The following is a 56,223-nucleotide window of genomic DNA, read 5'->3' as shown; positions in this document are numbered from 1 at the left end:
ACCTGTTCCTGCTGCGCATCCTGCTGTCCCTGGGGGTGGCCGTCACCCGGCCACGCCTGGTGATCAAGGAACTCTACTCGGTGGGCGTGCTGTCCCTGCTGATCATCGCCGTCTCCGGCCTGTTCGTGGGCATGGTACTGGGCTACCAGGGCTATATCACCCTGGTGAAGTTCGGCGCCGAGGAGGCGCTGGGCTCCGTGGTGGCCCTGTCCCTGGTGCGGGAACTGGGCCCGGTGGTCACGGCGCTGCTGTTCGCCGGCCGCGCCGGTTCGGCGCTCACCGCCGAGATCGGCCTGATGAAGACCACTGAGCAGCTCTCCGGCATGGAGATGATGGCGGTGGATCCGGTCAAGCGGGTCATCGTGCCGCGTTTCGTGGCGGCGTTCATCTCCCTGCCCCTGCTGGCGGCCATCTTCAGTGCCGTGGCGGTGATGGGCGGTTATTTCATCGGCGTGGGCCTGCTGGGGGTGGACGCCGGTTCCTACTGGTCCCAGATGCAGGCCAACGTGGATTTTTACAAGGACGTGATGAACGGCATCATCAAGAGTCTCGTGTTCGGCTTCGTGGTGGCCTGGATCGCCGTGTTCGAGGGCCACGACACCGTGCCCACCTCGGAAGGCATGAGTCGTTCCACCACGCGCACGGTGGTGCATTCCGCTCTGGCGGTGCTGGCACTGGATTTCATTCTCACCGGCCTGATGTTCGGTGACATCTGACATGCAAGAGGCGATTGCAGCATGACGACACGCACCATCGAGATCGCAGTGGGCATCTTCGTGGCCCTGGGCCTGGCAGGCCTGTTCATGCTGGCCATGCAGGTGAGCAACATCAGCGAATACCGCAACACCGACGGCTACACCGTGCACGCCTACTTCAACAATATCGGCGGCCTGAAGGTGCGTGCGCCGGTGACCGTCTCGGGGGTGCGTGTCGGCCGGGTGACCGCTATCCGCTACGACCCCGAGCGCTACCAGGCCCGGGTGGAGATGACCATCAGCGCCAACCATGACTACCTGCCGGCGGACACCCAGGCGAGCATCTATACCGCCGGTCTGCTGGGTGAGCAGTACATCGCCCTGGAACCCGGCGGCGAGGATGATGTCTTGGTACATGGCAGCGAGATCTACTACACCCAGTCCGCCTTCGTACTGGAAGAGATCATCGGCCGCATCATGGTCAACATGACCACCCATTGATCAAACCGCGAGCGTGATTCCCATGGGAAATGAAAAGTCGGTCGCAGCCTGGCCCCGGGTCATACTGCTGACGTTTGTCCTGATCTGGGCGCCCGCCGCCTTGGCGTCGCCCGGCGACCCGGTCAAGCAGATCAGCGAGTCCACTACCCGGGTGCTGGCGATGCTGCGCGAGAACAGTGAGCGGCTCAAGAGCGACGAGGCCCTGGTCTTCGAGCTGGTGGAGCAGGAGATCCTGCCCTACGTGGATTTCGAGGGCATGTCCCGGCTGATCCTGGCGCGCCACTGGCGCACCGCCACGCCCGAGCAGCGGGAGCGCTTCGTGGAGGCCTTCAAGGACACCCTGGTACGCGCCTATGCCGGCCAGCTGGCCGAGCATGCCGACAAGCGCATCATCGTCAACGAGCGCCGCAGCCGGGTGGACGGCAACCGCGCCACCGTGGCCACCGAGATCGTGGTGGGGCAGGGCCGGCCCAACGTGCCGGTGACCTTCAGTCTGCGCGTGGTGGACGAGCGCTGGAAGGCCTACGACCTGACGGTGGAGGGCCTGAGCCTGGTGACCAACTTCCGCACCAACTTCAACGCCGAGATCGAGCGCCAGGGCCTGGAGAACCTCATCCAGCGCCTGGAGCGGGGCGATCGGGACCTGGTCCAGCAGGCGGCGGAACAGTGAGGCCGGTGCGGTGAGCGAGTCGGCCAGCTTCTCCCTGGAAGGCGACCGGCTGCGGGTCAGCGGCGATCTGGGCCTGGCCAGCGTGGCCGATCTCTGGGCGCGCAGCCGTGCCCTGTTCGAGTCTGGCACACCGCCCCGGCTGGTGGATGTCTCCGCCGTGACCCGGGCGGACAGTGCCGGGGTTGCCCTGGTGGTGGAGTGGTTCGCCATGGCCCGCGCCCGGGGCACGGACCTGCGCATCGAGGGCGTGTCACCCGCCATGGGCGACATCATCCGCCTGGCGGACCTGCAGGAACTGCTGCCCGGCGTCCCGGATTCGTGACCGTCACCCCCTTGCTGCGGGCAACACAGCGGCCTGCGCAGTCCCGTCCGGGCACGAATTTCGCTATCATGGGATTCTTTTTTCACTGATTCCGGCCCCCGGGGCCCCTCGGACCCATGATGGACAAGCTGATCATTCGCGGCGGACAGCCCCTGTCCGGAGATGTACGCATCTCCGGCGCCAAGAACGCCGTGCTGCCCATCCTGGCCGCCACCCTGCTGGCCGACAGCCCCATGACCGTGGGCAACGTGCCGCACCTGCAGGATGTAACCACCACCATGGAGCTGATGGGGCGCATGGGCGCCTCGCTCACCGTGGACGAGCGCATGCGCATCGAGGTGGACCCCACCACCACCCATCACTTCGTCGCCCCCTACGAGCTGGTGAAGACCATGCGCGCCTCCATCCTGGTGCTGGGCCCGCTGCTGGCCCGCTTCGGCCAGGCGGAGGTGTCCATGCCCGGTGGCTGCGCCATCGGCTCCCGGCCGGTGAACCTGCACGTGGACGGGCTGGCCGCCATGGGCGCCGACATCTCCATCGACGCCGGCTATATCCGCGCCCGGGCCGAGCGGCTCAAGGGCGCGCGCATCGTCATGGACATCGTCTCGGTGACCGGCACCGAGAACCTGATGATGGCCGCTGCACTGGCCCGTGGCACCACGGTGATCGAGAACGCCGCGCGGGAGCCCGAGGTGGTGGATCTCGCCAACTGCATCAATGCCATGGGCGGGCAGATCTCAGGCGCCGGCACCGACACCATCGTCATCGACGGCGTGGACAGCCTGCGCGGCTGCCACTACGAGGTGCTGCCCGATCGCATCGAGACCGGCACCTTCCTGGTGGCCGGCGCCATCACCGGCGGCCGGGTGCGCCTGCGCAACACCGCGCCCGGCACCCTGGACGCGGTGCTGGCCAAGCTGGAAGAGGCGGGCGCGCAGCTCAACACCGGCGAGGACTGGATCGAGCTGGACATGGCCGGTCGGCGCCCTAAGGCCGTGAGCCTGCGCACCGCCCCCTATCCCGCCTTCCCCACCGACATGCAGGCCCAGTTCATGGCCCTGAACTGCATCGCCGAGGGCACGGCGGCGATCACCGAGACGGTGTTCGAGAACCGCTTCATGCATGCCCTGGAACTGCAGCGCATGGGCGCGGACATCCGTGTGGAGGGCCACACCGCCCTGGTGCGCGGCGTGCCGCGACTCACCGGCGCGCCGGTGATGGCCACGGACCTGCGTGCCTCGGCGAGCCTGATCCTGGCGGGCCTGGTGGCCGAGGGCGAGACCCTGGTGGACCGCATCTACCACATCGACCGGGGCTATGAATGCATCGAGGAGAAGCTGGCCCAGATCGGCGCCAGCATCCGCCGCGTACCCGGATGAGCGAAGCGACGACATGAGCAACGAGACCCTGACCATTGCCCTCTCCAAGGGGCGCATCTACAAGGACACCCTTCCGCTGCTGGCCGCCGCCAGCATCACCCCGGTGGACGACCCTGAGACCAGCCGCAAGCTGATCCTGGACACCAACCTGCCGGAGGTGAAGCTGGTGGTGATCCGCGCCGCCGACGTGCCCACCTACGTGCAGTACGGCGCCGCCGACCTGGGCGTGTCCGGCAAGGACGTGCTCATGGAGCACGGCGGCGAGGGCATCTACGAGCCCCTGGACCTCGGCATCGCCCGCTGCAAGCTGATGGTGGCCGGCCGGCCCGGCGCCACCGAGACCGAGGGGCGCCTGCGGGTGGCCACCAAGTTCGTCAACACCACCCGGCGTTATTACGCCGAGCAGGGCCGGCAGGTGGAGATCATCAAGCTCTACGGATCCATGGAACTGGCCCCCATCGTGGGGCTGGCCGACTGCATCGTGGACCTGGTGGATACCGGCAACACCCTGCGCGCCAACGGCTTGGTGCCCCTGGAGCACATCGCGGACATCAGCTCGCGGCTGGTGGTGAACAAGGCCTCCATGAAAATGAAATCGGCCCGCATGAAGGACCTGATCCAGCGTCTCGCCGAGGCGGTGGACCAGGCCGCGGCGGCCGCCTGAACCCTGTCTGGAATACCCGATCATGCGCTACCACACCGATGACCTGAGAATCCTGGAGATCCGCGAGGTGTCGCCCCCCGTGCTGGTGCACGAGGAGCTGCCCATCACCGACGAGGCCGCCGCCACGGTGTTCAATGCCCGCGAGGCCATTCACAACATCCTCGCCGGCAGCGACGACCGCCTGCTGGTGATCGCCGGCCCCTGCTCGATCCACGACGTGGACGCGGCCATGGAGTACGCCGGGCGCCTCAAGCGCATGCGCGACAAGCTGGCCGATGATCTGCACATCGTCATGCGCGTGTATTTCGAGAAGCCGCGCACCACCGTGGGCTGGAAGGGGCTGATCAACGACCCCAACCTGGACGGCAGCTTCCAGATCAACAAGGGCCTGCGCCTGGCCCGCGGCCTGCTGCTGGACCTGGCCAAGATGGGCATGCCGGCGGCCACCGAGTACCTGGACCTGATCAGCCCCCAGTACGTGGCCGACCTGGTGGCCTGGGGCGCCATCGGCGCGCGCACCACCGAGAGCCAGGTGCACCGGGAACTGGCCTCCGGCCTGTCTTGCCCCGTGGGTTTCAAGAACAGCACCGACGGCAGTCTGCAGGTGGCCATCGACGCCATCCGTTCCGCGTCGCGCCCGCATCACTTCCTGTCGGTGACCAAGGCGGGCCACTCGGCCATCTTCTCCACCGCCGGCAACAACGACTGCCACATCATCCTGCGCGGCGGGCGCGAGCCCAACTATGACGCGAAGAGCGTGAACCAGGCCGCCGAGCAGCTGAAGGCCGCCGGCCTGCCGCCCAAGCTGATGATCGACTGCAGCCACGCCAACAGCCGCAAGGATCCGAGTCGCCAGGTGGAAGTGGCCCGGGTGGTGGGCGAGCAGCTGGCCGCCGGAGACCGGCGTATCATGGGCGTGATGCTGGAAAGCCACCTGGTGGGTGGCCGCCAGGACGCCGAGGATGGCCGCGAACTGACCTACGGTCAGAGCATCACCGACGCCTGCATGGGCTGGGAAGACAGCGAGCAGGTGCTGGAAGGCCTGGCCGCCGCGGTGCGTGCGCGACGGGAAGCGTGAGGGGTGAGGGGTGAGGAGTGAGGGGCTTGCATCCGCAGCCGGAGGGGTTACGCTCCTCGCCTAACGCCTAACGCCTAACGCCTAACGCCTAACGCCTAACGCCTAACGCCTAACGCCTAACGCCTGACGAACAGAACCGCCATGCCCGCCATCAATCGCCTGAGCACCTCTGACGCAGATTTCCGCCAGCGCCTCGATGAGCTGCTGGCCTGGGAGAGTGTCTCCGACGACGCCGTGTTCACCACGGTGCGCGACATCCTGGCCGACGTGCGTCGCCGTGGCGATGCTGCCGTTCTCGAGTACACACGCCGCTTCGACCGCCGCGAGGTGGCCGAGGCCGCTGATCTCGAGATCCCGCTGTTTCGCCTTGAGCAGGCCTTGACCGCCATCCCGGCGGATCAGCGCAAGGCCCTGGAGACCGCTGCCGCGCGCATCCGCCGCTATGCGGAGCGCCAGAAGCTGGACTCCTGGCAGTACACCGAGGAAGACGGCACCATGCTGGGCCAGCAGGTGACCCCCCTGGATCGCGCCGGCCTGTACGTGCCGGGTGGCAAGGCCGCCTATCCCTCCTCGGTGCTCATGAACGCCATCCCGGCCAAGGTGGCCGGGGTTGAAGAACTCATCATGGTGGTGCCCACGCCCGGCGGCGAGGTGAACGAGCTGGTGCTTGCGGCCGCCGCGGTCGCCGGCGTGGACCGGGTGTTCGCCGTGGGCGGCGCCCAGGCGGTGGCGGCGCTGGCCTACGGCACCGAGACCATCCCCGCGGTGGACAAGATCGTCGGCCCGGGCAACATCTTTGTTGCCACCGCCAAGCGCATGGTCTACGGCACCGTGGGCATCGACATGATCGCCGGCCCGTCCGAGATCCTGGTGGTCTGTGACGGCAAGACCGATCCCGACTGGATCGCCGTGGACCTGTTCTCCCAGGCGGAACACGACGAGGATGCCCAGTCCATCCTGGTCTCGCCGGACGCGCAGTTCCTGGATCGGGTTGAGGAGAGCATGGAGCGCCTCATGGCCGAGATGCCCCGGGAACAGATCATCCGGACCTCGCTTGAGGGCCGCGGTGCCCTGATCCAGGTGAGGGACATGGACGAGGCGGTGGAGGTGGCCAACCACATTGCCCCCGAACATCTGGAACTGTCCGTGGAGGACCCCGAGGATCTGGCCGCGCGCATCCGCCACGCCGGCGCCATCTTCATGGGTCGTTACACCGCCGAGGCCCTGGGTGACTACTGCGCCGGGCCCAACCACGTGCTGCCCACCTCGCGCACGGCGCGTTTCTCCTCGCCGCTCGGCGTATACGACTTCCAGAAGCGCTCCAGCCTCATTCACTGCTCGGCTGAGGGCGCCTCCACCCTGGGACGCACCGCCTCGACGCTCGCCCGGGGCGAGGGTCTGGTGGCCCACGCCCGCTCGGCGGAATACCGCATCAAGTGAGCGCCACGCGATGAAAGACGCCGAGACCCTGGTCGTCCAGTGGGTCCGGCCCGGCATCCGGGCCCTGGCCGCCTATCACGTCCCCGACGCCACCGGCTTCGTTAAACTGGATGCCATGGAAAACCCCTACCACTGGCCGCCGGAACTGGTGGATGCATGGCTCGCGCAGCTGCGTGAGGTGGAACTGAACCGCTACCCGGATCCCCGCTCGCCGCAGCTGATCGAGACCCTGCGCCGGGTCGCCGGCATCCCCGCCGACCAGTCCGTGATCCTCGGCAACGGCTCAGACGAGTTGATCCAGGTGATCATCATGGCGCTCGCCGCCCCCGGCCGGGTGGTGATGTCCGTGGAGCCGAGCTTCGTCATGTACCGCATGATCGCCGGCTACGCGGACATGGCCTACGTGGGCGTGCCCCTGGGCGAGGACTTCAGTCTGGACGTGGATGGCTTCATCCGGGCCATGGAGGAACACCAGCCCGCCGTGGTGTTCCTGGCCTATCCCAACAACCCCACGGGCAACCGCTTTCCCCGCGAGGACGTGGAGGCCGTGATCGAGGCCGCTCCCGGCCTGGTGGTGGTGGACGAGGCCTACGCGCCATTTGCCGATGACAGCTTCCTCAAGGACCTGGGCCGCTATCCGAATCTCGTGGTCATGCGCACGGTCTCCAAGCAGGGACTGGCGGGCCTGCGCCTGGGTTACCTGAGCGGTCCGGCTGAATGGCTCTCGGAGTTCGACAAGCTGCGCCTGCCCTACAACATCAACGTGCTCACCCAGGCCAGCGCCACCTTCGCCCTGGAGCATCACCAGGTGCTCGAGGAGCAGGCCCGGGCCATCCGCCACGACCGGGGCGTGCTCCTGGATGCACTGGCCGCACTGCCGGGCGTGAAGGCCTATCCCAGCGAGGCCAATTTCATCCTGTTCCGCGTGCCGCAGGGGCAGGGCAACCGGGTGTTCCAGGGATTGAAGGACGCCGGCGTGCTCATCAAGAACCTCTCCCCCCAGGGCGGCGTGCTCGCCGACTGCCTGCGGGTAACCGTGGGCCGCCCGGAGGAGAACGCCCGCTTCATGGAGGCGTTGGCAGGGGTGCTGGGCGGTTGACTTTAGGGCAGAAAAGGCAAAGGCCGCCGCAGAGACGCGGGGGCGCAGAGGAACTTCTAAATCACTGGACAGGATCGACAGGATAAAAACGGATTAACAGGATTGAATCTTTATTCCTGTAAATCCTGAAAAATCCTGTTCATCCTGTCCATAAGTACTTTATCTCAGCGCCTCCGCGTCTCTGCGGCGGCCTTGCAAGAGATCAACGCCGCGCCGGACGCGTCCCCACCTGGCTGCGGATCTCCAGTGTCTTGCCGTCGCGGATGCCTTGCATCTCCAGGGTCTCCCCCGGGCGGGCGCGGGCGATGAAGTTCAGGGCGTCCTGGGCGTCGTTGACCCGGTCGCCGCCGATGTGGGTGATGATGTCGCCGGGGCGCAGGCCCGCCTGTCCGGCGGGGCTGTCGCGCAGCACGCCGGCGATGAGCACGCCGCGCCGGTCGCGCAGGCCGAAGGACTCCGCCAGCTGCGGGGTGATCTCCTGGACCTCGATGCCCAGCCAGCCGCGCACCACCTGGCCCTGCTCGATGATCTGGGTCATCACGTCCCGGGCCAGGTCCACCGGGATGGCGAAGCCGATGCCGTGGGAGCCGCCGGAGCGGGTGAAGATGGCGGTATTGATGCCCACCAGTTCACCGTAGGCGTTGATCAGCGCGCCGCCGCTGTTGCCCGGGTTGATGGCCGCGTCGGTCTGAATGAAATCCTCGTAGGTGTTGATCCCCAGGCGGCTGCGTCCGGTGGCGCTCACGATGCCCTGGGTGACCGTCTGGCCCACACCGAAGGGGTTGCCGATGGCCAGCACCACGTCGCCCACCCGCAGGCCTGCGGAGCCGCCGATGGTGATGCTGGGCAGGCCTTCGCTGCCCGGCTGGATGCGCAGCACCGCCAGGTCCGTGTCCGGGTCCGTGCCCACCACCTGGGCCTCCAGGCTGCGGCCATCGGCCAGCATGACCTCGATCTCATCGGCATCGCGGATCACGTGGTGATTGGTGAGCACGTAGCCCTGGGGGCTCAGGATCACGCCGGAGCCCAGGCTGGTCTGGGTGCGCTGGCCGGGGGGTGGCTCGAAACGGTCGCCGAAGAAACGCCGGAACAGGGGGTCTTCCAGGAACGGATGCGCCTGCTGGGTGACGGTCTTGCGGGTATGGATATTGACCACCGCCGGCGCCGCGTGGTCCACGGCATCCGCGTAGGACACGGGGCCTTCCGTGCGCGGTCCGAACGAGCTGCCGTTGCCCTGGCGCAGTTCCACCACCGGCCGGCCGTTGTCGCGCACCAGTTCCGGGAAAAAGGCGAGTACGAGTGCCGCGGCGGCGATGCCGGCGATCACCACCTGGAGCAGGAAGCGGGAGACTTTTGACATGGGGTTTACGATAGCATGAGTGGATGTAAAAAACGTGAGGGGTGAGGGGGGATGGGTTAGGCGTGAAACCACCCTGGCCCTCCCCCATGAAGGGGAGGGGATGGCCCGGATGGGCACTTGCGTCACTGGGGCAGACGTTACGCTCCTCGCCTAACGCCTAACGCCTAACGCCTAACGCCTAACGCCTAACGCCTAACGCCTAACGCCTAACGCCTAACGCCAGAGAGACCACCCATGACCCGCATCCACGAGATCGCCCGCCACGCCGATACCCTGCTCGAGTGCAGCCGTTTCAGCGATTACTGCCCCAACGGGCTGCAGGTGGAGGGCGGACGGCCGGTGCGCAAGCTGGCCAGCGGGGTGACGGCTAGCCGGGCCTTCATCGAGGCGGCCATCGACTGGGGCGCGGATGCCCTGCTGGTGCACCATGGCTACTTCTGGAAGGGCGAGGATGCCCGGGTCACGGGCATGAAGCGGGAGCGGTTGCGTCTGCTGCTGGCCCACGACGTGAGTCTGCTGGCCTACCATCTGCCCCTGGATGCCCATCCGGAGCTGGGCAACAACGCCCAGCTGGCGCGGCGCCTGGATTTCCAGGTGGAAGGCGTGCTGCGCGAGGACGGCATCGGCCTTACCGGCCGCCCGGCCGCGCCCATGGACGGTCAGACCCTGGCGGATGACCTGGCGCAGCGCCTGGGGCGGGCCCCCCTGTGGATTCCCGGCGGCTCCGATTCCATCGAACGCATCGGCTGGTGCACCGGGGCGGCCCAGGGCTTCATCGAGCAGGCGGTGGCCCTGGGGCTGGATGCCTACCTGAGCGGGGAGATCTCCGAACAGACGGTGCACGTGGCCCGGGAGGCGGGCATCCATTATTTCGCCGCCGGTCACCATGCCACCGAGCGTGATGGCGCCCGGGCCCTGGGGGAGCGGCTTGCCGGTGTATTCAAACTTCAGCATGTATTTATCGATATAGAAAACCCTGTGTGAATCAGTTGCTTGGAGAAGCGCCCTTCGCCCAAGCTTGACCTGAACCCCCAGTTCGGGAATCCTATCGCGTCTTATATTGACCCCCCCAAAGGACCGGGCGCGCGCGCAAGCCCCATGAGTGCGCCCCCGCGGATACAAGCCCGGCGCCAGATTCGGGTATCCATAAAGAATTTTGGTGTTTGACTCTCAGTGGGAGACTTGTGATGGCTAACGAAGGCGTTAACCAGGGCCGGCGCCGCTTCCTGGTGGCAGCGACCACCGTGGTGGGCGGTGCAGGTGTTGTCGCGGCGGTCGTGCCCTTTGTCGCGTCCTGGAAGCCGAGTGCCCGTGCCCAGGCGGCCGGCGCCCCGGTGGAAGTGGATGTGTCTCAGGTGGAACCGGGTCAGCTGATCCGCGTGGAATGGCGTGGCCGCCCGGTGTGGATCGTGCGTCGTACCGAGGAGATGCTCGAGGCGCTGCCCACCCTCAATCCGCGGCTTCGTGACCCCGAATCCGAGCTGGAAACCCAGCAGCCGTCCTACGCCCGCAACATCCACCGCTCCATCAAGCCCGAGATCCTGGTGTTGATCGGCGTGTGCACCCACCTGGGTTGCTCACCGGCCTACCGTCCCGAGGTGGCCCCCGATGACCTGGGTCCCGAGTGGCGCGGCGGCTTCTTCTGCGGTTGCCACGGTTCCCGCTTCGACCTGGCCGGTCGCGTATATCGCAACCTGCCCGCCCCCACCAACCTGGTCGTCCCGCCGCATATGTACCTGTCCGAAAACCTGCTGGTCGTGGGTGAGGACGAAGGAGCCGCATGATGAGCAAGCCACTCAACAACCTGGTGGGCTGGATCGACGATCGTTTCCCTCTGACCAAGATGTGGAACGAGCATCTGGCCGAATACTACGCGCCGAAGAACTTCAACTTCTGGTACTTCTTCGGTTCCCTGGCCCTGCTGGTGCTGGTGATCCAGTTCGTCACCGGCATCTTCCTGACCATGTTCTACAAGCCGGACGCGGCCTATGCCTTCGCCTCCGTCGAGTACATCATGCGCGACGTGGAATGGGGTTGGTTCATCCGCTACATGCATTCCACCGGTGCCTCCGCGTTCTTCATCGTGGTGTACCTGCACATGTTCCGCGCGCTGCTCTACGGGTCCTACAAGAAGCCCCGCGAGCTGCTGTGGATCTTCGGCTGGCTGATCTTCCTAGTACTGATGGCCGAGGCCTTCATGGGCTACCTGCTGCCCTGGGGCCAGATGTCCTACTGGGGCGCCCAGGTGATCGTGAACCTGTTCGCCACCATCCCGTTCATCGGGCCGGAGCTGGTAACCTGGATCCGCGGTGACTTCCTGATCTCCGACGCGACCCTGAACCGCTTCTTCGCCCTGCACGTGGTGGCCCTGCCGCTGGTGCTGGTGATGCTGGTGGCGGTGCACATCATCGCCCTGCACGAAGTGGGTTCCAACAACCCCGACGGCGTCGAGATCAAGAAGAACAAGGGCCCCGACGGCAAGCCCGTTGACGGCATCCCGTTCCACCCCTACTACACCGTGAAAGACATCGTGGGTGTGGGCGTGTTCCTGATCCTGTTCTTCGCGGTGGTGTTCTTCGCCCCCGAGGCGGGCGGCTACTTCCTCAAGGCCGCCAACTTCGTGAAGTCCGACCCGCTGGTGACCCCGGACTTCATCCCGCCGGTGTGGTACTACGGTGCCTTCTACACCACCCTGCGCGTGGTGCCTGACCCGTTCCTGGGCGTGCTCACCATGTTCGGCGCGGTGTTCGTGCTGCTGTTCCTGCCCTGGCTGGACCGCAACCCGGTCAAGTCCATCCGCTACCGCAGCCCGGTGCACAAGTTCAACATCATCTTCTTCGGTTTGAACTTCATCGCCATGACCTGGCTGGGCACCCAGCCCACCGACACCACCCTGGTGGAATGGGGTCTGCGCTCCACGCTGGTGTACTTCGTGTTCTTCTTCGTGATCTGGTTCCACAGCCGCGAGCGTTCACTGGTGATGAGCCTGGTGTCCTTCCTGGTGGTGGTGGCGATCTACACCGGCTATGACCTGACCCGTGTCGATTCCGAGACCATGGGCCTGGTCTGGGGTACCTGGCTGTATCCGACCATCTATCTCGCCATTACCCTGCTGCTGCCTGCCTTCGTGCGCGGCCTGGGTAAAGACAAGGCAGTTCCGGAAAGGGTGACCGCGTGATGAAGAAGCTGATCTCCGTAATGATGTTCCTGGCCCTGATGGTGCCTGCCGCGTCCTTCGCGGCGGGCCCCGCCGTGAAGGTGGACAAGGCCAACGTGGACGTGACCAACACGGCCTCCCTGCAGCGGGGCGCGAAATACTTCGTGAACTACTGCATGGGCTGCCACGAGGCCCAGTACATGCGCTACAACCGCATCGGGCGTGACCTCGGCCTGACCGACGACCAGGTGCGTGACAACCTGATCTTCACCCGGGACGAGTTCGGCGACCCGACCCGCGTTGGCGCGCTGATGAAGAATAGCTTCCCGAAGCGTGACGCAGCCGAGGCCTTCGGTACCGCGCCGCCGGATCTGACCCTGGTGGCCCGGGTGCGTGGCGAGGACTGGCTGTACACCTTCCTGCGCAGCTACTACCTGGACGAGAACCGTCCTCTGGGCGTGAACAACACCGTCTTCCCCAACGTGGGCATGCCCCACGTGCTCTGGGAACTACAGGGTTTCCAGCGCAAGGAGGTGGTGGGCAAAGACGCCAGGGGCCATGATGAAGTCCGCTTCGAACTGGTCCAGTCCGGCAGCATGTCACCGGCCGAGTACGACAAGGCGGTGCGTGACATTGTCGCGTTCCTGTCCTACATGGGCGAGCCGATCCAGACGGAGCGCAAGATGATCGGTATCTGGGTGATGCTGTTCCTGATCATTTTCACCATCATCGCCTACCTGATGAAGAAGGAATACTGGAAGGACGTGCACTGAGGCTTTCCGTGCACGGCGGCCGGGCAGGGACGCCCAAGCGCCGCCAGCCGCGTTATAATGCATTGTCGGACCCGACAATGCTCCGCCGGGTCCGCGGCCCCGATCCGATGCGAAGCCGCCATCCTGGGCGGGATTCGCACATCCGATGGAGATAGCCCATGGCGTTGATCGCCACCAGAAGGTCCGTGATGACCCTGTTTTCCGCGCCCCTGTGCGCCCAGAGCCACCGCGTGCGCATCGTGCTCGCGGAGAAGGACATCACCGTCGACATCATCAACATCGATCTCGACGACAAGCCAGAAGACCTGTCCGATCTGAACCCCTACAACACGGTGCCCACCCTGGTGGACCGTGACCTGGCCCTATACGGGCCCCAGGTGATCAGCGAATACCTGGACGAGCGTTTCCCCCATCCGCCGCTGATGCCCGTGGACCCCGTGTCACGCGCCGCTGCGCGCCTGGCCCTCTACCGCATCGAGCGCGACTGGTACAGCGTGGCCGAGGAGGCCGAGGCCAACGGCATGAAGCTGCCCGCCAAGAGCCGCAAGATTCTGCTGGAAAGCCTGGTGGCCTCGGCGGACGTGTTCGCCATCAAGCCCTATTTCCTGAGCGATGAATTCAGCCTGGTGGACTGCGCCATCCTGCCGATCCTGTGGCGTCTGCCCGCCTACGGGATCGCCCCCAAGGACATCCCCAAGCCCATCGCCGACTACTCCAAGCGCCTGTTCGCAAGGCCTTCCTTCAAGCTGAGCCTCACCGAAGCCGAGCGGGAACTGCGCGCCTGAGGCGTGCCGGGACATGTCCGTGACCACGGTGCCCATGACCTCCAGCCGCCCCTACCTGGTGCGCGCCATCTACCAGTGGATCGTGGACAACGGTCTCACGCCCCACCTGCTGGTGGATGCCGCCGGCGACGATGTGCAGGTTCCCCGGGACTACGTGGAGGGCGGGCGCATCGTCATGAACATCGCGCCCATGGCGGTGCAGGGTCTGACCCTTGGCAACGAGGAGATCACCTTCAGCGCCCGCTTCGGTGGCAAGCCCATGAGCGTCCAGATCCCCGTGTACCGGGTGCTCGCCATCTACACCCGTGAGAACGGCCAGGGCATGATGTTTCCCGAGGAGGGTGATGGCGGTCCGTCCTCGCCGGGACCGGGCGGCGAGGGCGGCGGCACGGAAGGCGGCAAGGGCAGCCACCTCAGGGTCGTCAAGTAAGTCGGAAGTTGGAGTTGGGAAGTGGGAAGTTACACCTCCCGCGGCTCCGATCATCAGCACGCCTCGTCGCATCTCCGCAATTGATCTGGCGCGAGTCCGGCGCGAATTCTCTGCAAACACCCCAGTGATTTGTGATGCCCGTGCAGGTTTGGTGCGGGTGCCCTTCCATAATTCACGACAACCGGATGACCTCAAGATCCGTGTTCGTTGACCTCATGGAGGTGTTGATCATGAATCGCAGAACCTTTACCCAATCCCTGCTGGCTGCCCTGGCCCTTGGTTTGGCCGCGCCGTTGACGCTCCAGGCCCAGGAAGAAGAGATCTACGGTCGGCAGATGATGTCCCAGGAGGAAATCCAGGAACACCAGCGCGCCATGCGTACCCTGCGGGGCGAAGAGCGCGAGGCCTATCGCCTCGAACACCACAAGCGCATGCAGGAGCGCGCCCGTGAACGCGGTATGCAGTTGCCCGATGAGCCCCCGCAACGCGGCCCCGGTCAGGGACGCGGTTACGGTCCCGGTTATGGCAGCGGCAGCGGCAGTGGCGCCGGCGGTGCCGGTGGTGGCGCAGGTCCTGGTGACGGCACTGGCCGCGATGCCGGCGGTGCCAGCGGTCCTCGCTGAACAAGCGGCAAGTGGTAAAAAAACGCCGGGCATTTGCCCGGCGTTTTTTTGTGTTTTGAAGGAGCTGTTTTCTGAAGGGTGAGTGCGAAGCCTCGAGATCTTATTACACAAGCACTTCTTCGCGCCTCTGCGCCTCTGCGTCGAATCTTTTGAATGTCAGATATCCGGAAACCCCTTGCCCGGATTCAGGATACCCTTCGGATCGAACTGGCCCTTTATGCGCCGCATCAGATCCAGGGTCTCCGGTTCGATCTCCCGGTCCACGAAGGCGCGTTTCACCAGGCCGATGCCGTGCTCGCCGGACAGGCTGCCGCGCAGTTTCAGCACCAGGGAAAACACCTCGTCCAGGCAGGCGTCGGCGGCCTGCATCTGGACAGGGTCATCCGGGTCCACCAGCAGGTTGACGTGGATGTTGCCATTGCCCGCATGGCCGAAGTTGACGATGGTGATGCCGAAGCGCTGCGAGAGCGCCTCAAGCCCTTCGATGAGCACCGGGATGTGGGAGACGGGGACCACCACGTCCTCGTTGATCTTCTTCGGCGCCACGTTGCGCAGTGCAGGCGAAAGCGCCTTGCGCGTGGCCCACAGGGCCTTGACCTGCGCCTCGCTGCGGGCCACCTCCACGGACAGGGCGCCGTCCACCCGGGCGGCACGGGTCACCGTCTCCGCAGCGCTGTCCACGCAGTCCTCGGGGCCGTCCACCTCGATCATCAGCAGGGCACCGGCCCCCTCCGGCAGGTTCGCCTCGGAGTAGCGACGGATCATCTCGATGGCGCCGCGATCCATGAACTCCAGGGCGCAGGGGATGACCGGCTGGGCCATGATGGCGGCCACTGCGCGGGCGGCATCACCCATGTTTCGGTACACCGCCTGCAGGGTGCGCTTCGCGGCGGGCAGGGGGGTGAGCTTGAGGGTGGCCTCGGTGATCACCGCCAGGGTCCCCTCGGAGCCGATGATCAGGCGCGTGAGGTCATAGCCCACCACGCCCTTGGTGGTGTAGACGCCGGTGCGCAGCAGTCGGCCGTCGCCGCTCACGGCGCGCAGCCCCAGGGTGTTCTCCCGGGGCGTGCCGTACTTCACCGCGCGCGGGCCGGCGGAGTTGTAGGCCAGGTTGCCGCCCACGGTGCAAAAGGCGGCGCTGGTGGGATCCGGGGGCCAGAAGAAGCCATGGGCGGCTGCCGCGTCCTGCACCGCCTGGTTGGTGACGCCGGGCTGCACCACCATGAGCCGGTTGTCCGGGTCGACCTCCAGGATACGGTCCATGCGTTCCAGGGACAGCACCACGCCGCCGCGCACCGGCACGGTGGCGCCGGTGGTGCCGGTGCCACGGCCGCGGGCGGTGAGCGGCACGCCATGTTCGTGACACAGCCTGACCACCGCCTGCACCTGCTCGGCGCCGGTGGCGAAGGCCACCGCCTCGGGCAGTGCCTGCTGGCGGGAGTTGTCGTAGCCGTAGGGCCAGCAGTCGCCGGGCTCGGTGAGCAGCTGATCCGGGGGCAGGGCCTGACGCAGGGCGTCGAGGAGGTCGGGAGATGCGGTCATGGGGGAAGTGTATCTGCTGGGGGTGTGCTGCTGCACTTCTACCCGCTGTTGGGTTTGCACGCGGGCTTCGGATGTTAACGCGAAGTCATCAGCCTCAATCCACCGGAGCATCGAAGGCGTTGCGGATCCAGTCCACCGGTTCGTCGCCTTCCAGGGCCACCACGTCGAAGCGCACGGGGCCGTCGGGCATGCCGCGCACCATCAGGTAGTGCCGGGCGGCGGTGCACAGGCGGTGTTGCTTGCTGGGTGTGATGCTCGCGGCGGCGCCGCCGAAGCGCCGGTTGCGGCGCAGGCGAACCTCGACGAATACCGTGGTCGCGCCGTCACGCATCACCAGGTCGATCTCGCCGCCGCGACAGCGGTAGTTGTGTTCCAGCAGGCGCAGGCCGCGGCCCTCCAGATATGCCAGGGCCCTGGCCTCGCCGCGCCGTCCCTGGCGCTGAGTGCTCATCGGGAGGCCTGTGGACCTGCTTCCGCCAGGGGGGGCGTGAGCACCATGGGGCTCAGCACGCCGCGTCGGAACACCGCCCAGTGCAGCTGGCGGTGCACGCGGCCCGCCTCGTCCAGGTACAGCCTGCCGGTCATGCCGTCGAGGCCTTCGCCGGGGCGCTGGTGCAGGTGGTTGAGCAGGGGCGCGAGGCGCATGGCGTCGTGGCCCAGCGCCACCAGCCGGGGCAGCTGGCGGCTGCCGGGTGACAGGTCCGGGGCCAGGGCGGCGCGGGTGGGCGAAGCCTCGATGGAGGCATCCAGCAGCCAGGGGATCTCGGCCAGAATCAGGCCGTCCAGGTCCGCGTCCGCCTGGGCGTCGCGGTGGCCGGAATAGGCATGGGAGGTGCTCAGCACGGGCAGATCACCGGCGCGATGGAAGCGCAGCTGGGGTGCCAGCAGGCGTGCCTCCCGGGGGGTGCCCACCATGAACACCACGTCCAGGTCCTGGCGGCGCCGGGGTTCGAATTCCAGGTTGCGGCGCACGATGTTCTGCAGCTGGCGGTGGCGGCCCTGGCTGTCGTTGAGCCCCAGTCCCTGGGTGATGGAGGGTGCGTAGTCGGTGGCCTGGGGGGCGTAGAACTGGGCGGAAAGCACCAGCCCGCCCAGTTCCAGGAAGCGTTCGGTGAAGCTGGTGCCGAGCCGTTCGCCCAGCTCGTTGCGCGGCGCCAGGATCAGCGCGTGCAGATGCCCTTCCATGGCGGCGTACTCGGCCACCTGGCGTGCCTCGTCCTCCGGGTTGAGGCCGAACTGGAAGAGCCGCTCGGGCGGGTTGTCCCAGTCCACCTGGTTCAGGGCCAGCATGGGCACGGGCAGGTGATCGCTGGTGGCGAACAGTTCCACGGCTCGGCGGTCCAGGGGGCCGATCACCAGGGTGGCGCCGTCCTGCACCGCCTGGTGATACACGGTCCAGGCGGCCTCCGCCTGTTCGCCGGTGTCATAGAGGCGCAGGCTCGGGCGATCCTCCGCGGGCAGCCGGTAGTAGGCGGCCAGCATGCCCTCGTACACGGCGGTGGAGACCGCCGCCAGGCGCCCGGTCATGGGCAACAGCACGGCGATGCGGTCCGGGTAGCGGCCCAGATCCGCCCATTCACGGCGCAGCCGGGGCAGGAAGTCGCCGGTGGCCGGATGGTTGGGGAAGGCCAGCATCCAGTCCTCCAGGGCCGTCTCCAGGGCCGCCGGACGGGGCGCCGTGCCCCGGGCGACCCGGGCCAGGGCCAGCCAGCCGGCGGTGATCCGGTCCGGGGCTTCGGCCTCGAAGCGCGCCAGGCGGTCACGGTCCTGTTCCAGCAGCCGGGTCCAGAGCGCCTCGCGGTTGGCGGCGATGCCCTGGTAATCGTCCTGCCAGCGTTCCAGGGTGATGTGGGTCTGCACCACGCCCAGCCAGTCGTCCATCAGGCTCAGCACCAGCACGCGGGTCTCCAGCACCTGGCGGGCGAGCGGCGCGGGTCGGCCTTCCAGGTCCGTGGGCAGCAGGGAGAGGGCGCGCCAGGGATCGTCGGACCAGATCGCCAGGCGTGCGCCGGCCACGGCGGCCCGGGTGCTGGCCGGTTCCGGCAGGGGCTGGCGGGTCAGGTCCGCGTAGGCGGTCTCGGCGAGATCCAGGTCCTCGGGCTCGGGGCGATCAGAGAGCAGCAGTTCCAGGCCATGAAGGGTGAACTGGATGCGTTCCTCGCCGCGTAGCCGCTGGGCGTGGGCCAGGTAGAGGCGTCCAGCCTCCTGCAGCTCGCCCGACAGTTCCAGGGACTGGGCCTCGGTGAGGTCCGCCGGCGGCACCACGATCCGGGGTTCGGGCGGCGCACAGGCCGCGAGCACGGCGGTCAGGGCCAGGGCGGGTAACAGGCGGGACAACAGGGCTGATCGGGTCATCGGATACCGGGGTGGTGTTGGGCGGGGGCGACGGGGCGTAGACTGTCGACCCTTCAGATGAATTCAAGGCAGGTCAGTATCTTGGCCGGGGGTGAACGTGTCAATTCAAGCGGCCGCAATTGAGAAGGGCGTCCTGTACGTGGTGGCCACGCCCATCGGCAACCTGGGGGACATGAGCCCCCGTGCTCGGGAGGTGCTCGCCGCCGTGGACCGGGTGGCCGCCGAGGACACCCGGCGCACCGGCGCGCTGCTGACCCACTTCGGCATCAAGGCCAGGCAGATCAGCCTGCACGAGCACAACGAACTGGAGCAGGTGCCTGCCCTGGTGGCGAGGCTGGAGGCCGGCGAATCCATCGCCCTGGTCTCCGATGCCGGCACGCCGCTGATCAGCGACCCGGGCTACCGCCTGGTGGCCGCCGCCCGTGCCGCCGGCATCCGGGTCTCGCCCGTGCCGGGCCCCGTGGCCGCCATGGCGGCCCTGTCGGTGAGCGGGCTGCCTTCGGACCGCTTCGTGTTCGAGGGCTTCCTGCCCGCCAAGGGCGGCGCCCGGCGCCAGCGGCTGGAGGCGCTGGCCGGCGATCCCCGCACGCTCATCTTCTACGAATCCAGCCACCGCATCGCCGACTGCCTGGACGACATGACCGCCGTGCTGGGCGGTGATCGCCGCGCAGTGGTGGCCCGGGAGCTGACCAAGACCTTCGAGCAGGTGCAGGACGGGCGTCTTGCGGAACTGGTCGCCTGGCTTGCGAGCAACGAGGATCACGGCAAGGGCGAGTTCGTGGTGCTCGTCGCCGGTGCTCCGGAGGCAAGCGATGCGGGCGTCAGCCCCGAGGCGGAACGGGTGCTGCGCCTGCTGCTGGCGGAACTGCCGGTGAAGAAGGCGGCGAAGATCGCTGCCGAGATCACGGGGGTGGGGAAGAATCTCTTGTACGCGCGGGCGGTGGAGATGAAGTCGGGGTGAGGCGAAAGGCGAAAGGCGAAAGGCGTAACCGCGACGCAGAGGCGCGAAGGCGCGGAGGGGCGCAAAGAAATGCGAAAGCCTCACTCACAGCCATTTCAGTATTGCATAGAGGGCCAGTACACCACTCAATGGCAATACGGCCGCCAGGATCGCTGCAGTTTGACGCTGCTTGAGCTGGTAGAGCCAGAAGTTGATGTGTCCCAGGTGATGGGTGCGGGCCACAATCGGCTTCAGGGTGTTCTCAGTGGTTTCCTCATCATAGTACGACTTTCCCCGGCCATCGAAGAGCACCACCGTGATGGGGCCGTGGGAGATGTGCATGGGGGAGCTTACGGCGACCTCCGCTGGGATCTGTATCGCTCTTCCGCGATGGTCCCTCAGGTAGAGCAGACCGCCTCTGATGCCGATTCGCGACTTGAGCAGGAGGGAGGCCTGCCACATCAGGGGCAGAATCACTGCAACCAGCACGAGTAACATTGCCATCAGACCGCGGAATGTATAAGGGGAGGCGTCCGCATCCTCGGGTGCCCAGTAGACCTGGGTCGCAATGATCAGGGCGGGTGCGAGCAGGATGCAGGCCATGCCTGCATACAGGGCCCATTGGAGAGGTCTCATGCGTTTTGGGTCGGGTTCGAGCCAGCTCACGCCGGAAAGACGGTCGGCGTTCACGAGCGGTGCGATGCGATTGGACAAGTGAGGGTGTTGCTTCGATCCTGTGCCCATTGTGGCCTGCCACTGCTTCGATAACCGCTCCCTGAGGCTTCCGCTGGCCAGGAGGAGGCCCAGTACCAGGATTCCCGCCAGGGACCAGAGCCCGATATGGCTCAGGGTTGCATAGTGATCACGTTGAGTGCGGAGTTCATCCAGGAGTGTGCCGAACTGTCCGCCCAGAGCGGAGACGCGCAGGTCATTCATATCCACCTGGTGAACGGTCATTCGGGTTGGATCCGTGATGAACAGCGCCCCCTGGTGGTGGGTCATGAACACGGGATCCGCGCCCTCTGGCAGTTCGATACGGGTCAAGGCACGGCCTTCCAGTGAATAGGCCAGAACATCGGCGTCCCGCAACAGGTTGTTCGCCACAATCACCCAGACACGTCCTCTCTCGTCAAAGGCAAAGGCAGTCGGCCAGATACGTGTCCTGCGCGCGTCGGGATGACCGATGACTTCGATACTGCCGAGCATCTCGCCGCGCACTTCATTGACATGATAGGCGCTGAGGCGGTGGTGATTGGTATCGGCAACCCAGAGTTGCCCGTTGTGCCATGACAGCTGGTTCGGAAATCGCAGGCCTGCCGTGATGTCCAGAGGGGTGGGTTCGGGGTTCCTCAAGTCCTGCACTCGCAGGATGCGATGACCGCTGGTGTCGGCGATCATCAGCGTGCCATCCGGACCGTGCAGGAGCTTGTAGGCCCGCCCCTCGGGCAGTTGGCCTGGATCCAGAAGCGTGTCGCAATCTGAGGTCTCAAGACGGCATTGTCTGACCGTGGATGGCCGGCTCGATGCCAGCAGGACCGAACCATCGGGCAGGCCATGCAGGTCAGTCAGATTGTTGGCATAGCCGAGCTGACTGAGGTCGTGGCGCGAGAGGATCTCACCGGACGGTGAGATGCGGTAGAGTGCATCGCCGTTGTTGATCAGCAGGGCGTCGCCCAATTGTGTGATCTGCTGGGGGCCGCCATACAGGGATTTGTGGTGCTCTGCCCAGAAGCGCAATCCCAGCGCGGCGAACACCAGGAGGATCAGCAGCAGGGCAAGGAGGTTGTTCCGATGGCTGTCAGCCCCAAAACCGAGTCGTTTGCCAGCGCCCATGATCCTGCCTCCTGCGAGTTGGGTTTGCGAATTCCTTACGCTGCTCTGTGAATAGTAGTGACTTATCCCGCCTAGGTATGCAAGGAGTGTAGGATTAGAGCCGGTTTAGGTTTAGGACACCCTTCATCCCGACCCCGGCGGCCAGAAGGACAAGAATTGATCTGAGCATTGGCAACTCCCATGTGAAACGAACAGGACTTCATATGGTAACGGGCGATCGGATGATGCCGATGCATCCCGGAATATTCCTTTCCTTCATCTGTTTGCTGTTGTGGCGGTGGCCCGTGACGTTCAGAGTGGGGCGGTGCGGGTGCTGTTGTGATCACCCTGGTCTGAAGACCCGGAGTGTCAGGCCGTCCACCGGTCGATAGTGCTTGTCGTTGGCCGTGAGCAGATCCAGGCCGTGTTCGAGGGCGGTGGCGGCGATCAGGGCATCCGCTAGTTGCATGGCGTTTGCCAGCGCATGCTGCTCCACCAGGAAGGTGGCGCGGGCGGAAATGCTTTCATTGATATGGATGATGGGGGCGCGCCAGAAGTGCAGCGCCTGGCGCAGCGCTTTCAGTTCGCGCTTGTCGCGCATGCCCTGCACCAGTTCCATGTAGCTGACGGCCGAGATGGAAAAGCCAGGCTGGTTGTCGAGCAGTTCGGCAGCCCTGGGGTTGCCGCGTAGGTTCCAGATCAGGACGTCCGTGTCCACTAGTGTCCTGTCTGATAAATATCTTGTCATTCAGCGCGGCTGTGCGGGCGTGTGGCTAGGCACGCTTGCGCAGGAATGGCCACCCCCATTTCAAGCAAGCGTAACAACGCCACACGCCCGCACAGCCGCGCCCGCAGGGAGCCTCGCAAAAGCGCCAATGCGGCGTTGCGCACCTTGCCAAGGGCTTGCCATTGGCTGCGGTGCGCGCCTTGCCTTGGCGCTTTTGCGAGGCTCTGAATGGCAAGATATTTATCAGACAGGACACTAGCATCAGGGCAGTTCCCTTCCTTGTCGCAGGCTGCGGACCTGTGCGTCCACATCCTCGTCACGATCCTGCCACAGGCCGAAAGCCGGGTTGCGAGCACGGTTTAGGACACCCATCATCCCGACCCAGTCAGCTGCGCACGTGCCTTCGCGGCCTTTGCGGTGCGCTTTCCCCTGGCTTATCGATGCCGTGCTGCGGGCCGGTCCCATGGAGGCCGGGATCGAATCCGGCAACAGCCTTCGCCCGTCCCAATTCCAACTTCCCACTTTTCCCTTGTAACTTTCCCGTTCCCACGTACTCTAATGCTCCGGAGTCGGCCGGACAGTCGCTGCGATCTTTGTATCGTGGAGGAAAGTCCGGGCTCCATAGGGCAGGGTGCCAGGTAACGCCTGGGCGGCGCGAGCCGACGGAAAGTGCCACAGAAAACATACCGCCGATGGCCCGGACCCGTTCCGTGATCAGGTAAGGGTGAAAAGGTGCGGTAAGAGCGCACCGCGCGGGTGGCAACACTTCGCGGCACGGTAAACCCCACCCGGAGCAAGGCCAAATAGGGGTGCATTGGTGTGGCCCGCACTGCACCCGGGTAGGCTGCTCGAGGCGCGCGGTGACGCGCGTCCCAGATGAATGACTGTCCCAGACAGAACCCGGCTTACAGGCCGACTCCCCATTTTTCCCCACCGAAGCGAAGCCCGATCCCTGAACCGGGGTCGGGCTTCGCTGTTTTTCGGGCCCCGAACTTAAAGTGAATTGTGAGCTTTTGTGGCCAATCTGGTGAATCTCAAGGCGCTATTCATATGGCCTGCCCCAGGCTGATCTCCCACTTGGAGGGGTGTTCCTAAGTCTTTGTGACACAAGCACTATTTTTCTCTTCCCAGACCCTGATTTCCCTTGACCGGCCCCGGATCCCTACCTATAGTGTAGAAATGTGGGGAATAGTGGAGGAAAGTGGTTTTCCTCCCCATGAGGGCTGTCAGTGTTTCGAGGGGTCGCCAATCTCAACCTGGATACCAAGGGGCGCATGGCCATGCCGTCCCGGTATCGCGATCGCCTCGTGGAAACCTGCGAGGGGCGCCTGGTGATCACCGTGGACCGCGACGGCTGTCTGCTGGTCTATCCCCAGCCAGAGTGGGAGCGCATCGAGCAGGCCCTCATGTCCCGCCCCAACATGGACCGCCAGGTGCGCCGTCTGCAGCGCCTGCTGGTGGGCCATGCCACCGAGTGCGAGCTGGACGGCCAGGGGCGCATCCTGCTGCCGCCGCCGCTGCGCGACTACGCGGGCCTCGACAAGCGGGTGGTGCTGGTGGGTCAGGGCAACAAGTTCGAGCTCTGGGACGAGGACACCTGGGTCAAGAGCCGGGATGCGTGGTTCAAGGAAGAGGACGAGACCGCGGAGCCGAGCGCGGTACTGGAGAGCCTGTCCCTGTGAGCGGGCAGCCAACCCCGGCCCACCGCGCGGTGTTGCTGGAGGAGGCGGTCGAGGCCCTGGCGGTGCGTCCCGACGGGATCTACCTGGACGGCACCTTCGGGCGCGGCGGCCACAGCGGCCGGATCCTGGAGCGGCTCGGCCCCGAGGGTCGGCTCATCGCCCTGGACCGGGACCCGGAGGCCGAGGCCGAGGCGGCGCGCCGCTACGGCCATGACGAGCGGTTTCACTTCGAGCGGTGTTCATTCGAGATGCTGCAGCAGGTCGCAGACAGACTGGGAATCAGCGGACGGCTGGACGGGGTCCTGCTGGACCTTGGCGTCTCCTCGCCCCAGCTGGACACCCCGGAGCGCGGTTTCAGCTTCATGAGCGACGGCCCCCTGGACATGCGCATGGACCCGGAGTCCGGCGAGTCCGCCGCCGCCTGGCTGGCCCGTGCCGACGAGGACGAGATCGCCTGGGTGCTCAAGGAATACGGCGAGGAACGCTTCGCCCGACGCATCGCCCGGCGCATCGTGGAGACGCGCCAGGAGACTCCCTTGGAGCGCACCCGTCAGCTGGCGGAACTGATCAATGAAGCGGTGCCTTTCAAGGAGCGCCACAAGCACCCGGCCACGCGCAGCTTCCAGGCCATCCGCATCCGGGTCAATGACGAACTGGAAACCCTGCGTCGCTGCCTGGCGCAGATTCCCGCCCTGCTGGCCCCGGGCGGGCGCCTGGCGGTGATCAGTTTCCATTCCCTGGAGGATCGGATGGTCAAGCGCTTCCTGCGCGAGCAGGCCGAGGGTGAGCGTCTGCCCCGGGGTCTGCCGGTGCAGGGCGATGCGCGTCGGGGTCAGACCCTGCGCCTGGTGGGGCGCGCGATCCGCGCAAGCCGAGCGGAACTGGACGAGAACCCCCGGGCGCGCAGTGCCGTGCTGCGGGTGGCGGAGCGCCTGGCATGAGGCTGCGCCTGATGGGTCTCGGGGTGCTGTTCCTGGCGGTGCTGATCAGCGCATTCGGAGTGATCTACAGCAAGCACCACAGTCGCAGCCTGTTCATGGCGTTGCAGGTGGAACTGGCCGAGCGGGACAGCCTGAACGTGGAGTGGGGCCAGCTGCAGCTGGAGCAGAGCACCTGGGCCACCCATGGACGAATCGAAGAGACGGCGCGGGAGCGGTTGAACATGACCCTGCCGAGCGCCGGCAACACCGTGATTTTGTTTGACTGAGCGAGGACCGATGTCGGATTCCCCGGACAAGCTGAGTGCAGTGCGCCGCCACGTGGTGCTGGGACTGTTCGTCCTGGGCTTCGCGGTGCTGCTCGGCCGTGGCCTCGACCTGCAGGTACTCAAGCAGGACTTCCTGCGCGGCGAGGGCGATGCACGCCACCTGCGTGTAGTCTCCATCCCCGCCCACCGGGGCATGATCCTGGACCGCAACGGCGAACCCCTGGCGGTGAGCACGCCGGTGGATTCCGTGTGGGCCAATCCCCAGGAGACCCTGCAGGCGCCCGAACGCCTGGCCGAACTGGCCCGGGTGCTGGGCATGGACCGGGGTGACCTGCAGCGCCGCCTGGCGGAGCGCGCCGGCCGGGAGTTCGTCTACCTGCGCCGCCACGTGAACCCGGACGTGGCCGCCCAGGTGCAGCAGCTGGGCGTGCCCGGCGTGGCCCTGCAGCGGGAATTCCGCCGCTACTACCCCATGGGCGAAGTGGCGGCCCACGTGCTGGGCTTCACCAATATCGACGACCGGGGTCAGGAGGGCCTGGAGCTGGCCCTGAACGAGCGGCTCACGGGACAGCCCGGCGCCAAGCGGGTGGTGCGCGATCGCCTCGGTCGGGTGATCCGCGACGTGGAGAATATCCGCCCCGCGCGTCCCGGCGGGGACATCACCCTGACCCTGGACCAGCGCGTGCAGTACCTGGCCTACCGGGAGCTGAAGGCGGCGGTACAGGCACACGGCGCGCGCTCCGGTTCGGCGGTGATCATGGACGTGCACACCGGCGACATCCTGGCCATGGTCAACCAGCCCAGCCACAACCCCAACAACCGGGGCAGCCTGCGCCGGGAGGCCTCCCGCAACCGGGCGGTGACCGACCTGTTCGAGCCCGGCTCCACCATCAAGCCGTTCACCGTGGCCGCGGCCCTGGAGAGCGGCAGCATCAATCCGCGCATGACCCTGGACACGGCACCGGGCACCTTCCGCGTGGGCAACCACACCATTCGCGACATCCGCAACTACGGGCGCGTGGACCTGACCACGATGCTGGCCAAGTCCTCCAACATCGGCGCCAGCAAGCTGGCCCTGGGGATGGAGTCCGAGCACCTGTGGCGCACCCTGCACCAGGCGGGGCTGGGTCGCGGCACCGGCAGCGGTTTCCCCGGCGAGGCCTCCGGCCTGCTGCGTGACTTCTATTTCTGGCGCGACGTGGATCGCGCCACCCTGGCCTTCGGCTACGGCGTGTCGGTCACGCCCCTGCAGCTGACCCGGGCCTATGCCGCCCTGGCCAACGAGGGCGTGATGCCCGCGCCGCGTTTCCTGGCGGACCAGCCCGTGCTGCCCGGCGAGCCGGTCATGTCCCCCGCCGTGGCCCGCGAGCTGCGCGCCATGCTGGAGGTGGCGGTGACCACCGAGGGCACCGGCCACCGGGCGCGGGTGGAGGGCTACCGGGTGGCGGGCAAGACCGGCACGGCGCGCAAGAGCGGCGCCGGCGGCTACAACGAGGAGCGTTTCGTGGCCATGTTCGCGGGCTTCGCCCCGGCGAGCCATCCGCGCCTGGTGATGGTGGTGGTCATCGACGAGCCCGCCGGCGAGGAATACTACGGCGGACAGGTGGCCGCACCGGTGTTCTCGAAGATCATGCAGGGTGCGCTGCGCCTGCTGGACGTGCCGCCCGACGACGTGCCCAGCATCCGCGCCGTGACCGCCGGGGCGGGCAGGGGGCCGGCATGATGAGCCTGCGCGCGCATCAACCCGACTGGCGCCTCTCCACCTTGCTGGAGGGCTTCGCGGCGGTCTCGCCGGGGCTGGACGTCCCGGTACGGGATCTGTGTCTCGACAGTCGCCGGGCCCAGCCCGGCGCCGTCTTTATTGCCCTGGCCGGCCACCGTGCCCACGGCCTGAGCCACGCCGCGGAGGCCGTCGCCCGCGGTGCGGTGGCGGTGGTCTGGGAGCCGGCGCCCGGTGTCGAGGCGCCCGCGGGACTGGGCGTTGCGAGCGTCGCCGTGCCCGAGCTGGGCCAGCGCCTGGGCCAGATCGCCGATCGCTTCTTCGGCCATCCCTCCGGCGCCATGAAGCTCATCGGCGTGACCGGCACCGACGGCAAGACCTCGGTGAGCCAGTTCCTGGCCCAGACCCTGTACCAGGAGTCGGGCCGCTGCGGCGTGATCGGCACCCTGGGCGCAGGCGTCTACGGGGAGCTGGCCGAGACCGGGCACACCACGCCGGATGCGCTCAGCCTGCATCGCTGGCTCGCGGACCTGCGCGGCCGGGGCGTGCGCTACACGGTCATGGAGGTCTCCTCCCATGCCCTGGTCCAGGGGCGCATCAACGGCGCCGCCCTGGATATCGCCGTGCTCACCAATCTGAGCCGGGATCACCTGGATTACCACGGCACGATGGAGGCCTATGCCGAGGCCAAGGCGAGGCTATTCCGCTGGCCCGGTCTGGAGACCGCCATCCTCAACCTGGACGATGCCTTCGGCCGCAAGCTGGCCGCCGAGCTGGCCGGGCGGGAGGTGCAGATCCTGGGTTACGGACTGGCTGCCGCCGGCGGCGAGATCGAGCAGGTGCGCGGCGAGTCGGTGGAATACCGGCCCGACGGCCTGGCCTTCGGCGTGGTCACCCCCTGGGGCAGCGGTCGCGTGGAGACCGGTCTGCTGGGTGCCTTCAACGTGCACAACCTGCTGGCGGTGCTGGCCACCCTGCTGCAGCTGGGCCTGAGCCTCACCGATGCCCTGGAGCGGCTGGCCCACGTGCGCACCGTGCCGGGGCGCATGGAGCGTTTCTCCGGCGGCAAGGGCGCCACCCTGGTGGTGGACTACGCCCACACCCCCGCCGCCCTTGCCCAGGTGCTGCAGGCCCTGCGGGTGCACTGCGCAGGCAGGCTCTGGTGCGTGTTCGGCTGCGGCGGCAACCGGGACCCGGGCAAGCGCCCGCTCATGGCCCGGGCCGCGGAGCAGTTCGCCGACCGGGTGGTGCTCACCAGCGACAATCCCCGCCACGAGGATCCGCAGGCCATTGCCCGAGAGGTGATGACCGGCTTCGAACGTCCCGCCGAGGTGCATCAGGAACTGGATCGCCAGGCCGCCGTGGAATGGGCCTGGTCCCATGCGGCCGCCGGCGACCTGGTGCTGGTGGCGGGCAAGGGCCACGAGACGGTGCAGATCGTGGGCGACGAGCAGCGTCCCTTCAGTGACCGCGACCTGGCCCGGCGCCTGGCCTCGGGCATGGCGGAAGGCAACGGGGAGGATCAGGCATGATGATCTGGTCGCTTGCCGAGATCGCGGCGAAGGTGGGCGGGGAACTGCACGGCGCGGACACCGTGGCCGAAGGGGTCAGCACCGACACCCGCAGCCTGCAGCATGGCCAGCTGTTCGTGGCGCTCACCGGCCCCACCTACGATGGCCATGCCTTCGTCAGCGACGACCTGCCCGCCGCGGGCGTCATGGTCAGCCGCCTGCTGCCCACCCGCCTGCCCCAGGTGCTGGTGGACGACACCCGTCTGGCCCTCGGGCGCCTGGCCCGGGCCTGGCGCGAATCCCTGCCGGTCACGGTGCTGGCGCTCACCGGCAGCAACGGCAAGACCACGGTCAAGGAGATGCTCTCGGCCATCGCCCGGGAACAGGCGCCGACCCTTGCCACCCGGGGCAATCTCAACAACGACATCGGCGTGCCCCTGACCCTGCTGGAGATCGCCCGCAACCACCGTTATGCAGTGGTGGAGATGGGTGCCAACCATCACGGCGAGATCGCCTATCTCACCAGCCTCGCCCGTCCCGACGTGGCCCTGATCACCAATGCCGGCCCCGCCCACCTGGAGGGCTTCGGTTCCATTGAGGGGGTCTCCCGTGCCAAGGGCGAGATCTACTCGGGCCTGGGGCCGGACGGCGTGGCGGTGATCAACGCCGACGACATCTACGCCGACTACTGGTACGGCCTGAACCCGGGCCGACGCGTCATCAGCTTCGGCCTGGATCATGTGGCCGAGGTCTCCGGCGAGTGGCAGGCGCCGGGCAGTCTGCGTCTGCACATGAACGGCCGGGTGCACGACCTGGAACTGGCCTTCCCCGGCCGGCACAACGCCCTCAATGCCCTGGCCGCCGCCGCCGCCGCGCTGGCCGCGGAGATCCCCGAGGAGGCCATCCTGCGCGGGTTGGCCCGGGTGCACCCGGTCAGCGGACGCCTGGTGGCGGTGCCGGGGCAGGGCGGCGCGCTTCTGCTGGACGACAGCTACAACGCCAATCCCGCCTCCACCCGCGCTGCCCTGGAGGTGCTGGCCGGTTATGAGGGCGAGCGCTGCATGGTGCTGGGCGACATGGGCGAGCTGGGCGAGTCCGGTGCCGAGTTGCACGCCGAGATCGGCGCCCGGGCACGGGAGCTGGGCATCGAGCATTTTCACGCCGTGGGGCCGCTCAGTGCCCACGCGGTGCGCGCCTTCGGGGAGGGGGCGCAGCACCACGCAGACCAGGCCGCGCTCATCGAGGCCCTGCGCCCGCTGCTGCATGCCGGCATGACCGTGCTGGTGAAGGGCTCGCGCAGCCAGCGCATGGAGCGGGTGGTGCAGGCCCTGCAGGCGGGCACAAACAACAATCACAACAACGGGGGGCCTGCGCATGCTGCTCAGTCTGTTTGAATTCCTGAGCGAGTATTACCGGGGCTTCAATGTCTTCCAGTACCTGACCCTGCGCGCCATCCTGGGTGTACTCACCGCGCTGATCATCGCCTTCGTGGTGGGCCCGGCCATGATCCGCCGCCTGAGCCTCTACAAGATCGGCCAGCAGGTGCGTACGGACGGCCCCCAGACCCATCTCACCAAGGCCGGCACCCCCACCATGGGCGGCGCCCTGATCCTGGTGGCGGTGGCGGTGAGCACCCTGCTGTGGAGCGACCTCACCAACCGCTTCGTGTGGGTGGTGCTCATGGTCACACTGCTGTTCGGCCTGATCGGCGGCATCGACGACTACCGCAAGCTGCGCTACGGCAATTCCAAGGGCCTGTCGGCCAGGACCAAGTTCTTCTGGCAGTCGGTGGTGGGTTTCGCCACCGCCATACTGCTCTACTACACCGCCCAGGCGCCGGTGGAGACCACCTTCTTCGTGCCCCTGTTCAAGGACGTGGCCATCCAGCTCGGCCCCTGGTTCATCCTGCTCACCTGGTTCGTGATCGTGGGCGCGAGCAACGCGGTCAACCTCACCGACGGCCTGGACGGCCTGGCCATCATGCCCACCGTGCTGGTGGCCGGCGCCTTCGGGGTGTTCGCCTACCTGTCCGGCCACGCGGTGTTCGCCAACTACCTGGGCATCCCCTACGTGCCCGGGGTGGGCGATCTGGTGGTGTTCACCGGCGCCCTGGTGGGCGCGGGGCTCGGCTTTCTCTGGTTCAACGCCTACCCGGCCCAGGTGTTCATGGGCGACGTGGGCGCTCTGGCCCTGGGCGCTGCCCTGGGCGTACTGGCGGTGGTCACCCGCCAGGAGATCGTGCTGGTGATCATGGGCGGCGTGTTCGTGGTGGAGACCCTGTCGGTGATCATGCAGGTGGTCTCCTACAAGCTCACCGGGCGGCGCATCTTCCGCATGGCGCCCCTGCATCACCACTTCGAACTGAAGGGCTGGCCCGAGCCCCGGGTCATCGTGCGTTTCTGGATCATCACCGTGATCCTGGTGCTGGTGGGCCTGGCCACCCTGAAGCTGCGTTGAGGAAAGCAACAGACTGATATGAGCGGCATGGCTGACACATTGATCGTGGGACTGGGCGCAACGGGCATCTCCGTGGCGCGCCACCTGCGTGCGCGCGGGGAGTCCTTCCGCGTGGCGGACAGTCGTGCCGAGCCGCCGGGCCGTGATGAGCTGCGTCGTCTGGCGCCCGAGGCTGAGCTGCACACCGGCCCCTTCGATGCGGCCCTGTTCGCCGGCATGAAGCGGCTTATCGTGAGCCCCGGCGTGAGCGTTGCCGAGCCCGCCATCCAGGCGGCCCGTGCCGCCGGCGCCGAGATCCTGGGCGACATCGAGCTGTTCGCCCGGGAGGCCCGAGCCCCCGTGGTGGCGATCACCGGTTCCAACGGCAAGAGCACGGTCACCGCCCTGGTGGGCGAAATGGCCCGGGCGGCGGGCCTGAACGTCGCCGTGGGCGGCAACTTCGGCATCCCGGCCCTGGACCTGCTCAATGACGGCGACGTGGAGCTGTACGTGCTGGAGCTCTCCAGCTTCCAGCTGGAGACCACCGAGAGCCTCGAGCCGGTGGCGGCCACGGTGCTCAACATTTCCGCCGATCACCTGGATCGCTATGCCAGCCTGGAAGACTACGCCGCCGCCAAGGAACGCATCTTCCGGCGCGCCGCGACCGCGGTGATCAACCGGGATGATCCGCGGGTGTGCGCGATGCAGGGCGGCGCGCGGCGGGTCAGCTTCGGCCTCGATGTCCCCGGCGAGGGCGACTGGGGCCTGATCGAGCGGGACGCCGAACCCTGGCTGGCCCAGGGCGAGATCCCCTGGTTCGCGGAATCCCGCCTGCGCATCGCCGGGCGACACAACACCGCCAACGCCCTGGCCGCTCTCGCCCTGGGCCAGGCGGCGGGTCTGCCCGGCGAGGCCATGGTGGAGGCCCTGACCCAGTTCTCCGGCCTGCCCCACCGCTGCCAGTGGGTGACGCGCCTGCACGGCGTCTCCTGGTACAACGATTCCAAGGGCACCAACCTGGGCGCCACCCTGGCGGCCCTGGCCGGTTTCCCGGGCCAGGTGGTGCTGATCGCCGGTGGCCAGGGCAAGGGCCAGGACTTCGCCCCCCTGGGTGAGGCGGTGGCGGGCAAGGCCCGCGCCGTGGTGCTGCTGGGCGAGGATGCACCAAGCATCGCGACGGCGCTGGAGGGGCGCGTGCCGGTGGTGCAGGTAGCGTCCATGGAGGCCGCCGTGGCCGAGGCCGCGCGCCTGGCGCAGACCGGCGACAGCGTGCTGCTCTCGCCCGCCTGCGCCAGTCTCGACATGTTCGACAACTACATGCACCGGGGCGAGGTCTTCATGGCCGCGGTGCGGAGGCTCGCGGCATGAGCGCCGTGGACATCCAGGCCACCCGGGACGCCGGCCAGCAGCTGCAGCTGCGCCTGGCCCAGCGCCTGGACCTGGGCCTCGCCTTAAGCGTGCTGGCCCTGCTGGGCCTGGGTCTGGTGATGGTGGCCTCCGCCTCCATCGGCATCGCCGACCGCAACCTGGGCGACCCCCTGTACTTCCTCAAGCGCCAGGCGGTGTACGTGGTCCTGGGCCTTGCGGCCGCGGCCCTGGCCTACCGCATCCGCCTGGCCTACTGGGAGGCCTCCGCCGGTCTGCTGCTGGGCTTTGCCTATTTCCTGCTCATCCTGGTGCTGGTGCCGGGGGTGGGCGTGACGGTCAACGGTTCCACCCGCTGGCTGAGCCTGGGGCTGTTCAACCTGCAGGTCTCGGAAGTGGCCAAGCTGCTCTTCACCCTGTACCTGGCCGGCTACCTGACCCGCCACGGGCGCGCGGTGCGCGAGCGGTTCTCCGGCTTCCTGCGCCCCATGCTGCTGCTGGCCGGCGCCTCCCTGCTGCTGCTCATGGAGCCGGACTTCGGCGCCGCCGTGGTGCTCATGGCCATCGGCCTGGCGATGCTGTTCCTGGCCGGCGCCAAGCTCTGGCAGTTCGCCCTGCTGCTGGGTGGCGTGGCGACGGCGCTCGCCATGCTGGCCATCACCACCCCCTACCGCATGGCGCGCCTGACCGCCTTCCTGGACCCTTGGAACGATCCCTTCAACAGCGGCTTCCAGCTCACCCAGTCCCTGATCGCCATCGGCAGCGGCTCCTGGTTCGGCGTGGGGCTGGGGGCCAGCGTGCAGAAACTCTTCTACCTGCCCGAGGCCCACAACGACTTCCTGTTCGCCGTACTCGCCGAGGAACTGGGGCTGGTGGGCATCACCGTGGTGGTGCTGCTCTACGGCTGGTTCCTGTGGCGCAGCTTCGGCATCGGCCGGGCGGCGGAACAGGCCGGCCACCTGTTCGGCGCCTACCTGGCCTACGGGGTGGGCGTGTGGGTCAGCCTGCAGGCCTTCATCAACATGGGCGTGAACATGGGCCTGCTGCCCACCAAGGGCCTGACCCTGCCCCTGATGAGCTACGGCGGCAGCTCCATGCTCATGACCTGCGCCGCCGTCGGCCTGCTGCTGCGGGTGCATCGGGAGACGGTGGAGAGCGGCCCGCTGCGGGTCGGGCGCGTGTCGGGAGGGCGAGGCGCATGAGCGAGCGTCCCATCCTGATCATGGCGGGCGGCACCGGCGGGCACGTGTTCCCGGGCCTGGCCGTGGCCGAGCGCCTGCGTGAGCTGGGCGAGCACGTGATCTGGCTCGGCACCGCCCGGGGTCTGGAGGCCAAGCTGGTACCCGAGGCGGGCTTCGAGTTTCACACCCTGCCGGTGGCGGGACTGCGCGGCAAGGGCCTGGTCAACTGGCTGTTCGCCCCGCTGCGCCTGGGCGTGGCCCTGTGGGCGGCCCTGGCCTTCCTGCTGCGGGTCAAGCCCCGGGCCGTGCTGGGTCTGGGCGGCTTCGCCTCCGGTCCCGGCGGGCTCATGGCCGCGGCGCTCAGCATCCCCCTGGTGATCCACGAACAGAACGCCGTGGCCGGCCTCACCAACCGCTGGCTGGCGAAGGTGGCAGACAAGGTGCTGGAGGCCTTCCCGGGCACCTTCCCGGAGAAGGTGGGCGCTGTGCACACCGGCAACCCGGTGCGTGCGCGCATCAGTGGCCTGATCGAACCGGAACTGCGCTTCCTGGGACGGGAGGGTCCGCTGCGGGTGCTGGTGCTGGGCGGCAGCCTCGGCGCGCTGGCCCTGAACAGGACCGTGCCCGAGGCCCTGGCCCGCCTGCCGGAACAGGGTCGCCCCCTGGTGCGCCATCAGGCCGGCGAGCGCACCCTGGACCAGGCCAGGGCGGCCTATGCCAGTGCCGGCGTGAAGCCGGAACTGATGCCCTTCATCAAGGACATGGCCGAGGCTTACGGCTGGGCCGACCTGGTGGTGTGCCGCGCCGGCGCGCTCACCGTCGCCGAACTGGCCGCCGCCGGCCTGGGCGCCATCCTGGTGCCCTATCCCCACGCGGTGGACGACCACCAGAGCGCCAACGGCCGTTATCTCACCGAGGCCGGCGCGGCGGTGATGATCCCCGAATCCGAACTGGACGCCCGGCGCCTGGCCACCGAACTCAAGTCCATCGACCGGGCCCGCGCCCTGGAGATGGCCGAGGCCGCCCGGCGCCGCGCCCTGCCCGATGCCACCGAGACCGTGGCGCGGATCTGCCTGGGCCAGGCCCGCACCGGCAAGGCCCGTGGAGGTGCGAAATGAGCGCAGTCACCCCCATGCCCATGCGCCGCATCCGCCGCATCCATTTCGTGGGCATCGGCGGTTCCGGCATGGGCGGCATCGCCGAGGTGCTGGCGAACCTGGGGTACCAGGTGAGCGGCTCGGACATCGCCGAGAACGCTGTCACCCGGCGCCTGGCGGGGCTGGGCGTGACCATCCGCCTGGGCCACGATGCCGCCTACGTGCAGGACGCCGACGTGCTGGTGGTCTCCAGCGCCATCGACCCGCGCAACCCTGAACTCATCGCCGCCCGTGAGGCGCGCATCCCGGTGGTGCGCCGGGCCGAGATGCTGGCCGAGCTGATGCGCTTCCGCCACGGCATCGCCGTGGCCGGCACCCACGGCAAGACCACCACCACCAGCCTGGTGGCGAGCCTGCTGGCGGAAGGCGGGCTGGACCCCACCTTCGTGATCGGCGGGCGGCTCAACAGCACCGCCAGCCACTCCCGGCTGGGGCAGGGGGCCTACCTGGTGGCGGAGGCCGACGAGAGCGATGCCTCCTTCCTGCACCTGCAGCCCATCATCGCCGTGGTCACCAACATCGACGCCGACCACCTGGCCACCTACCAGGGGGACTTCGGTCGGCTGCGCGCCACCTTCCTGGAGTTCCTCCATCACCTGCCCTTCTATGGTCTGGCGGTGCTGTGCGCCAACGACCGGGAACTGGCGGGCATGATCGCCGAGGTGGGCCGTCCGGTGCTCACCTACGGCATCGGCGTGGACGCGGATGTCACCGCGCGCAATGTGCGCGCCGAGGGCACCCGCACCCACTTCGAGATCTGCCTGCCGGAGCGCGACGACACCCTGGCCGTGACCCTCAACCTGCCGGGCCGACACAACGTGCTCAACGCCCTGGCCGCGGTGGCCGTGGCCCATGAACTGGGGGTCGACGACGCGGCCATCCAGCAGGGCCTGGACAAGTTCCAGGGTATCGGCCGGCGCTTCCAGGTCTACGGTGAACTCAAGACCGCCGCGGGCACCGTCACCCTGGTGGACGATTACGGCCATCACCCCACCGAGATCGCCGCCACCCTGGCCGCCGCCCGGGACGCCTGGCCCGACCGGCGCCTGGTGCTGGCCTTCCAGCCCCATCGCTACACCCGCACCCGGGACCTGTTCGAGGACTTCGCCGAGGTGCTCTCCAGCCCCGACGCCCTGGTGCTGCTGGAGGTCTACCCGGCCGGCGAGGCTGCCATCCCCGGCGCCGACGGGCGCACCCTGGCCCGGGCCATCCGCGCGCGGGGCCGGGTGAACCCGGTGTTCGTGGACGCCCCGGAGCGCTTCGTCGAGACCCTCAAGGGCGTGCTGCGCGACGGCGATGTGCTGCTCACCCAGGGGGCCGGCAACGTGGGCGCCCTGGCCGCGGCCCTGCCGGCCGCACTGTCCACAGAGGAGGGACATCCATGATGACCGCCGAGAACCTCCAGATGCTGCGCGGCGAGCTGCGCCACCACGAACCCCTGGCCCGTTACACCTCCTGGCGCGTGGGCGGCACGGCCGACCAGCTTTACAAGCCGGCGGACCTGGACGACCTGGCCTTCTTCCTCAGCACCCTGCCGCCCAAAGAGCCGCTGCTGTGGCTGGGCCTGGGCAGCAACCTGCTGGTGCGCGACGGCGGGGTGCGCGGCACGGTGATCGCCCTGTCCGGGGCGCTCAACGAGATGACCCTGCTGCCGGACAACCGCATCCGTGCCGAGGCCGGCGTGGCCTGCGCCAAGCTGGCGCGCTTCGCCGCCGACGCGAACCTCACCGGCTGCGAATTCCTGGCCGGCATCCCCGGCACCCTGGGCGGGGCCCTGGCCATGAACGCCGGTGCCTGGGGCGGCGAGACCTGGACCTGCGTGGAGACCGTGGAGACCCTGGACCGGCGCGGCCGCCGTCACCTGCGCGAGGCGGACGAGTACCAGGTGGCCTACCGCAGCGTGATCACCCCGGTGGAGGAATGGTTCACCGCCGCCACCTTCCGGCTCACCCCAGGCGATGGCCAGGCCGGCAAGGCGCGCATCCGCGAGCTGCTGGCCGAGCGCGCCGAGCGCCAGCCCACCGGCGTGGCGAGCTGCGGCTCCGTGTTCCGCAACCCGCCCGGCGACCATGCCGGACGCCTGGTGGAGGCGGCCGGCCTCAAGGGCCATCGCATCGGCGGCGCCCAGGTCTCGGAGAAGCACGCCAACTTCATCATCAATACCGGCGATGCCACGGCGGCGGATTTGGAGGCCCTGATCCGCCACGTGCAGGCCACGGTCGAGGCGCGCTTCGGCGTGCGCCTCGAGCCCGAGGTGCGCGTGGTGGGCGAACCCCTGGAGGGCAGGGCATGAATCCCAGGGCCTTCGGCAAGGTGGCGGTGCTCCTGGGCGGCTGGTCCGCGGAACGGGAGATCTCGCTCATCAGTGGCGGCGAGGTGCTCAAGGCGCTGCAGGCCGCCGGCGTGGACGCCCACGGCATCGATGCCGGCCGGGACGTGCTGGAGGTGCTCAAGGCCGGCGGTTTCGACCGGGTGTTCAACATGCTCCACGGGCGGGGCGGCGAGGACGGTGTGATCCAGGGCGCCCTGGAGCTGATCGGCCTGCCCTGCACCGGCAGCGGCGTGCTGGGCTCGGCGGTGAGCATGGACAAGCTCATGACCAAGCGCCTGTGGCGCGGCGCGGGCCTGCCCACCCCCGATTACCAGGTGCTGGACGGGGACACGGACTGGGTGGTGGTGGCCTCGGGCCTGGGCCTGCCGCTGATCGTTAAGCCGGCCCTGGAGGGCTCGAGCATCGGCATGAGCAAGGTGGAGACCCTGGGTGATCTGCCCGAGGCCTATGCCCGCGCCGCCGCCTGCGGCGGACCGGTGTTCGCCGAGCGCTGGGTGACCGGCACCGAGTACACGGCGGCGATCCTCGAGGGCGAGCCCCTGCCGCTGATCCGCCTGGAGACGCCCCGGGCCTTCTACGACTACGAGGCCAAGTACAAGGCCGAGACCACCCGCTACCACGTGCCCTGCGGGCTGGAGGCGGCGGTGGAACAGCGCTTCCAGTCCCTGGCCCTGCAGGCCTTTGAGGCGGTGGGCGCCCGGGGCTGGGGCCGGGTGGACCTGATGGTGGACCGGGTGGGTGTGCCCTGGCTGATCGAGGTGAACACCGTGCCCGGCATGACCGACCACAGCCTGGTGCCCATGGCGGCCCGGGCCGCGGGCCTGGATTTCCAGGCCCTGGTGCTGCGCATCCTGGCCGGCACCCTGGCTTCCGGGGAGCGGCAATGACGTGGCGAAGCGGGATGCCATGGCCAGGAAACAGCGGGACATCGCGCCCTGGTGGCGTGGTCTGGAGCTGCGCCGCTGGCTGCGCCGCGGCCTGTCGCTGGGGGTGGTGCTGATGCTCGCCGGCGCGCTCGCCTACGCCGCGGACTGGGCCCTGCGCCCGGACACCCTGCCGATCCGCGCGGTGCAGATCGAGGGGCAGTTCCATCACCTGGAGCGCCGCGACCTGGAGGCGGCCCTGGGGCCGTATGTGAGCGGCGGGTTTTTCAGCGTGGACCTGCCGGCGGTGGAGCGCGCGGCCATGGCGCTGCCCTGGGTGTACGGGGTGAGCGTACGCAGGGTCTGGCCCGACACCCTGCACGTACAGGTGACCGAGCAGGTGCCCGTGGCCCGCTGGGGCGAGGACGCCCTGGTGAACCGCTACGGGGACGTGTTCCGGCCGGCCCCGGAGAGCCTGCCCGAGGGATTGCCGAGCCTCACCGGCGGCGAGGGGCGCCAGCGCAGCCTGATGCGCCGCTATCTCGCCGTGCAGGCGCGGCTCGCCGACGTGGGGCTGGAGGTGCGCGGCCTGCGCGAGGACGCCCGCCAGGCCTGGACCATCGAGCTGCTGGGCGGCGGTGAAGTGCTCATGGGCCGGGGTGCCGGCGAGGTCCAGCTGGAGCGGCTGCTGCGGGCCTACCCGCACATCGCCGCACAACGGGACGCGCCGGTGCGGCGCATGGACCTGAGATACACCAACGGCATCGCCGTGGCCTGGGGCGAAGCGGCCCCGGCCGCGCACTGAATGAACGAATCGGTACCTAGAGAGAGACAGCATGTCGAAGCGATCCGATAAGGGAATGATTGTTGGCCTGGACATCGGCACCTCCAAGGTGGAGGCCATCGTCGGCGAGATCAACGAGGACGGTCAGATCGAGATCGTCGGCATCGGCTCGCACCCTTCCCGGGGTCTGAAGAAGGGCGTGGTGGTCAACATCGAGTCCACGGTGCAGTCCATCCAGCGGGCGGTAGAGGAGGCCGAACTGATGGCCGGCTGCCAGATCCACTCGGTGTTCACGGGCATCGCCGGCAGCCACGTGAAGAGCCTCAACTCCACCGGCGTGGTGGCCATCAAGGACAAGGAGGTCACCCCCGCCGACGTGGATCGGGTGATCGACGCGGCGCGCGCCGTGGCCATCCCGGCGGACCAGCGCATCCTGCACATCCTGCCCCAGGAATTCATCATCGACGAGCAGGAGGGCATCCGCGAGCCGGTGGGCATGTCCGGCGTGCGCCTGGAGGCCAAGGTGCACCTGGTCACCGGCGCGGTCTCCGCTGCCCAGAACATCGTCAAGTGCGTACGCCGCTGCGGGCTTGAGGTGGACGACATCATCCTGGAACAGATGGCCTCCAGCCACGCGGTGCTCACCGAGGACGAGAAGGAACTGGGTGTGTGCCTGGTGGACATCGGCGGCGGCACCACGGACATCGCCGTGTTCACCGACGGCGCGATCCGCCACACGGCGGTGATCCCCATCGCCGGCGACCAGGTCACCAACGACATCGCCGTGGCCTTGCGTACCCCCACCCAGTACGCCGAGGACATCAAGATCAAGTACGCCTGCGCCCTGCGCCAGCTGGCCAATCCCGACGACACCATCGAGGTGCCGAGCGTCGGCGACCGGGCGCCCAAGCGCCTGTCGCGCCAGACCCTGGCCGGCGTGGTGGAGCCCCGCTACGAGGAACTGCTGTCCCTGGTGCAGGCGGAACTGCGCCGCTCCGGCTGTGAGGAGCTGGTGGCGGCGGGCGTGGTACTCACCGGTGGCTCTTCCAAGATGGAAGGGGTGATCGATCTGGCCGAGGAGGTGTTCCACATGCCCGTGCGTCTGGGTCTGCCCCAGCACGTGAGCGGGCTGGTGGACGTGGTGCGCAACCCGATCCATGCCACCGGCGTGGGTCTGCTGCTGTTCGGCCACCAGAGCCGGGGCGGCGGGCGCAGCCACGAGGCGCGCCAGACGGGCAATCTCAAGGCGGTGTGGGGAAGGATGAAGAGCTGGTTTCAGGGCAACTTCTGATCGAAGTCGGAATTGAGAATTGGGAAGTACGAAACGGGACAGGGCGGATTTTCGTTTTACGAATCAGATCAACCAATGTGTTGAGGAGGTATGACAATGTTTGAGCTCATGGATACGTTTCCGCAGAACGCGGTCATCAAGGTCATCGGCGTGGGCGGCGGCGGCGGCAACGCCGTGCAGCACATGGTCAACGCCAACATCGAGGGCGTGGACTTCATCTGCGCCAACACCGATGCCCAGGCGCTGAAGAACCACAACGCCAAGACCCTGCTGCAGCTGGGCGGGCACATCACCAAGGGCCTGGGCGCCGGCGCCGACCCGGTGGTGGGTCGTGAGGCGGCCCTGGAGGACCGGGACCGCATCGCCGAGGTGATCGAGGGTGCCGACATGGTGTTCATCACCGCCGGCATGGGTGGTGGCACCGGCACCGGTGGCGCGCCGGTGGTGGCCCAGATCGCCCGGGAGATGGGCATCCTCACCGTGGCCGTGGTCACCAAGCCCTTCCCCTTCGAGGGCAAGAAGCGCCTGGCCGTGTCCCAGGCGGGCATGGAGAACTTGGCCAAGTACGTGGACTCCCTGATCACCATCCCCAACGAAAAGCTGCTCACTGTGCTGGGCAAGAACATCTCCCTGCTGGAGGCCTTCAAGGCGGCCAACAACGTGCTGCTGGGTGCGGTGCAGGGCATTGCCGAGCTGATCACCCGTCCGGGCCTGATCAACGTGGACTTCGCCGACGTGCGCACCGTGATGTCCGAGATGGGCATGGCCATGATGGGTACCGGCAGCGCCTCCGGTCAGGACCGCGCCCGGGTGGCGGCCGAGGCGGCCATCGCCAGCCCCCTGCTCGAGGACGTGAACATCGCCGGTGCCCGGGGCATCCTGGTGAACGTCACCGCCGGTCTGGACATGTCCATCGGCGAGTTCGAGGAAGTGGGTGATGCCATCAAGGAGTTCGCCTCCGAGGACGCCACCGTGGTGGTGGGCACCGTGATCGACCCGGAGATGACCGACGAGCTGCGCGTGACCCTGGTGGCCACCGGCCTGGGTAGCACCATGGCGGCCACCCGGGCGCCGGAGAAGCCCAAGGTCAAGCTGGTGGAGCCGGCCCCCGAGCTGACCCCCGACTACGAGAACCTGGACCGCCCCACGGTGATCCGCAAGAGCCAGGGCAACGCGGCGGTGGACCTGAATGGTCACCTGAACATGGATTACCTGGACATCCCGGCCTTCCTGCGCAAGCAGGCGGACTGATCGACGCACCGGGATGGTGCGTCCGGGGTTTCGGATGGTCTGTGACAGCGCGTCATCCGGTCGCGGATTTGCTGCGACTGGTCGCTTTTTTGGTGGGAAACCATGCATCTGCACGGCTTTGGTGCCATAATGCGCAGGTTTTTTGCAGATTTACCCGCTTGGCTCGCGTCACTATCAGGATGGCGCAGTTGTTGCAGGGCAATTCGGGAGGCCGGGCCATCGTGCCGGGCGGACCGTGAGTCATTCGGATAGAACGATCCAGTCGAGGGTTCCATCGTTGATCAGGCAGCGCACACTCAAGAACACCATCAGGGCCACGGGCGTCGGTCTTCACACCGGCGAGAAGGTCTACGTGATGCTCAGGCCGGCACCGGTGGATACCGGTGTGGTGTTCCGGCGCATGGACCTGGAGCCGCCGGTGGAGATCAAGGCGAGCCCCGACAACGTCGGTGATACGCGCCTCTCCACCACCCTGGTCAACGGCGAGGTGCGGGTCTCCACGGTGGAACACCTGCTGTCCGCCATCGCAGGCCTCGGCATCGACAACCTCTACGTGGAGGTGAGTGCCGCCGAGGTGCCTATCATGGACGGCAGCGCCGGTCCCTTCGTGTTCCTGATCCAGTCCGCCGGTATCGTGGAGCAGGAGGCGCCCAAGAAGTTCATCCGCATCAAGCGCGCGGTGGAAGTGCGCGAGGAGGACAAGTGGGCCCGCTTCGAGCCCTTCGACGGCTTCAAGGTGGGTTTCTCCATCGATTTCCAGCACCCCATCTTCAGCAACGGGGTGCAGACCGCCGAACTGGATTTCTCCACCACCTCCTTCGTCAAGGAAGTGAGCCGCGCACGGACCTTTGGCTTCATGCGCGACATCGAGATGCTGCGCGAGCGTCAGCTGGCCCTGGGCGGCAGCTTGGACAACGCCATCGTGCTGGACGATTTCCGCATCCTCAACGAAGACGGGCTGCGTTACGAAGACGAGTTCGTCAAGCACAAGATCCTGGACGCCATCGGTGACCTGTACCTGCTGGGCCACAGCCTGGTGGGCGCCTTCACCGGCTTCAAGTCCGGTCATGCCCTCAACAATCGCCTCATTCGTACCCTCATCGCCCAGCAAGACGCCTGGGAATGCATCACCTTCGAGGATGAGAACGAGTCGGCCCCCATTTCCTACGCCCAGCCGATCACGGCGTTCTGATTGATTGCGTGAGGGGGCTTGCGCGACGAATCGCTCCCGACGATTCGTTCGGCCCGACGCAGCCGCACGTGATTCTGAGCCCCTGCTGTCGGGCTGAAGCCCGACCTACAGAAACCGGGATCCGTCAGGATCGGTGGGTGTCGGGTTTTGCCGCCCTGGCAGCGAGCCTTTCCAGGGCCTCTGCCAGTTCCCTGTCCTCGATTCCCCGGGCGGCCTGACGCAGCGTCGAACCCGCCCGGCCGGAAAGTTTCGGACGGGGCAGGGCCGTGCCCCTGCTGGCTGCTGCTGACCCGTGCAGGGCGGCCACGCTGACCCGCACGCGGCGCAGCTTGAGGCCGTGATGGGCGGCCAGATGTTTGAGGATCTCCCGCTGCAGGAAGCGCACCTGGGTGGCCCAGGCGCCGGCGTCGGCGGCGATGCGCAGCTGCTCCTCGTCGATACCGGCCACCCAGCAGTGCTCGGCCAGGGCCGGCGGCAGCAGGTGACGCAGGCTGTCGGTCAGTGCCTGGTGCAGGCCGGCCTGCTTGACGAGGCGGGGATCAATCAGGTGGCGGATGCGTTGCATCGTCGGAATGGTACCTTTGGTGCCGGAAACGGGTTTCCCGAAACGCCTGTGGCATGTACTATCGGGCTCCCATACTAGCAGTGTGGTCGTATGAACATCATCTTTCTCAGCCGAAGCGGCACCTGCCGCAAGTGTCTGGACCTGCATTCCTGGCGAGTGCGGGCCGTGGCTGTGATGGTCATCGGCGGCCTCCTGTCCCTGGTAGCGGCGGCGGGTTTCCATGCCGGCGCCCGTCATGCAGATCCCCAACAGTTCATCGTCGCCTGGGAAGAGGAAATCCGTCTCCAGCGCGAGGCCCTGCGCACGGCCAGGGAGGCCACCCAGGCGGACATCGACGCCTTGACCATTCGTCTGGCCGAGCTCCAGGCCCGTGCCACCCGCCTGGACGCCTTGGGCGGCAAGCTGGTCAACATGGCCGGCCTGGATGACGGCGAATTCGACTTCAGCAGCATACCCGGTGTGGGCGGCCCCGAGATGGCCGAACCGGGTGTCGGGCATGCCCCGGACCTGATCGCCCAACTGGACAGTCTGGACAGCCTGCTGGAGGAGCGGGAGTCCCAGCTGAGCCTGCTGGATCGCATGATCCTCAACCGCCAGCTCCAGGAAGAGGTGACCCCGGCGGGCCGGCCCGTGAACCAGGGCTGGATCTCCTCCAGCTACGGCATGCGCAACGACCCCTTCACGGGGCGCCGCGTAATGCACCGTGGTGTCGACTTCGCCGGCCGGCCAGGCAGTGACGTGATCGCCGTGGCCGGTGGCATCGTCATCACCGCCGGCAAGCGCAACGTGTTCGGCTACCTGGTGGAGATCGACCACGGCAACGGCTTCGTCACCCGCTACGCCCACAACAAGAAGCTGCTGGTGGAGACGGGCGAGACGGTGCGCAAGGGTCAGGTCATCGCCCTGCTGGGCGAGACCGGTCGCGCAACCGGGCCCCACGTCCATTTCGAGGTGCTGGAAAACGGCCGGCACATCAATCCCTCCCGCTTCATCCGCGCCTCCCGCTGAACCGGCCACGCCCGGCGCGGGTCTACCCGCTGCACTGCCAACCCCCCGGCCGCTGACCGCAGGGCCGCCCATGGGTTATCATGTCGGACGCAAAGCCGCCCCCGTGGTGGTCCATTCCCAACAACGTAAAAGTCCCCATCCATGGTCACCAGCCTCGTCAGAAAGATCTTCGGCAGCCGCAACGAACGCATCGTGAAGCGCCTGGGCAAGACCGTTGCCCGCATCAACGAACTGGAAGCCGAGCTTCAGTCCCTGGACGACGAAGCCCTGAAGGCGCGAACCGCGCAGTTTCGTGAACGCCTGGCCGGGGGGGAGACCATGGAGGCACTGCTGCCCGAGGCCTTCGCCGTGACGCGCGAGGCGGGCCGCCGTGTGATGGGTATGCGCCACTTCGACGTGCAGTTGATCGGCGGCATGGTGCTGGACAGCGGCCGCATCGCCGAGATGCGCACCGGCGAGGGCAAGACCCTGGTGGCGACGCTCGCCGCCTACCTCAATGCCCTGCCCGGCAAGGGCGTGCACGTGGTGACGGTCAACGACTACCTGGCCCGTCGTGACGCGGCCTGGATGGGTCGGCTCTACCATGCGCTTGGCCTGTCCGTGGGCGTGATCAATTCCTCCGGCGGCGCCGGTCCGGATTCCGCCTCCTATCTCTACGACCCGGGCTTCCACGCCGAGGGCGGCATCGCCCACCTGCGTCCGGTGACCCGCCGCGAGGCCTATGCCGCGGACATCACCTACGGCACCAACAACGAATTCGGCTTCGACTACCTGCGCGACAACATGGCCTTCCGCCTGGAAGACCGGGTACAGCGGGAACTGAACTTCGCCATCGTCGACGAGGTGGACTCGATCCTCATCGACGAGGCACGCACGCCGCTGATCATCTCCGGTCCTGCCGGCGAGAGTGCCGAGATGTACGAGCGCATGAACCGCATCGTGCCCAAGCTCACCCCCCAGGAAGAGGAGGAGGGCCCCGGAGACTACAGCGTTGACGAGAAGATGAAGCAGGTCTTCCTCACCGAGGACGGTCAGGAGAAGGCCGAGCAGCTGATGCGCGAGGCGGGCCTGCTGGCCGAGGGTCAGGGCCTGTACGACGCCGGCAGCATTGCCCTGCTGCATCACCTGAACGCCGCCCTGCGCGCCCATGTCCTGTTTCACAAGGACGTGGATTACCTGGTTCGCGACGGCCAGATTCTCATCATCGACGAGTTCACCGGCCGCATCATGGCGGGCCGGCGCTGGTCCGAGGGTCTGCACCAGGCCATCGAGGCCAAGGAGGGGGTGCCCATCCAGCGGGAGAACCAGACGCTCGCCTCCATCACCTTCCAGAACTACTTCCGGCTCTACGAGAAGCTCTCCGGCATGACCGGCACCGCCGACACCGAGGCCTACGAGTTCCAGCAGATCTACGGCCTGGAGGTGGTGGTGATCCCCACCAACCGCCCCATGGTCCGCAACGACATGCAGGACCTGGTCTACATGACCCAGAAGGAGAAATTCGAGGCCATCATCAAGGAGATCAAGTACTGCCAGGAGAAGCGCCAGCCGGTGCTGGTGGGTACCGCCTCGGTGGAGACCTCCGAATACCTCTCCGGTCTGCTCAAGAAGGCCAAGATCCCGCACGAGGTGCTCAACGCCAAGCAGCATGAGCGCGAGGCCCACGTGGTGGAACAGGCGGGACGTCCCGGTGCCGTGACCCTGGCCACGAACATGGCCGGCCGCGGTACCGACATCGTGCTGGGCGGCAGCCTGGAGGCGGAACTGTCGGCCCTGGGCGAGAACCCCAAGTCTGCCGATGTGGAACGGGTCAAGGCCGACTGGCAGAAGCGCCACGACGAGGTGTTGGCCAACGGCGGCCTGCACATCATCGGCTCAGAGCGCCACGAATCCCGTCGCATCGACAACCAGCTGCGCGGCCGCGCCGGCCGCCAGGGCGACCCCGGTTCCAGCCGTTTCTTCCTGTCCCTGGAAGACAACCTGATGCGCATCTTTGCCTCCGACCGGGTGAAGTCGCTGATGCAGCGCCTGGGCATGCAGGAGGGCGAGGCCATCGAGAACGCCTGGGTGACCAAGGCCATCGAGAACGCCCAGCGCAAGGTGGAGGCCCACAACTTCGACATCCGCAAGAACCTGCTGGAATACGACGATGTGGCCAACGACCAGCGCAAGGTGGTCTATGAACAGCGTCGCGAACTGCTGGAGACCGAGGACATCTCCGAGACCCTGGAGGCGGTGCGCCGGGACGTGCTCGAAGGCGTGATCTCCCAGTACATTCCCCAGGGCAGCATCGAGGAGCAGTGGGACGTGCCCGGCCTCACCCACGCCCTGGAGCAGGACTTCGGCCTGGTGCTGGACATCGCCGGCTGGCTGGAGCGTGAGGATGATCTGCACGAGGAGACCCTGCGCGAACGCATCCACCAGCATGCCGCCGAGGCCTACAAGCTCAAGGAGGACAAGGTGGGTGCCGAGACCATGCGCCGCATCGAGAAGGATGTGATGCTGCAGGTGCTCGACAGCCACTGGAAGGAGCACCTGGCCGCCATGGACTACCTGCGACAGGGCATCGGTCTGCGTGGCTATGCCCAGCGCAATCCCAAGCAGGAATACAAGCGCGAGGCCTTCGAGATGTTCGAGGCCATGCTGACGCGCATCAAGCACGATGTCACCGCCCTGCTCATGCGGGTGCAGGTGCGTTCCCCTGAGGATGCCGAAGCACTGGAGCGCCAGCAGCGCGCTGCCGCCGGCGCCGACATGCGCTATCAGCACTCCCAGCCCGAGAGCGTACTGCACAAGCCCGAGGCGGGCGAAGGCGAAGAGGCTCAGCCCTTCCGCCGCGAGACGCCGAAAGTGGGCCGCAACGATCCCTGCTGGTGCGGTTCAGGCAAGAAGTTCAAGCACTGTCATGGCAAGCTATAAAAGCGCAAGAGACAAGTAACTAGTGACAAGAGGCAAGTAAAGATATGCTTCATTTGTTTCATCGCCATCGATTCTGACGCCAGCCACGCTCTTCTTGTCTCTTGTCTCTAGCCACTTGTCTCTAGCGCCCTCATGCCTATCAATCTGACCGAACCCACTGAACTGCTCCCCGTGCCCGGCATGCGCCTGGGTGCCGTGGCCGCCGGCATCCGTTACAAGGAGCGCCGTGACCTGGTGCTGATGGAGCTGGCCCCGTCCGCCAGTGCCGCCGCGGTGTTCACCCGCAACGCCTTCTGTGCCGCCCCGGTGATCGTGGCCCGGGAGCATCTGGCCGGGGGCGCCATCCGCTACCTGCTCATCAACTCCGGCAATGCCAATGCCGGCACCGGGGAGCGTGGCCTGGCGGATGCCCGCGCCAGCTGCGCCCACGTGGCGGAGGTGATGGGCTGCGAGGCGGCGCAGGTGATGCCGTTCTCCACCGGGGTCATCGGCGAGCCGCTGCCCGTGCTGCGCATCCGCGATGCTTTGCCGGCGCTGGCTGCGTCCCTGAAGGAGGATGCCTGGATCGACGCCATGCGCGCCATCATGACCACGGACACCGTGGGCAAGGGCATGAGCCGGCAGGTCACCCTGTCCGGCGGTACGGTGACGCTCACCGGCATCGCCAAGGGCTCGGGCATGATCCGGCCGGACATGGCGACCATGCTGGCCTATCTCGGCACTGACGCGGTCATCCCCGCCGGCGAGTTGCAGGCCATGCTCAGCGAGGCGGTGGAGTCGAGCTTCAACTGCATCACCGTGGATGGTGACACCTCCACCAACGACGCCTGCGTGCTCTGCGCGACGGGCGCGAGCGGTGTGCAGCTGGTGTCCGACGAGGACCGGCGCGCGTTCCGCGAGGTGTTGCAGGCGGTCTGCGATCATCTTGCCCAAGCCATCGTGCGCGACGGCGAGGGTGCGACGAAGTTCATCACCATCCAGGTGAGCGGGGCCGGCAGCCGCGAGGAGGCGCGCCTGGTGGCCGATGCCGTGGCCCACTCCCCCCTGGTCAAGACGGCCCTGTTTGCCTCCGATCCCAACTGGGGCCGGATTCTCGCCGCGGTGGGCCGCGCGGGTGTACAGGGCCTGGACGTGAACAGGGTCAGCCTGCACGTGGGCGATGTGCTCATTGCCGAACACGGCGGGCGCGCAGCCAGTTACACGGAAGAGGCCGGCAAACGGGTCATGGCAGAGGCGGAGATCCCCATCCGCATCGGTCTCGGCCGGGGCACGGCCAGTGCCACGGTCTACACCTGTGACCTGTCCTTCGACTACGTGCGCATCAACGCGGAGTATCGGTCGTAGTGCGTTGCAGTCAGGCGTGAGGAGTGAGGAGCCAGGCGTGAGTCACATACCCCCTCCCCATCATGGGGGAGGGTTGGGGTGAGGGTGGTTTTACGCCTCTCGCCTCTCACCTGACACCTCACGGCTTTATGGTGCCAATGTCCAATCACTTGCCCCCCGTCCAGGTGGCCGTGGCCGCCATCATCAACGCCCATGACGAGGTGCTGATCGCGCGTCGCCCGGAGGGTGTGCATCAGGGCGGGCTTTGGGAATTTCCCGGCGGCAAGATGGAACCCGGTGAGACCCTGGACCAGGCACTCGCCCGGGAGCTGCGTGAGGAACTCGGCATCGCGCCGCTCCGTTCCCGTCCATTGATTACCATCCATCACGACTACGGCGACAAACGCGTCTGTCTCCGGGTGTGCCGGGTGGAGTCCTTCAGCGGGGTACCCCATGGACGCGAAGGACAACCCCTGCGCTGGGTCTCGGTGGGTGCACTGCAGGCGTTTGCATTCCCCGCCGCCAACCGCCCCATCATCAGTGCGCTGCAGCTGCCGGACCGCCATCTCATCACACCGGATCCCGGCACCCAGACCGCTGCGTTCATCAAGCATCTCGAACGGCGCCTGAGTGCGGGCGACATCAGTCTGCTGCAGTTGCGCGCCCCCTCCCTGGATGAACAGGCCTACAGTACGCTGGCTGCTGAGGTCATTGCCTTGGCCCGGGATCTGGGCGTGCGTGTGCTGCTCAATGCGGAGGTCTCCGCGGCCAGGCAACTCGGCGCGCACGGTGTGCATCTCAATGGATTGCGTCTGAGCCGCTGGTCTGCGCAGCAGACTGAAGGTCTGCTGGTGTCGGCCTCGGTGCATGATGAGACCCAGCTGACGCAGGCGCGTGGCGCGGACTTCATCGTCGTCTCTCCGGTCATGGCCACGGCGAGTCATCCTGACGCGACGCCTATCGGCTGGACCGGGTTCCGGGATCTGGCAGAGCGTGCCGCCATGCCCGTCTACGCCCTGGGTGGGATGAGCCCGAAGGACATCGAGCGCGCCAGGCTCCATGGTGGCCAGGGTATTGCCGCGATTCGCAGCCTTTGGGAGATGAAGCCGTGAAAGCGGTTTATTGGATCGGGGCCGCACTGGTGCTTGTCATGGGCGCAGTCGGATACTGGCTGGGTGGTGCAGGCGGCATCGTGGACCAGGGGGGTGGCTGGCAGGATGAGCAGGCGCGACTGCTGGAGGCCGATGCACCGTGTACCCTGGATGCATCCGGTTGCCGGTTCATTGCGGATGGCCAGGTGATGACCGTGCGTGTCCAGGAGCAGATCCATCCGCTGGTACCCTTCAAGGTCTACCTGGAAACGACTCGCAGCCCGGAAATTGCCGAGGTGCGTTTCACCATGGACGACATGGACATGGGTATCAACCAGTTCCGGTTCGCGCCAGTCTCCGAGGGGCTCTGGGAGACCATGGCAGTGCTGCCCGTCTGCACGGTGGACCGGGCTGACTGGCGTGCTACGTTCCGGCTGAAACTGGATGGGGGGTACTACCGGATGGATGTCATGTTCGAGGCGGGGAGGGGTTGAGGGGTTAGGGATCAGGCGACAGGCGTACAACCGACTGACCCCCTCTCCCTCAGGGAGAGGGTGGTTTCACACCTATCGCCTCACCCCTCACGCCTATCCCTGAGGCTAGATGGCACAACAGGTCAGCTCGAAGCTCACGTCCTGGTCGCACTGCTTCGCCCGGTTGCGCATGTCGCCGGGCTTGAGGAAGCGCACGGAGAAGCGCTGACGACCGGCGCTGATCTCCGGGTAGCAAGGGTTGTCGGCGGGCAGGCTGATGCGAATCATCTGCCAGGGGATGCTGCCGTCCAGGCTCTGTTCGTAGAAACCCTGACGGGCCACGGCCTTGCGGGGCTCGGCGCTGTTGCGGATCAGCTTGAGTACCAGGCGCACGGCTTCGTGGATCTCGTGGAAGGGCGCGGACCATTCCTTGAGCAGGGTGCGGCGCTCCGAGACGGGGCGGGACAGCCAGTAATGATAGGCGGGCAGGTCGAAGTCGCAGGTGCCGCCGGGTATGGCGTTGCGCTGGCGGATGCTGCCGAAGAAGTCGTTGCTCTTGATCTGCTGGTCCAGCTGGCCGTTGATGGTGTGGATCTGCTCGATCAGACGGCGCTGTTGGTCGATCACGCCGGTGAGCCGGTCCTGGTCCACGCTGGGCTCCAGGCTCAGGCGGCTCAGATTGGCGATCTGGCGCTCCAGTTCCTTCATCAGTTCGCGCTTGAGATCCACCCGGTTGGTCAGGTCGAGGATCTCGATCAGGGTGGTCAGGGCGAAGTGGGTCTCGAATCCGCCGTTGCCCTGCACGGCAAACTGAAAGCGGTGCATGAGCTCTTCCAGGCGCATGAACAGGCGCATGCGCTCCAGCAGGGGCTGCTCGTAGGTAATGGAGTCGCTCACCGGCGTGACAGTCGGGGATTCATGGAGGACATATTCGTTATTTTCTACCTTGAGTGCGAAATTCACAAACATGTCTTCATTCCTCTCCTGAATTCCCCTGTCGGGCGCCTATCCTCCGTCGGCCGCGAGTTCCAGGTAACGGCGGTGCAGCCGTTCCACCTGTGCCTCGAGCGCCGCAAGATCCCCGCTGTTGTCGATCACATCGTCCGCTTGCTCAAGCCTTTGTGCCCGGCTGGCCTGGGCGGCGAGGATGGCCAGTGCTTCGTCCCGTGAGATCCCGTCCCGTGACATGGTCCGCTCCACCTGAAGGGCTTCGGGGCAGTCCACCACCAGGACGCGATCCACGGATTCCCGCAGGCCGGATTCCACCAGCAGGGGAATACTCATGATGCAGTAGGGCGAGCCCAGACCGGTCTGTTGCCGGATCATTTCGGCCCTGATCTTAGGGTGCAGCAGTGTTTCCAATCTGTGACGGGCTTGGATGTTTGCGAATACCAGCCGACGAAGGGCCTTCCTGTCCAGACCGCCGGTCATCGGATCGCGGATCTGGTCACCGAATTCATCGAGCACTTCCTGTGTGGCGGGCGCATCCGGTGCGAGCAGTTCGCGGGCGATCACGTCCGCGTCGATGACCGGAATGCCTCGTTCAGCGAACAAGCGAGTCACGGCGCTCTTGCCGCTGCCGATGCCACCTGTGAGTCCGATGCGAAGCATGATCAGGGCACATTTAAAATTCAAGATTCAAAATTCAAAGTAGGCCCGGAGATACTCTTCTCGCAGTGTACCTCGTGATCCGCCTTTGAATTTTGAATCTTGAATTTTAAATTTCGAATTGTGAATCCTCCTACCCCAGGTACAGCGCCATGATGTCGTTGCCCCACAGCAGCGCGATCCAGCCGGCCGCTGCCAGGTAGGGGCCGAAGGGCATGGGCTGGGCGCGGTCGCGGCCGCGGAACAGGATCAGCGCGATGCCCACCACGGCGCCCACCAGGGAAGAGAGCAGGATCACCAGGGGCAGCAGCTGCCAGCCGAGCCAGGCGCCGATCAGGGCGAAGAGCTTGAAGTCGCCAAAGCCCATGCCTTCCTTGCCGGTGAGCAGCTTGAAGCCGTGGTACACCAGCCAGAGGCTCAGGTAACCGGCCACGGCGCCGATCAGGCTGCTGGTGGCGTCGGTGAACAGGCCGCCCAGGTTGAGTAACAGGCCGATCCAGAGAAAGGGCAGGGTGATGCTGTCCGGGAGCAGGGTGGTGCGCAGGTCGATGACCGCAAGCGCGATCAGTGCCCAGGTGAGCAGCAGCGCGGCCCCCGACTGCCAGGTGAAGCCGAAGTGCCAGACCACCACCACAGAGAGCAGGGCGGTGGCCGCCTCCACCAGCGGGTAGCGCAGCGGAATCGAGCTGCCGCACTCGCTGCAACGGCCGCGCAGGAACAGGTAGCTGAGGATGGGGATGTTCTCCAGCGCCGTGATCTTGTGCCCGCACTGGGGACAGGCGGAACGGGGGCTCCAGAGGTTGTAGGCGGGCCCCTGCTCGGCTGGCGCAAGCGTCTGGCCCTCGGCGTACAGGAATTCCGTGGCTTCACGCCGCCACTGCCGCTCCATCATCACCGGCAGACGGTGAATCACCACATTGAGAAAGCTGCCCACCAGCAGGCTGAACAGCGCGGTCACGGTCAGCAATGCCGCCGTGCTGGTTTGTAGGAGTTCAATCATCAATATGGCCTGACGGCAAGCGCACAGGTATCCGTGCGTTGGTTATGGCGCGAGAGCTTCTAGTGTCTTCTTGCCTCTAGCAACTTGCATCTTGCCTCTAGCGCCTTCCTACACCACTGCGCCCAGCTGGAAGATCGGCAGGTACATGGCAATCACCAGGCCGCCCACCACAATGCCCAGGAAGGCCATGATCATGGGCTCCATGAGGCTCGAGAGGCTGTCCACCATGTTGTCGACTTCTTCCTCGTAGAAGTCGGCGACCTTGTTGAGCATGTCGTCCAATGCGCCGGATTCTTCGCCGATGGCCACCATCTGGACCACCATGTTGGGGAACAGGGCGGTGTTGCGCATGGCGGCCTGAAGCTGGGTGCCGGCGGCGGTTTCGTCTCGGATGCGCAAGGTGGCCTCGCGATAGAGAGCATTACCAGTGGCGCCGGCCACGGATTCCATGGCTTCCACCAGCGGCACGCCGGCTGCGAACATGGTGGAGAGTGTACGTGCGAATCGGGCAATGGAGGCCTTGCGCAGCAGCTCTCCGATGACGGGAATCTTGAGAGACATAAGGTCCAGCCAGCGCCGGAAACCGGGGGAACGTAAATGGGCCTGCTTGAAGAGCACAACGGCACCAATCAATCCGCCGAAGATGGCCCACCAATAGGCTTGGAAGAACTCCGAAATACCGATTACGAACTGGGTGAACACGGGCAGGTCAGCTCCAAACCCCTGGAACAGGTCCTGGAACTGGGGTACCACGAATATCAGAAGAATCGCGGTCACGATGAAAGCCACTACCAGCACGGCAGTGGGGTAGAACAGCGCCTTTTTGATCTTGGCTTTGAGGGACTCGGTCTTTTCCTTGTAGGTGGCGATCTTGTCCAGAAGGGTTTCGAGTGCGCCGGCCTGTTCACCGGCATTGACCAGATTGACTACAAGGTCGTCAAAATACTTGGGGTGCTTGCCCAGTGCTGCAGAGAAGGTCGTGCCACCTTCCACGTCGGACTTCATGGCCAGGATCAGCTCCTGCATGGAGGGGTTTTCATGTCCTCTTCCGACGATGTCAAAGGCCTGTACCAGCGGCACGCCTGCTTCCATCATGGTGGCCATCTGGCGTAAAAAGACGGCGATATCCTTCGGAACGATCTTCTTCTTGCCGCCGAATAATGATTTGGGCTTCTTGCGGACCCTGGTCGGGTTAATGCCTTGACGACGGAGTTCAGCCCGGGCAAGGAGTTCGCTGGCGGCGGTGGTCTCGCCCTTGACTCGACTGCCCTTCTTGTCGAGTCCTTCCCACTGGAAGGTGATGTTCTGGGTCTCGGCCATCGGTTCAGTCCTTGGTCACACGGTTGATCTCTTCAAGGCTGGTCATCCCGGCCTTGACCTTGAGCAGGCCGGAACGGCGCAGGTCGTTGATGCCTTCCTTGCGGGCCTGCTCGGCAAGCTGCATGGAGTTGCCACCCTCCAGGATGAGGCGTTGGGTGGCCTCGGAAATGGGCAGCACCTGGTAGATACCCACGCGTCCCTTATAGCCGTTGGTACACTGATCGCACCCCACGGCCTTGTAGATCTTCATGCCGTCTTTAAAGTCATCCTCTGTGAACCCTTCCTGAAGCAGGACATCCTTGGGCACATCATCGACGGTCTTGCAGTGGTTGCACAGCCGCCGGGCAAGTCGCTGGGCGATGATCAGGAGGATTGAGGAGGCGATGTTGTAGGGCGGCACCCCCATGTTCGCCAGACGGGTCAGGGTTTGGGGGGCGTCGTTGGTGTGCAGTGTGGAGAGCACCAGGTGGCCGGTCTGGGCCGCTTTGATGGCGATCTCGGCGGTTTCCAGGTCCCGGATCTCGCCAACCATGATCACGTCCGGATCCTGGCGCAGGAAGGCGCGCAAGGCCGAGGCGAAGGTCAATCCCACCTTGGGGTTGACGTTCACTTGGTTGATGCCGGGCATATTGATCTCGGCCGGGTCCTCGGCGGTCGAGATGTTGCGGTCCGGTGTATTCAGGATGCCAAGGCCCGTGTAAAGGGAGACGGTCTTGCCGGAGCCTGTCGGGCCGGTGACCAGGATCATGCCGTAGGGTTTGCTCAGGGCATCCAGGTAAAGCTTTTTCTGTTCTTCCTCGTAACCCAGAACGTCGATCCCTAAGGAGGCGCTGGTGGGGTCAAGGATTCGCAACACCACCTTTTCGCCGTACAGGGTCGGGCAGGTGTTGACGCGAAAATCGATGGCGCGGCTCTTAGACAACTGCATCTTGATGCGCCCATCCTGGGGGATGCGGCGCTCGGAGATGTCCATGCGGGACATGACCTTGATGCGGGCGATGATGCGGGGCGAGAGGGATACAGGGGGTTTGGCCACTTCGTGGAGCACGCCGTCCATGCGCAGACGAACCCGGAATTCCTTCTCGTAGGGCTCGAAGTGGATGTCCGAGGCCTTGCGGTTGATGGCATCCAGCAGCACCTTGTTCACGAAGCGGACCACCGGGGTGTCGTCCACCTCGCTTTCCGTCACCTCGCCTTTCCTGTCGTCGTCATCGGCGCTGATCTCGAGGTTGTCGAGATCGTCGTCCATGAGGCCTTCCATGACTGCGCCGGTGTCGTTGAGGCTTTCCTCGATCAGCTTGCCCAGTTTGTCCTGTTCCACCAGCACCGGTTCGGTGGCGATACCGGTGTTGAACTTGATCTCGTCCAGGGCGGTGAGGTTCATGGGGTCGGCGATCCCGACGAACAGCCGGTTGCCGCGCCTGAACAGGGGGAGGGCATGGTGCTGGCGGACCAGCTTCTCGTCCACGAGCTTTTTGGGCAGGAGTTCCTTGTCGAAGCTATCCAGGTCGAAGACCGGGGTGCCGAATTCCTCGGCGGCGGCCTGGGCGACCCGCTTGGACTCTACCAGCTTGTTGTCCACCAGGTAGGCTACCAGGGGCACGCGCTTCTTCTGGGCCGCCTCCACCGCCTTGCCGGCATCGGTCTCGGCCAACAGGCCGTCCTGGACCAGGCGGCGGGCCAGGCCACTCAAGGGAATGGAAGCTGCGGGTGTCGACATGTATTTCCTGCGGACAAGATTATAAAAGCTTATACAGACAGCATGTTAGCCGACGTACCTCCGAAGTCAATCTAATTTCTGCGGGTTTGCGGAGGTTGCTGTCAGTCCCGAATTTTTCACCAGGGTGATGGGCGGCGTTGTGTAAGTTTCTCAACAAGGGGGTATGAGTCAAGAATTTTAATGGTAAGCCTTGGTGAAAAACTGCGCATCCATCCGCGAAAGTTTGAAATCGGGCTTGGTAGTCTCTTCGGCTACTGGCGGATCCGTTCAGCACCTATCCATGGCCATGCCTTGGTCACGCCCACCACGCGGTCCTGGCAGACTCCAGCACCGCATAGTCCAAACACCAGCAGGTAGCTGTCTCTGTCCACCAGGATCGTCTTGAATCGTCCCTAGAAAACATGCCCGCTGTAGCAGTGGCGACAATTCGAAGCCTGGGTGTAGACCCTATGCTAACCCGACAGTTGCATAAATCCGGCACGGTTTTACAAGAAAACGGCTTATATACGGTACGAACTGCCTGTTGCACGGCTGTTGCTGGACCTCACCAAAAGTGAAGTCCAGAAAACGGCCTAAATCGGTGGGAGAAGATGGCTTGCACGCATAAAAAAACGGTCTCGAAGTTGGTAGAATTGGTGGCACCACACCGTCCAACAAAACCAACGGAGACCGTCTGGATGAAGTGTAGCAGAGCCGCCGTTCATCGCAAGACCCATCGCATTCCCGATATCCGGTTCGAGGACCAGAAATTGACCTCGTTCGCCGGCCTCGTGGTGTTTCAGGCACTGTTCTCCCGCATCGGACTGAAACAGCAACTCAGTGGCTGCTTCCGGCATTTGAAGGTCAGCCCGATCTTCGGTCACGGCCTCGTG

At 66.5% G+C, this 56,223-nt stretch carries 51 protein-coding genes, 1 other RNA gene and 1 pseudogene (1 of these 53 only partly in view); 41 read left to right on the top strand and 12 right to left on the bottom strand.

Translation table 11 applies throughout. The features are described from left to right. The 9 genes from mlaE to hisC form a co-directional block, all read left to right on the top strand. A protein-coding gene (gene mlaE / locus D580_RS0110100; RefSeq protein WP_026289887.1) for a lipid asymmetry maintenance ABC transporter permease subunit MlaE crosses the window boundary here: on the top strand, nt 1-716 show its 3' portion. Its footprint begins 67 nt before the window's first position; 716 of the gene's 783 nt are visible here — the last part of the coding sequence; its start codon lies off the left edge, out of view; its stop codon occupies nt 714-716. Nucleotides 717-737: 21 nt separating this feature from the next. After that, the gene (gene mlaD, locus D580_RS0110095) at nt 738-1,196 is read left to right on the top strand and encodes an outer membrane lipid asymmetry maintenance protein MlaD (RefSeq protein WP_018954269.1); all 459 of its coding nucleotides are present in this window, start codon (nt 738-740) and stop codon (nt 1,194-1,196) included. A 22-nt stretch (nt 1,197-1,218) separates the two neighbouring features. After that, nucleotides 1,219-1,866 carry an MlaC/ttg2D family ABC transporter substrate-binding protein gene (locus D580_RS0110090; protein ID WP_018954268.1) on the top strand — a complete coding sequence of 216 codons (648 nt, stop codon included), beginning with the start codon at nt 1,219-1,221 and terminating at the stop codon, nt 1,864-1,866. Between the two features lie 10 nt (nt 1,867-1,876). Continuing rightward, entirely contained in the window at nt 1,877-2,188 is a 312-nt protein-coding gene (locus D580_RS0110085) for an STAS domain-containing protein (protein ID WP_018954267.1), read from the top strand. A gap of 119 nt (nt 2,189-2,307) precedes the next feature. Beyond that, nucleotides 2,308-3,567, top strand: a complete 1,260-nt coding sequence (murA, locus tag D580_RS0110080; protein WP_026289886.1) for a UDP-N-acetylglucosamine 1-carboxyvinyltransferase — start codon at nt 2,308-2,310, stop codon at nt 3,565-3,567. A gap of 13 nt (nt 3,568-3,580) precedes the next feature. Then, nucleotides 3,581-4,231, top strand: coding sequence for an ATP phosphoribosyltransferase (gene hisG, locus D580_RS0110075; RefSeq protein WP_018954265.1), 651 nt, complete (start codon nt 3,581-3,583; stop codon nt 4,229-4,231). Nucleotides 4,232-4,253: 22 nt separating this feature from the next. After that, complete coding sequence (gene aroG, locus D580_RS0110070; protein ID WP_018954264.1) at nt 4,254-5,309, top strand: 3-deoxy-7-phosphoheptulonate synthase AroG; 1,056 nt, start codon at nt 4,254-4,256, stop codon at nt 5,307-5,309. 141 nt (nt 5,310-5,450) lie between these two features. Continuing rightward, complete coding sequence (hisD, locus tag D580_RS0110065) at nt 5,451-6,749, top strand: histidinol dehydrogenase (RefSeq protein ID WP_018954263.1); 1,299 nt, start codon at nt 5,451-5,453, stop codon at nt 6,747-6,749. Between the two features lie 10 nt (nt 6,750-6,759). Further along, nucleotides 6,760-7,848: a histidinol-phosphate transaminase gene (gene hisC / locus D580_RS0110060; RefSeq protein WP_018954262.1), complete on the top strand. Its 1,089-nt coding sequence runs from the start codon at nt 6,760-6,762 to the stop codon at nt 7,846-7,848. A 202-nt stretch (nt 7,849-8,050) separates the two neighbouring features. Here the strand turns inward: hisC and D580_RS0110055 are convergent, their stop codons facing one another. After that, entirely contained in the window at nt 8,051-9,208 is a 1,158-nt protein-coding gene (locus D580_RS0110055; RefSeq protein WP_018954261.1) for a Do family serine endopeptidase, read from the bottom strand. A 234-nt stretch (nt 9,209-9,442) separates the two neighbouring features. On the opposite strand from D580_RS0110055, the gene D580_RS0110050 reads away from it, so the two are divergent. The 7 genes from D580_RS0110050 (at nt 9,443) to D580_RS0110020 (ending at nt 14,976) form a co-directional block, all read left to right on the top strand. Beyond that, nucleotides 9,443-10,192 carry a Nif3-like dinuclear metal center hexameric protein gene (locus D580_RS0110050; protein ID WP_018954260.1) on the top strand — a complete coding sequence of 250 codons (750 nt, stop codon included), beginning with the start codon at nt 9,443-9,445 and terminating at the stop codon, nt 10,190-10,192. A 203-nt stretch (nt 10,193-10,395) separates the two neighbouring features. Beyond that, nucleotides 10,396-10,992, top strand: a complete 597-nt coding sequence (petA, locus tag D580_RS0110045; protein WP_018954259.1) for a ubiquinol-cytochrome c reductase iron-sulfur subunit — start codon at nt 10,396-10,398, stop codon at nt 10,990-10,992. Continuing rightward, nucleotides 10,992-12,386 carry a cytochrome b gene (locus tag D580_RS0110040; protein ID WP_018954258.1) on the top strand — a complete coding sequence of 465 codons (1,395 nt, stop codon included), beginning with the start codon at nt 10,992-10,994 and terminating at the stop codon, nt 12,384-12,386. The genes petA and D580_RS0110040 overlap by 1 nt, the downstream gene beginning before the upstream one ends. Continuing rightward, complete coding sequence (locus tag D580_RS0110035; protein WP_018954257.1) at nt 12,386-13,138, top strand: cytochrome c1; 753 nt, start codon at nt 12,386-12,388, stop codon at nt 13,136-13,138. Before D580_RS0110040 ends, D580_RS0110035 begins: the two co-directional genes overlap by 1 nt. A gap of 158 nt (nt 13,139-13,296) precedes the next feature. Beyond that, on the top strand, nt 13,297-13,923 hold the full coding sequence (locus D580_RS0110030) for a glutathione S-transferase N-terminal domain-containing protein (RefSeq protein WP_018954256.1): 627 nt from the start codon (nt 13,297-13,299) through the stop codon (nt 13,921-13,923). Nucleotides 13,924-13,936: 13 nt separating this feature from the next. Next, nucleotides 13,937-14,353 carry a ClpXP protease specificity-enhancing factor gene (locus D580_RS0110025; RefSeq protein WP_018954255.1) on the top strand — a complete coding sequence of 139 codons (417 nt, stop codon included), beginning with the start codon at nt 13,937-13,939 and terminating at the stop codon, nt 14,351-14,353. Between the two features lie 230 nt (nt 14,354-14,583). Next, complete coding sequence (locus D580_RS0110020) at nt 14,584-14,976, top strand: hypothetical protein (protein ID WP_026289885.1); 393 nt, start codon at nt 14,584-14,586, stop codon at nt 14,974-14,976. Between the two features lie 156 nt (nt 14,977-15,132). Here D580_RS0110020 and D580_RS0110015 read toward each other — a convergent pair whose 3' ends face one another. The 3 genes from D580_RS0110015 to D580_RS0110005 all read right to left on the bottom strand — a co-directional run bounded on the left by D580_RS0110015 (nt 15,133) and on the right by D580_RS0110005 (nt 18,873). Further along, complete coding sequence (locus tag D580_RS0110015; protein ID WP_018954253.1) at nt 15,133-16,518, bottom strand: FAD-binding oxidoreductase; 1,386 nt, start codon at nt 16,516-16,518, stop codon at nt 15,133-15,135. A 94-nt stretch (nt 16,519-16,612) separates the two neighbouring features. Continuing rightward, nucleotides 16,613-16,969, bottom strand: a complete 357-nt coding sequence (locus D580_RS0110010) for a YraN family protein (RefSeq protein WP_018954252.1) — start codon at nt 16,967-16,969, stop codon at nt 16,613-16,615. Continuing rightward, a complete protein-coding gene (locus D580_RS0110005) occupies nt 16,966-18,873 on the bottom strand; it encodes a penicillin-binding protein activator (RefSeq protein ID WP_018954251.1) in 1,908 nt (635 codons plus the stop codon). The genes D580_RS0110010 and D580_RS0110005 overlap by 4 nt, the downstream gene beginning before the upstream one ends. A gap of 97 nt (nt 18,874-18,970) precedes the next feature. Between D580_RS0110005 and rsmI the strand changes: the two genes are divergently transcribed. Then, the gene (gene rsmI, locus D580_RS0110000; RefSeq protein ID WP_155999810.1) at nt 18,971-19,834 is read left to right on the top strand and encodes a 16S rRNA (cytidine(1402)-2'-O)-methyltransferase; all 864 of its coding nucleotides are present in this window, start codon (nt 18,971-18,973) and stop codon (nt 19,832-19,834) included. An 84-nt stretch (nt 19,835-19,918) separates the two neighbouring features. Here the strand turns inward: rsmI and D580_RS0109995 are convergent, their stop codons facing one another. Further along, nucleotides 19,919-21,646 carry a hypothetical protein gene (locus D580_RS0109995; protein WP_018954249.1) on the bottom strand — a complete coding sequence of 576 codons (1,728 nt, stop codon included), beginning with the start codon at nt 21,644-21,646 and terminating at the stop codon, nt 19,919-19,921. Between the two features lie 322 nt (nt 21,647-21,968). Further along, on the bottom strand, nt 21,969-22,373 hold the full coding sequence (locus D580_RS0109990) for a type II toxin-antitoxin system VapC family toxin (RefSeq protein WP_038043555.1): 405 nt from the start codon (nt 22,371-22,373) through the stop codon (nt 21,969-21,971). A gap of 544 nt (nt 22,374-22,917) precedes the next feature. Between D580_RS0109990 and rnpB the strand changes: the two genes are divergently transcribed. The 18 genes from rnpB to lpxC all read left to right on the top strand — a co-directional run bounded on the left by rnpB (nt 22,918) and on the right by lpxC (nt 42,324). Further along, nucleotides 22,918-23,276, top strand: an RNA gene (gene rnpB, locus D580_RS15855) — RNase P RNA component class A. Nucleotides 23,277-23,581: 305 nt separating this feature from the next. Then, complete coding sequence (mraZ, locus tag D580_RS0109985; protein ID WP_018954247.1) at nt 23,582-24,034, top strand: division/cell wall cluster transcriptional repressor MraZ; 453 nt, start codon at nt 23,582-23,584, stop codon at nt 24,032-24,034. Continuing rightward, entirely contained in the window at nt 24,031-24,975 is a 945-nt protein-coding gene (gene rsmH, locus D580_RS0109980) for a 16S rRNA (cytosine(1402)-N(4))-methyltransferase RsmH (RefSeq protein WP_018954246.1), read from the top strand. Before mraZ ends, rsmH begins: the two co-directional genes overlap by 4 nt. Next, nucleotides 24,972-25,241 (top strand): cell division protein FtsL, encoded by a 270-nt coding sequence (ftsL, locus tag D580_RS0109975; protein ID WP_018954245.1) that lies wholly within the window; start codon nt 24,972-24,974, stop codon nt 25,239-25,241. The genes rsmH and ftsL overlap by 4 nt, the downstream gene beginning before the upstream one ends. A gap of 10 nt (nt 25,242-25,251) precedes the next feature. After that, a complete protein-coding gene (locus D580_RS0109970) occupies nt 25,252-26,964 on the top strand; it encodes a peptidoglycan D,D-transpeptidase FtsI family protein (protein ID WP_018954244.1) in 1,713 nt (570 codons plus the stop codon). Further along, nucleotides 26,961-28,493: a UDP-N-acetylmuramoyl-L-alanyl-D-glutamate--2,6-diaminopimelate ligase gene (locus tag D580_RS0109965; RefSeq protein WP_018954243.1), complete on the top strand. Its 1,533-nt coding sequence runs from the start codon at nt 26,961-26,963 to the stop codon at nt 28,491-28,493. The genes D580_RS0109970 and D580_RS0109965 overlap by 4 nt, the downstream gene beginning before the upstream one ends. After that, on the top strand, nt 28,490-29,866 hold the full coding sequence (locus D580_RS0109960; protein WP_018954242.1) for a UDP-N-acetylmuramoyl-tripeptide--D-alanyl-D-alanine ligase: 1,377 nt from the start codon (nt 28,490-28,492) through the stop codon (nt 29,864-29,866). The genes D580_RS0109965 and D580_RS0109960 overlap by 4 nt, the downstream gene beginning before the upstream one ends. Further along, nucleotides 29,847-30,929, top strand: coding sequence for a phospho-N-acetylmuramoyl-pentapeptide-transferase (mraY, locus tag D580_RS0109955; protein WP_018954241.1), 1,083 nt, complete (start codon nt 29,847-29,849; stop codon nt 30,927-30,929). Before D580_RS0109960 ends, mraY begins: the two co-directional genes overlap by 20 nt. Before the next feature lie 18 nt (nt 30,930-30,947). Further along, nucleotides 30,948-32,276 carry a UDP-N-acetylmuramoyl-L-alanine--D-glutamate ligase gene (gene murD / locus D580_RS0109950; protein WP_018954240.1) on the top strand — a complete coding sequence of 443 codons (1,329 nt, stop codon included), beginning with the start codon at nt 30,948-30,950 and terminating at the stop codon, nt 32,274-32,276. Continuing rightward, complete coding sequence (gene ftsW, locus D580_RS0109945; RefSeq protein ID WP_018954239.1) at nt 32,273-33,475, top strand: putative lipid II flippase FtsW; 1,203 nt, start codon at nt 32,273-32,275, stop codon at nt 33,473-33,475. Before murD ends, ftsW begins: the two co-directional genes overlap by 4 nt. Continuing rightward, on the top strand, nt 33,472-34,572 hold the full coding sequence (murG, locus tag D580_RS0109940; RefSeq protein WP_018954238.1) for an undecaprenyldiphospho-muramoylpentapeptide beta-N-acetylglucosaminyltransferase: 1,101 nt from the start codon (nt 33,472-33,474) through the stop codon (nt 34,570-34,572). Before ftsW ends, murG begins: the two co-directional genes overlap by 4 nt. Continuing rightward, the gene (gene murC / locus D580_RS0109935) at nt 34,569-35,996 is read left to right on the top strand and encodes a UDP-N-acetylmuramate--L-alanine ligase (protein ID WP_018954237.1); all 1,428 of its coding nucleotides are present in this window, start codon (nt 34,569-34,571) and stop codon (nt 35,994-35,996) included. Before murG ends, murC begins: the two co-directional genes overlap by 4 nt. Beyond that, nucleotides 35,996-36,904, top strand: coding sequence for a UDP-N-acetylmuramate dehydrogenase (gene murB / locus D580_RS0109930; protein WP_018954236.1), 909 nt, complete (start codon nt 35,996-35,998; stop codon nt 36,902-36,904). The genes murC and murB overlap by 1 nt, the downstream gene beginning before the upstream one ends. Next, nucleotides 36,901-37,830, top strand: coding sequence for a D-alanine--D-alanine ligase (locus tag D580_RS0109925; RefSeq protein WP_018954235.1), 930 nt, complete (start codon nt 36,901-36,903; stop codon nt 37,828-37,830). Before murB ends, D580_RS0109925 begins: the two co-directional genes overlap by 4 nt. A gap of 1 nt (nt 37,831) precedes the next feature. Further along, on the top strand, nt 37,832-38,611 hold the full coding sequence (locus D580_RS0109920; protein ID WP_018954234.1) for a cell division protein FtsQ/DivIB: 780 nt from the start codon (nt 37,832-37,834) through the stop codon (nt 38,609-38,611). 31 nt (nt 38,612-38,642) lie between these two features. Then, a complete protein-coding gene (gene ftsA, locus D580_RS0109915; protein ID WP_026289881.1) occupies nt 38,643-39,881 on the top strand; it encodes a cell division protein FtsA in 1,239 nt (412 codons plus the stop codon). Between the two features lie 96 nt (nt 39,882-39,977). Next, entirely contained in the window at nt 39,978-41,132 is a 1,155-nt protein-coding gene (gene ftsZ / locus D580_RS0109910; protein WP_012637355.1) for a cell division protein FtsZ, read from the top strand. Nucleotides 41,133-41,409: 277 nt separating this feature from the next. Then, nucleotides 41,410-42,324: a UDP-3-O-acyl-N-acetylglucosamine deacetylase gene (lpxC, locus tag D580_RS0109905; protein ID WP_018954232.1), complete on the top strand. Its 915-nt coding sequence runs from the start codon at nt 41,410-41,412 to the stop codon at nt 42,322-42,324. A gap of 124 nt (nt 42,325-42,448) precedes the next feature. Here lpxC and D580_RS0109900 read toward each other — a convergent pair whose 3' ends face one another. Continuing rightward, complete coding sequence (locus D580_RS0109900; RefSeq protein ID WP_018954231.1) at nt 42,449-42,889, bottom strand: DUF721 domain-containing protein; 441 nt, start codon at nt 42,887-42,889, stop codon at nt 42,449-42,451. 90 nt (nt 42,890-42,979) lie between these two features. Here D580_RS0109900 and D580_RS0109895 point away from each other — a divergent pair, with 90 nt between their 5' ends. From D580_RS0109895 to D580_RS0109875, 5 genes are all read left to right on the top strand, one after another. Further along, on the top strand, nt 42,980-43,897 hold the full coding sequence (locus tag D580_RS0109895) for a M23 family metallopeptidase (RefSeq protein WP_018954230.1): 918 nt from the start codon (nt 42,980-42,982) through the stop codon (nt 43,895-43,897). Nucleotides 43,898-44,038: 141 nt separating this feature from the next. Continuing rightward, on the top strand, nt 44,039-46,816 hold the full coding sequence (secA, locus tag D580_RS0109890) for a preprotein translocase subunit SecA (RefSeq protein ID WP_018954229.1): 2,778 nt from the start codon (nt 44,039-44,041) through the stop codon (nt 46,814-46,816). A 132-nt stretch (nt 46,817-46,948) separates the two neighbouring features. Beyond that, nucleotides 46,949-48,160: a bifunctional glutamate N-acetyltransferase/amino-acid acetyltransferase ArgJ gene (gene argJ, locus D580_RS0109885; RefSeq protein ID WP_018954228.1), complete on the top strand. Its 1,212-nt coding sequence runs from the start codon at nt 46,949-46,951 to the stop codon at nt 48,158-48,160. A gap of 137 nt (nt 48,161-48,297) precedes the next feature. Next, on the top strand, nt 48,298-49,251 hold the full coding sequence (locus D580_RS0109880) for a Nudix family hydrolase (RefSeq protein ID WP_018954227.1): 954 nt from the start codon (nt 48,298-48,300) through the stop codon (nt 49,249-49,251). Nucleotides 49,252-49,289: 38 nt separating this feature from the next. Then, nucleotides 49,290-49,724, top strand: coding sequence for a hypothetical protein (locus D580_RS0109875; protein WP_231363535.1), 435 nt, complete (start codon nt 49,290-49,292; stop codon nt 49,722-49,724). A gap of 105 nt (nt 49,725-49,829) precedes the next feature. Here the strand turns inward: D580_RS0109875 and zapD are convergent, their stop codons facing one another. The 5 genes from zapD to pilB form a co-directional block, all read right to left on the bottom strand. Continuing rightward, entirely contained in the window at nt 49,830-50,672 is an 843-nt protein-coding gene (gene zapD, locus D580_RS0109870) for a cell division protein ZapD (RefSeq protein ID WP_018954225.1), read from the bottom strand. A gap of 36 nt (nt 50,673-50,708) precedes the next feature. Then, nucleotides 50,709-51,314 carry a dephospho-CoA kinase gene (gene coaE, locus D580_RS0109865; RefSeq protein ID WP_018954224.1) on the bottom strand — a complete coding sequence of 202 codons (606 nt, stop codon included), beginning with the start codon at nt 51,312-51,314 and terminating at the stop codon, nt 50,709-50,711. Nucleotides 51,315-51,444: 130 nt separating this feature from the next. After that, entirely contained in the window at nt 51,445-52,311 is an 867-nt protein-coding gene (locus D580_RS0109860) for a prepilin peptidase (protein ID WP_051081797.1), read from the bottom strand. Between the two features lie 108 nt (nt 52,312-52,419). Further along, nucleotides 52,420-53,631, bottom strand: a complete 1,212-nt coding sequence (locus tag D580_RS0109855; protein ID WP_018954222.1) for a type II secretion system F family protein — start codon at nt 53,629-53,631, stop codon at nt 52,420-52,422. 4 nt (nt 53,632-53,635) lie between these two features. Further along, nucleotides 53,636-55,351, bottom strand: coding sequence for a type IV-A pilus assembly ATPase PilB (pilB, locus tag D580_RS0109850; RefSeq protein WP_026289877.1), 1,716 nt, complete (start codon nt 55,349-55,351; stop codon nt 53,636-53,638). A gap of 677 nt (nt 55,352-56,028) precedes the next feature. Here pilB and D580_RS0109845 point away from each other — a divergent pair. Next, nucleotides 56,029-56,223 (top strand): annotated as a pseudogene (locus D580_RS0109845) (IS1380 family transposase); the annotation flags it as partial.

Source organism: Thioalkalivibrio sulfidiphilus, assembly GCF_000377945.1.
Classification (GTDB): domain Bacteria; phylum Pseudomonadota; class Gammaproteobacteria; order Ectothiorhodospirales; family Ectothiorhodospiraceae; genus Thioalkalivibrio_A; species Thioalkalivibrio_A sulfidiphilus_A.
The sequence above is the reverse complement of the archived record's forward strand: the minus strand, read 5'-3'. Positions and strand labels throughout refer to the sequence as shown.

What these genes read in the sequence shown, in the direction of transcription:
- D580_RS0109900 (WP_018954231.1), bottom strand. Translation starts at nt 42,889, where the DNA reads ATGCAACGCATCCGCCACCTGATTGATCCCCGCCTCGTCAAGCAGGCC.
- mraY (WP_018954241.1), top strand. Translation starts at nt 29,847, where the DNA reads ATGCTGCTCAGTCTGTTTGAATTCCTGAGCGAGTATTACCGGGGCTTC.
- murD (WP_018954240.1), top strand. Translation starts at nt 30,948, where the DNA reads ATGAGCGGCATGGCTGACACATTGATCGTGGGACTGGGCGCAACGGGC.
- D580_RS0109995 (WP_018954249.1), bottom strand. Translation starts at nt 21,646, where the DNA reads ATGGGCGCTGGCAAACGACTCGGTTTTGGGGCTGACAGCCATCGGAAC.
- coaE (WP_018954224.1), bottom strand. Translation starts at nt 51,314, where the DNA reads ATGCTTCGCATCGGACTCACAGGTGGCATCGGCAGCGGCAAGAGCGCC.
- D580_RS0109970 (WP_018954244.1), top strand. Translation starts at nt 25,252, where the DNA reads ATGTCGGATTCCCCGGACAAGCTGAGTGCAGTGCGCCGCCACGTGGTG.
- murB (WP_018954236.1), top strand. Translation starts at nt 35,996, where the DNA reads ATGACCGCCGAGAACCTCCAGATGCTGCGCGGCGAGCTGCGCCACCAC.
- murA (WP_026289886.1), top strand. Translation starts at nt 2,308, where the DNA reads ATGGACAAGCTGATCATTCGCGGCGGACAGCCCCTGTCCGGAGATGTA.
- pilB (WP_026289877.1), bottom strand. Translation starts at nt 55,351, where the DNA reads ATGTCGACACCCGCAGCTTCCATTCCCTTGAGTGGCCTGGCCCGCCGC.
- hisC (WP_018954262.1), top strand. Translation starts at nt 6,760, where the DNA reads ATGAAAGACGCCGAGACCCTGGTCGTCCAGTGGGTCCGGCCCGGCATC.
- ftsZ (WP_012637355.1), top strand. Translation starts at nt 39,978, where the DNA reads ATGTTTGAGCTCATGGATACGTTTCCGCAGAACGCGGTCATCAAGGTC.
- ftsA (WP_026289881.1), top strand. Translation starts at nt 38,643, where the DNA reads ATGTCGAAGCGATCCGATAAGGGAATGATTGTTGGCCTGGACATCGGC.
- argJ (WP_018954228.1), top strand. Translation starts at nt 46,949, where the DNA reads ATGCCTATCAATCTGACCGAACCCACTGAACTGCTCCCCGTGCCCGGC.
- D580_RS0110055 (WP_018954261.1), bottom strand. Translation starts at nt 9,208, where the DNA reads ATGTCAAAAGTCTCCCGCTTCCTGCTCCAGGTGGTGATCGCCGGCATC.
- D580_RS0110020 (WP_026289885.1), top strand. Translation starts at nt 14,584, where the DNA reads ATGAATCGCAGAACCTTTACCCAATCCCTGCTGGCTGCCCTGGCCCTT.
- ftsW (WP_018954239.1), top strand. Translation starts at nt 32,273, where the DNA reads ATGAGCGCCGTGGACATCCAGGCCACCCGGGACGCCGGCCAGCAGCTG.
- murG (WP_018954238.1), top strand. Translation starts at nt 33,472, where the DNA reads ATGAGCGAGCGTCCCATCCTGATCATGGCGGGCGGCACCGGCGGGCAC.
- D580_RS0109855 (WP_018954222.1), bottom strand. Translation starts at nt 53,631, where the DNA reads ATGGCCGAGACCCAGAACATCACCTTCCAGTGGGAAGGACTCGACAAG.
- D580_RS0110040 (WP_018954258.1), top strand. Translation starts at nt 10,992, where the DNA reads ATGAGCAAGCCACTCAACAACCTGGTGGGCTGGATCGACGATCGTTTC.
- D580_RS0109860 (WP_051081797.1), bottom strand. Translation starts at nt 52,311, where the DNA reads ATGATTGAACTCCTACAAACCAGCACGGCGGCATTGCTGACCGTGACC.
- D580_RS0110015 (WP_018954253.1), bottom strand. Translation starts at nt 16,518, where the DNA reads ATGACCGCATCTCCCGACCTCCTCGACGCCCTGCGTCAGGCCCTGCCC.
- D580_RS0110005 (WP_018954251.1), bottom strand. Translation starts at nt 18,873, where the DNA reads ATGACCCGATCAGCCCTGTTGTCCCGCCTGTTACCCGCCCTGGCCCTG.
- mlaD (WP_018954269.1), top strand. Translation starts at nt 738, where the DNA reads ATGACGACACGCACCATCGAGATCGCAGTGGGCATCTTCGTGGCCCTG.
- D580_RS0109875 (WP_231363535.1), top strand. Translation starts at nt 49,290, where the DNA reads ATGGGCGCAGTCGGATACTGGCTGGGTGGTGCAGGCGGCATCGTGGAC.
- zapD (WP_018954225.1), bottom strand. Translation starts at nt 50,672, where the DNA reads ATGTTTGTGAATTTCGCACTCAAGGTAGAAAATAACGAATATGTCCTC.
- D580_RS0109880 (WP_018954227.1), top strand. Translation starts at nt 48,298, where the DNA reads ATGTCCAATCACTTGCCCCCCGTCCAGGTGGCCGTGGCCGCCATCATC.
- hisD (WP_018954263.1), top strand. Translation starts at nt 5,451, where the DNA reads ATGCCCGCCATCAATCGCCTGAGCACCTCTGACGCAGATTTCCGCCAG.
- D580_RS0110010 (WP_018954252.1), bottom strand. Translation starts at nt 16,969, where the DNA reads ATGAGCACTCAGCGCCAGGGACGGCGCGGCGAGGCCAGGGCCCTGGCA.
- D580_RS0110035 (WP_018954257.1), top strand. Translation starts at nt 12,386, where the DNA reads ATGAAGAAGCTGATCTCCGTAATGATGTTCCTGGCCCTGATGGTGCCT.
- D580_RS0110030 (WP_018954256.1), top strand. Translation starts at nt 13,297, where the DNA reads ATGGCGTTGATCGCCACCAGAAGGTCCGTGATGACCCTGTTTTCCGCG.
- D580_RS0110025 (WP_018954255.1), top strand. Translation starts at nt 13,937, where the DNA reads ATGTCCGTGACCACGGTGCCCATGACCTCCAGCCGCCCCTACCTGGTG.
- murC (WP_018954237.1), top strand. Translation starts at nt 34,569, where the DNA reads ATGAGCGCAGTCACCCCCATGCCCATGCGCCGCATCCGCCGCATCCAT.
- D580_RS0110090 (WP_018954268.1), top strand. Translation starts at nt 1,219, where the DNA reads ATGGGAAATGAAAAGTCGGTCGCAGCCTGGCCCCGGGTCATACTGCTG.
- D580_RS0109895 (WP_018954230.1), top strand. Translation starts at nt 42,980, where the DNA reads ATGAACATCATCTTTCTCAGCCGAAGCGGCACCTGCCGCAAGTGTCTG.
- D580_RS0110050 (WP_018954260.1), top strand. Translation starts at nt 9,443, where the DNA reads ATGACCCGCATCCACGAGATCGCCCGCCACGCCGATACCCTGCTCGAG.
- D580_RS0109960 (WP_018954242.1), top strand. Translation starts at nt 28,490, where the DNA reads ATGATGATCTGGTCGCTTGCCGAGATCGCGGCGAAGGTGGGCGGGGAA.
- D580_RS0109925 (WP_018954235.1), top strand. Translation starts at nt 36,901, where the DNA reads ATGAATCCCAGGGCCTTCGGCAAGGTGGCGGTGCTCCTGGGCGGCTGG.
- secA (WP_018954229.1), top strand. Translation starts at nt 44,039, where the DNA reads ATGGTCACCAGCCTCGTCAGAAAGATCTTCGGCAGCCGCAACGAACGC.
- aroG (WP_018954264.1), top strand. Translation starts at nt 4,254, where the DNA reads ATGCGCTACCACACCGATGACCTGAGAATCCTGGAGATCCGCGAGGTG.
- ftsL (WP_018954245.1), top strand. Translation starts at nt 24,972, where the DNA reads ATGAGGCTGCGCCTGATGGGTCTCGGGGTGCTGTTCCTGGCGGTGCTG.
- hisG (WP_018954265.1), top strand. Translation starts at nt 3,581, where the DNA reads ATGAGCAACGAGACCCTGACCATTGCCCTCTCCAAGGGGCGCATCTAC.
- petA (WP_018954259.1), top strand. Translation starts at nt 10,396, where the DNA reads ATGGCTAACGAAGGCGTTAACCAGGGCCGGCGCCGCTTCCTGGTGGCA.
- D580_RS0109965 (WP_018954243.1), top strand. Translation starts at nt 26,961, where the DNA reads ATGATGAGCCTGCGCGCGCATCAACCCGACTGGCGCCTCTCCACCTTG.
- D580_RS0109990 (WP_038043555.1), bottom strand. Translation starts at nt 22,373, where the DNA reads ATGACAAGATATTTATCAGACAGGACACTAGTGGACACGGACGTCCTG.